The sequence below is a fragment of the Collinsella sp. AF29-7AC genome (assembly GCF_003475665.1).
Classification (GTDB): domain Bacteria; phylum Actinomycetota; class Coriobacteriia; order Coriobacteriales; family Coriobacteriaceae; genus Collinsella.
Map to the genome: position 1 here is coordinate 57,672 of NZ_QRQX01000009.1, position 46,271 is coordinate 103,942.

Annotated in this window: 34 protein-coding genes and 1 other RNA gene; 31 read left to right on the forward strand and 4 right to left on the reverse strand. The window is 60.2% G+C overall.

From position 1 onward, the window contains the following. The first annotated feature begins 187 nt into the window (after positions 1–187). Positions 188–2,416 (forward strand): NAD-dependent DNA ligase LigA, encoded by a 2,229-nt coding sequence (ligA, locus tag DWZ15_RS05540; protein ID WP_118449857.1) that lies wholly within the window; start codon positions 188–190, stop codon positions 2,414–2,416. Between the two features lie 57 nt (positions 2,417–2,473). On the opposite strand, the gene DWZ15_RS05545 is transcribed toward ligA, so the two are convergent. Further along, complete coding sequence (locus tag DWZ15_RS05545) at positions 2,474–3,313, reverse strand: MerR family transcriptional regulator (RefSeq protein WP_233543612.1); 840 nt, start codon at positions 3,311–3,313, stop codon at positions 2,474–2,476. Positions 3,314–3,376: 63 nt separating this feature from the next. Next, positions 3,377–4,723 carry an MATE family efflux transporter gene (locus DWZ15_RS05550; RefSeq protein WP_117862461.1) on the reverse strand — a complete coding sequence of 449 codons (1,347 nt, stop codon included), beginning with the start codon at positions 4,721–4,723 and terminating at the stop codon, positions 3,377–3,379. Between the two features lie 259 nt (positions 4,724–4,982). Between DWZ15_RS05550 and DWZ15_RS05555 the strand changes: the two genes are divergently transcribed. The 17 genes from DWZ15_RS05555 to DWZ15_RS05640 all read left to right on the forward strand — a co-directional run bounded on the left by DWZ15_RS05555 (position 4,983) and on the right by DWZ15_RS05640 (position 31,216). Then, the gene (locus DWZ15_RS05555; RefSeq protein ID WP_118449859.1) at positions 4,983–6,803 is read left to right on the forward strand and encodes an ABC transporter ATP-binding protein; all 1,821 of its coding nucleotides are present in this window, start codon (positions 4,983–4,985) and stop codon (positions 6,801–6,803) included. After that, the gene (locus DWZ15_RS05560; RefSeq protein ID WP_118449861.1) at positions 6,796–8,694 is read left to right on the forward strand and encodes an ABC transporter ATP-binding protein; all 1,899 of its coding nucleotides are present in this window, start codon (positions 6,796–6,798) and stop codon (positions 8,692–8,694) included. Before DWZ15_RS05555 ends, DWZ15_RS05560 begins: the two co-directional genes overlap by 8 nt. A gap of 215 nt (positions 8,695–8,909) precedes the next feature. After that, on the forward strand, positions 8,910–9,947 hold the full coding sequence (locus DWZ15_RS05565; protein WP_118449863.1) for a hypothetical protein: 1,038 nt from the start codon (positions 8,910–8,912) through the stop codon (positions 9,945–9,947). 234 nt (positions 9,948–10,181) lie between these two features. Next, positions 10,182–11,237: a GTP 3',8-cyclase MoaA gene (moaA, locus tag DWZ15_RS05570; RefSeq protein WP_233544644.1), complete on the forward strand. Its 1,056-nt coding sequence runs from the start codon at positions 10,182–10,184 to the stop codon at positions 11,235–11,237. Positions 11,238–11,241: 4 nt separating this feature from the next. Continuing rightward, positions 11,242–12,546 carry a molybdopterin-guanine dinucleotide biosynthesis protein B gene (mobB, locus tag DWZ15_RS10850; RefSeq protein WP_118449865.1) on the forward strand — a complete coding sequence of 435 codons (1,305 nt, stop codon included), beginning with the start codon at positions 11,242–11,244 and terminating at the stop codon, positions 12,544–12,546. A 264-nt stretch (positions 12,547–12,810) separates the two neighbouring features. Then, positions 12,811–14,091 (forward strand): MFS transporter, encoded by a 1,281-nt coding sequence (locus DWZ15_RS05580; RefSeq protein WP_158572502.1) that lies wholly within the window; start codon positions 12,811–12,813, stop codon positions 14,089–14,091. A 211-nt stretch (positions 14,092–14,302) separates the two neighbouring features. After that, positions 14,303–15,124 (forward strand): HAD family hydrolase, encoded by an 822-nt coding sequence (locus DWZ15_RS05585; RefSeq protein ID WP_118449869.1) that lies wholly within the window; start codon positions 14,303–14,305, stop codon positions 15,122–15,124. Positions 15,125–15,626: 502 nt separating this feature from the next. Continuing rightward, positions 15,627–19,100: a Spy0128 family protein gene (locus tag DWZ15_RS05590; RefSeq protein ID WP_118449871.1), complete on the forward strand. Its 3,474-nt coding sequence runs from the start codon at positions 15,627–15,629 to the stop codon at positions 19,098–19,100. Then, entirely contained in the window at positions 19,093–20,763 is a 1,671-nt protein-coding gene (locus DWZ15_RS05595) for a SpaA isopeptide-forming pilin-related protein (protein WP_158572503.1), read from the forward strand. Before DWZ15_RS05590 ends, DWZ15_RS05595 begins: the two co-directional genes overlap by 8 nt. Before the next feature lie 114 nt (positions 20,764–20,877). Continuing rightward, positions 20,878–22,638: an isopeptide-forming domain-containing fimbrial protein gene (locus tag DWZ15_RS05600; RefSeq protein ID WP_158572504.1), complete on the forward strand. Its 1,761-nt coding sequence runs from the start codon at positions 20,878–20,880 to the stop codon at positions 22,636–22,638. A gap of 613 nt (positions 22,639–23,251) precedes the next feature. Beyond that, complete coding sequence (locus DWZ15_RS10545) at positions 23,252–23,401, forward strand: hypothetical protein (protein WP_199580038.1); 150 nt, start codon at positions 23,252–23,254, stop codon at positions 23,399–23,401. Between the two features lie 234 nt (positions 23,402–23,635). Further along, complete coding sequence (locus tag DWZ15_RS05610; RefSeq protein ID WP_147352315.1) at positions 23,636–24,598, forward strand: MarR family transcriptional regulator; 963 nt, start codon at positions 23,636–23,638, stop codon at positions 24,596–24,598. A 143-nt stretch (positions 24,599–24,741) separates the two neighbouring features. Next, entirely contained in the window at positions 24,742–25,659 is a 918-nt protein-coding gene (locus DWZ15_RS05615) for a class C sortase (protein ID WP_158572505.1), read from the forward strand. Between the two features lie 347 nt (positions 25,660–26,006). Beyond that, positions 26,007–26,318, forward strand: a complete 312-nt coding sequence (gatC, locus tag DWZ15_RS05625; protein ID WP_055250987.1) for an Asp-tRNA(Asn)/Glu-tRNA(Gln) amidotransferase subunit GatC — start codon at positions 26,007–26,009, stop codon at positions 26,316–26,318. Beyond that, on the forward strand, positions 26,318–27,832 hold the full coding sequence (gatA, locus tag DWZ15_RS05630; protein WP_118449885.1) for an Asp-tRNA(Asn)/Glu-tRNA(Gln) amidotransferase subunit GatA: 1,515 nt from the start codon (positions 26,318–26,320) through the stop codon (positions 27,830–27,832). The genes gatC and gatA overlap by 1 nt, the downstream gene beginning before the upstream one ends. Then, entirely contained in the window at positions 27,832–29,508 is a 1,677-nt protein-coding gene (gene gatB / locus DWZ15_RS05635) for an Asp-tRNA(Asn)/Glu-tRNA(Gln) amidotransferase subunit GatB (protein ID WP_118449887.1), read from the forward strand. Before gatA ends, gatB begins: the two co-directional genes overlap by 1 nt. A gap of 343 nt (positions 29,509–29,851) precedes the next feature. Continuing rightward, positions 29,852–31,216, forward strand: coding sequence for an ATP-binding protein (locus tag DWZ15_RS05640; protein ID WP_118449889.1), 1,365 nt, complete (start codon positions 29,852–29,854; stop codon positions 31,214–31,216). 64 nt (positions 31,217–31,280) lie between these two features. Here DWZ15_RS05640 and DWZ15_RS05645 read toward each other — a convergent pair whose 3' ends face one another. Further along, entirely contained in the window at positions 31,281–32,279 is a 999-nt protein-coding gene (locus tag DWZ15_RS05645) for an AraC family transcriptional regulator (protein ID WP_158572506.1), read from the reverse strand. 120 nt (positions 32,280–32,399) lie between these two features. On the opposite strand from DWZ15_RS05645, the gene DWZ15_RS05650 reads away from it, so the two are divergent. The 6 genes from DWZ15_RS05650 (at position 32,400) to DWZ15_RS05670 (ending at position 39,525) form a co-directional block, all read left to right on the forward strand. Further along, a complete protein-coding gene (locus tag DWZ15_RS05650) occupies positions 32,400–34,226 on the forward strand; it encodes an ABC transporter ATP-binding protein (protein WP_118449893.1) in 1,827 nt (608 codons plus the stop codon). Then, on the forward strand, positions 34,227–35,984 hold the full coding sequence (locus tag DWZ15_RS05655) for an ABC transporter ATP-binding protein (RefSeq protein ID WP_118449895.1): 1,758 nt from the start codon (positions 34,227–34,229) through the stop codon (positions 35,982–35,984). Between the two features lie 196 nt (positions 35,985–36,180). Continuing rightward, positions 36,181–36,426, forward strand: coding sequence for a DUF6110 family protein (locus DWZ15_RS05660; RefSeq protein WP_055250999.1), 246 nt, complete (start codon positions 36,181–36,183; stop codon positions 36,424–36,426). A 78-nt stretch (positions 36,427–36,504) separates the two neighbouring features. Continuing rightward, positions 36,505–38,520, forward strand: a complete 2,016-nt coding sequence (locus DWZ15_RS05665) for a heavy metal translocating P-type ATPase (RefSeq protein WP_233544645.1) — start codon at positions 36,505–36,507, stop codon at positions 38,518–38,520. 139 nt (positions 38,521–38,659) lie between these two features. Then, entirely contained in the window at positions 38,660–39,013 is a 354-nt protein-coding gene (locus DWZ15_RS10495; protein ID WP_158572507.1) for a hypothetical protein, read from the forward strand. After that, a complete protein-coding gene (locus DWZ15_RS05670) occupies positions 39,010–39,525 on the forward strand; it encodes a PIN domain-containing protein (protein WP_158572508.1) in 516 nt (171 codons plus the stop codon). The genes DWZ15_RS10495 and DWZ15_RS05670 overlap by 4 nt, the downstream gene beginning before the upstream one ends. Positions 39,526–39,583: 58 nt before the next feature. Here DWZ15_RS05670 and DWZ15_RS05675 read toward each other — a convergent pair whose 3' ends face one another. After that, complete coding sequence (locus tag DWZ15_RS05675; protein ID WP_118449901.1) at positions 39,584–40,018, reverse strand: hypothetical protein; 435 nt, start codon at positions 40,016–40,018, stop codon at positions 39,584–39,586. Positions 40,019–40,257: 239 nt separating this feature from the next. Between DWZ15_RS05675 and ssrA the strand changes: the two genes are divergently transcribed. The 7 genes from ssrA to nagB all read left to right on the forward strand — a co-directional run bounded on the left by ssrA (position 40,258) and on the right by nagB (position 46,152). Continuing rightward, positions 40,258–40,621: a transfer-messenger RNA gene (gene ssrA / locus DWZ15_RS05680) on the forward strand. A 585-nt stretch (positions 40,622–41,206) separates the two neighbouring features. After that, positions 41,207–42,085 carry a patatin family protein gene (locus tag DWZ15_RS05685; RefSeq protein WP_118449903.1) on the forward strand — a complete coding sequence of 293 codons (879 nt, stop codon included), beginning with the start codon at positions 41,207–41,209 and terminating at the stop codon, positions 42,083–42,085. Positions 42,086–42,279: 194 nt separating this feature from the next. Then, positions 42,280–42,723 carry a 50S ribosomal protein L13 gene (rplM, locus tag DWZ15_RS05690; protein WP_022094635.1) on the forward strand — a complete coding sequence of 148 codons (444 nt, stop codon included), beginning with the start codon at positions 42,280–42,282 and terminating at the stop codon, positions 42,721–42,723. Positions 42,724–42,725: 2 nt separating this feature from the next. Next, positions 42,726–43,121 carry a 30S ribosomal protein S9 gene (rpsI, locus tag DWZ15_RS05695; protein ID WP_022094634.1) on the forward strand — a complete coding sequence of 132 codons (396 nt, stop codon included), beginning with the start codon at positions 42,726–42,728 and terminating at the stop codon, positions 43,119–43,121. A gap of 123 nt (positions 43,122–43,244) precedes the next feature. Continuing rightward, positions 43,245–44,582, forward strand: a complete 1,338-nt coding sequence (gene glmM, locus DWZ15_RS05700) for a phosphoglucosamine mutase (RefSeq protein ID WP_118449905.1) — start codon at positions 43,245–43,247, stop codon at positions 44,580–44,582. Between the two features lie 71 nt (positions 44,583–44,653). After that, positions 44,654–45,151, forward strand: coding sequence for a PTS glucose transporter subunit IIA (locus DWZ15_RS05705; protein WP_117563620.1), 498 nt, complete (start codon positions 44,654–44,656; stop codon positions 45,149–45,151). Between the two features lie 272 nt (positions 45,152–45,423). Beyond that, the gene (gene nagB / locus DWZ15_RS05710) at positions 45,424–46,152 is read left to right on the forward strand and encodes a glucosamine-6-phosphate deaminase (protein ID WP_055251013.1); all 729 of its coding nucleotides are present in this window, start codon (positions 45,424–45,426) and stop codon (positions 46,150–46,152) included. The last annotated feature ends 119 nt before the right edge of the window (positions 46,153–46,271 follow it).

A 46,271-nucleotide genomic window follows, 5' to 3' on the forward strand; every position in this document is an offset into this window, starting at 1 on the left:
TTTTCGCGATGATCCCTTGGAGACGGAGGAAAACGGATCATTTAGAAACGGCAAGGGCATGGTTTGAACGCGCGATCCACTCCAGTTTGATGGCTGCCGATTCGGTGCGGTTGGAAAGGGCGATTTGGCTCCATCGCGACCGGTGGTACTCTTGTATCCGTTTGAAATCGAGCGAAGGAGTGCCGCTATGGAGCAATCGAGCCTGTTTGGTGACGGCGTGGACATCGATACCGAAACGCCCGCGGGCGCGGATGCCGCTGCACCGGCCGACGCCCATGCCCAGGCCGCCGCGCGCGCGGCCGAGCTGCGCCACGAGCTCGATTACCACGCGTACCGCTACTACATGCTCGATGCGCCCGAGATCACGGACGCCGCCTTCGACAAAATGCTCGTTGAGCTGCAGGAAATCGAGGCGACCTATCCCGATTTGGTGACGCCCGACAGCTATACCCAGCGCGTGGGCGGATACGTGAGCGAGCAGTTTACGCCTGTCACGCACATGGCACGCATGTATTCCATGGACGATGCCATGGATTTGGACGAGCTCGACGCGTGGCTCCAGCGCACCGAGGATGCGCTCGGTGCCGGCAGCGTCACCTATACCTGCGAGCTTAAGATCGACGGCTTGGGCGTCGCGCTTACCTACCAAAACGGCACCTTCGTACGCGCCGCCACGCGCGGCGACGGTACCACGGGCGAGGATGTGTCGCTCAACGTGCGCACCATCAAGGATGTGCCCATGCATCTGTCCGAGGCAGCGCTCACCCACATGGGCGCCGACCGCGAGCGTACCATTGAGGTACGCGGCGAGGTGTACATGCCCAAGGGCAGCTTTGTTCGTCTGAATGAAGAGGCCGATGCCGAGGGCCGCGACCCCTTTGCCAACCCGCGCAACGCCGCCGCCGGCAGCCTGCGCCAAAAGGACCCCAAGGTCACGGCGCGCCGCGACCTGGCTACCTTTATCTACGCCATTGCCGATACCGATCCGCTGCACGTCCACAGCCAGCGCGAGTTCCTGGACTGGCTGCGTAGCGCCGGCTTTAGCGTCAACCCCAACGTTGCCCGTTGCGCCACACCCGCTGAGGTTCACGAGTTCTGCGCCCAGGCGCTCGAGCATCGCGGCGACTTGGACTACGACATCGACGGCGTGGTCGTAAAGGTGGACAGCTTTCAGCAGCAGCTCGACTTGGGCTTTACCGCCCGCGCACCGCGCTGGGCCATTGCCTTTAAGTTCCCGCCCGAGGAAAAGCAGACCGTCCTGCGCGAGATTCGCATCCAGGTGGGCCGCACCGGTGTGCTCACGCCGGTCGCCGAGTTCGACCCGGTGACGGTTGCCGGCTCCACCATCGCGCGCGCCACGCTGCACAACATCGACGAGATCCGCCGCAAAAACGTGCGCGAGGGCGACACTATCATCGTGCACAAGGCGGGCGACGTAATCCCCGAGGTCGTGGGCCCGGTGCTCGACAAGCGCCCGGCCGACAGCGTTGACTGGCAGATGCCCGAGGTCTGCCCCGTGTGCGGCAGCCCCGTGGTCCACGAGGATGGCGAGGTCGCCTACCGCTGCGTGTCCATTGACTGCCCGGCGCAGCTCAAGGAGCGCTTGCTCCACTGGGTGAGCCGCGGCTGCATGGACGTTGATGGCCTGGGCGACGAGATCGTCGACAAGATGATCGCTGCCGGCCTGATCCACGATGTCGCAGACTTCTACCAGCTCACGGTCGATGACATCGCAGGCCTGGATACGGGGCGCGTGTACGCGAGCACCAATAGCAATAAGGGCGTTAAGAAGGGCGATCCTATTCCGGTAGGCCTCAAGACGGCCGAGAAAATCATCGCCGAGCTCAACAAGTCCAAGAGCCAGCCACTCGGGCGTGTGCTGTTTGCCCTGGGCATCCGTCATGTGGGCAAGAGCGTGGGCGAGGTCATCGCCGAGCGATTCCTGTCGATTGACAAGCTCATCTTGGCGAGCGAAGAGGATATTGCCGAGTGCGAGGGCATCGGTCCCAAGATTGCGGCGAGCGTCAAACAGTTCCTGGCCGTGCCCGAAAACCTCGCCGTGCTGGAGCGCTTGCGCCAGGCTGGTCTGTCGCTTGAGGTCGACTTGGGCGCCGCGCACGCGCAAGCCGCAGCCGACGCTGGGGTGGCGGGCGAGCTTGCCGACGCACAGCCGCTTGCGGGTCTGACCTTTGTGCTCACCGGCACGCTCGTCAATCGCACGCGCGACGAGGCGGGTGCGGCGCTCAAGGTGCTCGGCGCCAAGGTTTCGGGCAGTGTTTCTAAGAAGACGAGCTACCTGGTCGCCGGTCCCAAAGCGGGCTCCAAGCTCACCAAAGCCGAGCAGCTGGGCGTACCCGTGCTGGACGAGGACGCACTCGAGCAGATCTTGGCTACCGGCGAGGTGCCTGAGGCGTAAGGCATCGATAGCCAAATTGAAGAACCGCCCGGAAGCACGATGCCTTCCGGGCGGTTCTTACTTTGCTGGGGCAACCGGCACCGTGATCTGCGTTACGTAGGTTGCCGGGTCGTCGCTGATGATGTCGTCGATCAAGGCGATCTCGCGCGAGGGGCCGGCGGGCGTCAGGTTGTGTTCGCGCATATAGCTGAGCAGCCGCTCGTAGCGCGGGGCTGCTTGTCCGTGCGTGCCGCGGAAGCTTATGGTTAGGCAGCGCGCGGCGGGCCGCACCTCGACGTCGCCCAAGTAATCATCGGTGTCATCGAGCAGCAGGAAGACCTCGTCGTAGCCATCAAAGTCGCCGGCGGCGAGGCGTTCGGGCGCGATGCCCACACCCAGATTGCCCAGATAGGCAAAGGTTTCGTGCTGCCCCTGCTGAAGCTGGCGGATATGCCATCCCAGCGAATAGGCGTCGGTGGGATTGACGCGCTCGTGCAGCGTGGCGCAGCGAAGTTCGGGTTCCTCGATTTCGCTAATGGTGTCGAGATCAGCATTCAAAGCGCCATGAAGCAAGGCAAGCCGCTGGTCAATCTTGCGCGACATGCGCTCCAACTCACGCCGCCTGTGCTCAATTAACTCCTGTTGCTTGGTCAGTTGCCGTTGCATCAAATCCATATCGCGCGTAGTGACAAACTCGCGAATCTGGGCCAGCGGCAGGTCAAGAACGCGCAGGTTGCCGATGGTGTTGAGGGTGGAGAGCTGCCGCGATCCGTAGTAGCGGTACCCACTCGTCGGATCGACATATGCCGGTTCCAATAGCCCCATCTGTTCGTAATGGCGCAGTGTGCCCACGCTCAAATTGAGCAAGCGCGCCACCTCGCCAATGCGGAGCAGGCCCTCGGTGTGTTCGCTTGGCATGTCGGTCACAGGACCGCTCCTTTCGGTAAAACAGGGGAGAGGCGCTAGGCCTGCGTTGCCCCGCTACGCCATCAGCTTGTCAAAAGTTCCGCGGCGGTTGAGCACGGTAAATGCAATCACGCAGATGGCCGCCGACAGAATCGACCCGCACGGCGAGGCGATACCCATGGGGAACAGCGTGTCGGAATAGGCGTTCGACAGCAGCCATGCGCCGGGTACGCGAATGAGCGCCACGGCCAGCACGTTGTGCGCAAAGCCGATGTAGCTCTTGCCGTATGCAGCGAAAAAGCCGCTAAAGCAAATGTGGATGCCGGCAAAAATCGCGTCGAAAATATAGCTGCGCATATAGCCGGTGCCGGCGGCGACCACCGCGGGGTCCTTGGCAAAAAAGCCGATAAACGCCGGCGCCACCAGCCACATCAGCACCGTGATCAGGCAGCCGTACACCACCGAGACGGTCATGGCATCCTTGAGCACCTGGCGCGCGCGGTCGCCCTTGCCTGCGCCGGCGTTTTGCGCCGTGAGCGCGCTGACGGTAGCGCCCATGGAACTCGGCACGATAAACAAAAAGCTGATCATCTTTTCGACCAAGCCTACGGCGGCGGCATCAACCAGGCCGCGGTGGTTGGCGATGACGGTGATGAACATAAACGCCACCTGGATGCAGCCGTCCTGCACGGCTACGGGCACGCCGATCTTAAGGATGCTGCCGAGCACCTCGGGCTGGGGGCGTAGGTCGCTGCGCTTGAGGTGAATGTGCGTACGGCGGCTCTTGAGCCACACGAGCGCGAGAGCCACGCTCGCCGTCTGCGCGATGACTGTGCCGAGTGCCGCGCCTACGGGGCCGAGCCCCATGTGGCCGATAAACAGAAAGTCGAGCGCGATGTTGATGATGCATGCCACGCCAATCACGTACATGGGCGAGCGCGAATCGCCTAGGCCGCGAAAGATGGCCGAGAGGATGTTGTACGCGGCGATAAAGGGAATGCCCATAAAGCAGATACGCAGGTAGGCGGCGGTGCCTTCGACCGCCTCGGCCGGCGTGCCAATGAGTGCCACAATCTGCGGACACAGTGCGAGCAGGACAGCGGCCAGCACCACCGAGACACCCATAAAGAGCGTGATGGTGTTGCCGATGGCGGTCTCGGCGCGGTCAAACCGACGCGAACCCACGGCGTGGCCGACGATAACCGTCGTTCCCATGGCCAGGCCCACGAGCGTCACGGTAATGATATAGAGCGTCTGCGCGCCGTTGCCCACGGCGGTGATGCCGGCGGCGCCGCTAAACTGCCCCATCATGTACAGGTCGGCCATGCCGTAGAGCATCTGCAAAAAGTACGAGAGCATATAAGGCAGGGCAAAGACCGCGATGGTCTTAAGGACATTGCCGCGTGTGAGGTCGTGTTCCATGGGCGGGGCTTTCTGGCTTGGTCTGTTTACGTACCAGTGTAGTGAAAACCCTACAACGATTATAGAGTCAAGGTTTATGTTGGCAGTGGGGCGAAAAAGTCACGCTCGCGTTCATTTCTAATTGAACACAGGGGCGCGTCCTGCGAGCTTGGTGCCTGCACTAGCCTTGCAGAAATCGATTTCGGAACACTTGACACCGCCGCACGGCGCGCCATAATACGTGGGTTTGCGAACAACGTTTGATGGGGGATGAACCTGCGTGCGCAATCTCAAGATTCTGTTTTCCTATCTGGGGGCATACCGCCGCGATGCCATGCTCGGCGTGCTCTTTGTGACGGCCGAGACGGCGCTCGAGCTGTTTATCCCGGTCATCATGGCAAATATCATCGACGTGGGCGTTCCCGCGGGCGACATCAACTACATGCTGTTGCAGGGCACGAATATGTTGGTATGCGCCGCATGTTCGCTGGTACTTGGCTTGGGCTATGCGCGCACGTCTGCTCGCGTCGCCTCGGGGCTGGGCGCTAACCTGCGCGAGGCCGAGTATCGCAAGATCCAGACGCTCGCCTTTGGCAATCTGGACAACTACGACGCCAGCTCGCTCGTCACTCGCATGACCACCGACATCACCGTGATTCAAAACGCCATCGGCAACGGCTTTCGCCCCATGGTGCGCGGCCCCGTGACGCTCATCGTCGGCTTGGTCTATGCGCTGGTGCTGTCGCGCCCGCTCGCTACGGTATTCGCGATTATTCTGCCAGTGCTGGCGATTGTACTGGGCGTTATCACCTATCGCGTCAGCCCGCTCTACCGCCAGCTGCAGACCTCGATGGACCATCTCAACGGTGTGGTGCAGGAGGACCTCACCGCCGTGCGCGCCGTCAAGGCGTACGTGCGTGCCGAGCACGAGGAGGCCAAGTTCGATGCCGTCAATACCGAGCTTGCGCATACGGCGACGAAGACCTTTGGCAACGCCGTGCTCAACCTGCCGGTGTTTCAGCTGTCGATGTACGTGGCGGCGCTTTCCATTCTGTGGATCGGCGGGCGCATGATTCTTGCCGGCGAGCTCGGCGTGGGCTCGCTCACGGGCTTTATGAGCTATGTGCTGCTCATCATGAACTCGCTCATGATGATTTCCAACGTGTTTTTGCTGATCACGCGCGCACTTGCCAGCGTGGAGCGCATCTCGCGGGTGCTCGACGAGCGTTCGCTTATCCAGGCGCCCGACGTTGCCACTGCCGTGCACGGGGTGGCCGACGGAAGCATCGAGTTTCGCGACGTGTCGTTTAAGTACCGCGCGGATGCTGCCGAGGATGTGCTCGAGCATATCGACCTTCGCATCGAGAGCGGCTCAACGGTGGGCATCCTCGGCGGCACGGGCTCGGGCAAGAGCTCGCTTGTACAGCTGATTGCGCGCCTGTACGACGCCACTGAGGGCACCGTGCTTGTGGGCGGACACGACGTGCGCGACTACGACCTTGCGGCCCTACGCGACGCCGTGGGCATTGTGCTGCAAAAGAATGTGCTGTTCACGGGCACCGTGCGCGAGAACCTGCAGTGGGGCAATCCGCAGGCGTCGGACGATGAGCTCCTCGCGGCTTGCCGCGCGGCGTGCGTGGACGAGTTCCTTGATCGCATCGGCGGGCTGGACGGAGAGCTGGGCCAAGGCGGCGCCGGTGTCTCGGGTGGCCAGAAGCAACGCCTGTGCATCGCGCGCACGCTGCTCAAGCATCCGCGCGTGCTCATTTTTGATGACTCCACCAGCGCGGTCGATATGGCGACCGACGCCAAGATCCGCGAGCATATCGCTCAGATTCCCAACACGACGGTGATTGTCATTGCGCAGCGCATTGCGAGCGTCATGGATGCCGCCCGCATTATTGTGTTGGACGACGGCCGTGTCCACGGCGTGGGCACGCATGAGGAGCTGCTGGAGGGCGATAGCATCTACCAGGAGATTTACGCCTCGCAGATGGAGTTTGCGGGGGATACTGGCGTCGCGAATGGCGTAAATGATCCGTCTTCCGCCGGCCCCAACGAATCAATTCAAGCCACGGAAGGGGGCGAGCGCCATGCCTAAGACATCCGCTCAGGCCCGTCCCATCAATCTGACGCAGACGCTTCGCCGCCTGCTCTCCTACATGGGTCACGCCAAGTTCTCGCTGCTCGCAGTGGGTGTGCTTGCCTCTGTTGCGGCCATCGCGAGCCTTGCCGGTACCTACATGGTGCGCCCCATCGTCAACGGTTTGGCAACGGGCGGCGAGGAACTGCTCGCCAGGCAGGTTATCTTTACTGCTGCCATCTACGCCGCGGGCGTGCTCTCGGCTCTGGGCTACTCACAGATTATGGTGCGCGCGGCTCAGCGCGTGGTCTCCGATATCCGCCGCGACCTGTTTGCGCACATCCAGATGCTGCCGCTGAGCTACTTTGACAGCACACGCTCGGGCGGCATCATGAGTTTCTTTACCAACGATGTCGACACCGTCTCCGAGGCGCTCAACAACAGCTTTGCCAACGTGATCCAGGCGAGCATCCAGATGGTCGGTACCACGGCTATGCTCATCATCCTCAACTGGCAGCTCACGATTATCACGCTCGTGTGCGATGTGGCCATTGTGCTGTATGCGCGCTACTCGGGCACGCGCTCTAAGCGTTTCTTTGCCGCCCAGCAGGCATCGCTTGGCGACCTGGACGGATATATCGAAGAGATGGTCTCGGGTCAAAAGGTCATCAAGGTCTTTAATCACGAGGCAGCGAATGTCACCGGCTTCACCTGCCGCAACGACGAGCTTCGCCGCACCGGCGCTGCCGCCGTGAGCTATGCCAACTCCATGGTGCCCATGACCGTCGTGATTGGCTACGTCAACTATGCTATCGTCGCCGTGGCGGGCGGCATGCTCTGCATCAAGGGGCTCGCCGACGTGGGCGCGCTTGCAAGTTACCTGGTCTTTGTACGCCAGGCGGCCATGCCCATCAACCAGTTTACGCAGCTGGGCAACTTCTTGCTCAATGCGTTGGCCGGCGCCGAGCGCTTGTTTGCCGCGATGGACCTTGAGCCCGAGGTGGACGAGGGCCGCGTGGAACTGGTGCAGACGGGCGATGCCGCGTGGGCGTGGAAGATTCCCGAGGGCCAGGGCGTGGGCGCGTACGGGCACCTGCATGATGTGGCTGCCGTTGATGAGTCGGGCCGCGCGGTGGCTGCCGACGGTACCGAGCTCACGTGCGGCTTGGTCCCGCTTGCCGGCGACGTGCGCTTCCATGCCGTGGACTTTTCCTACGTGCCGGGCACCCGCGTGCTCACGGACCTCAACCTGTTTGCCAAGCCGGGGCAAAAGATCGCCTTTGTGGGCTCCACAGGCGCCGGTAAGACGACCATCATCAACCTCATCAACCGCTTCTACGAGGTCGATGACGGCGAGATCACGTACGACGGCATCGACGTCAAGCACATTGCCAAGTCCAGCCTGCGCGGGTCGCTCGGCATTGTGCTGCAAGACACGCACCTGTTTAGCGGCACCATCGCGCAGAACATCCGCTTTGGCAAGCTCGACGCGACCGACGAGGAGGTGCGCGCCGCCGCCGAGGCCGCCTGCGCGGATTCGTTTATCCGCCGCCTGCCTAGAGGCTACGACACACCGGTCACGGCCGACGGCGCCAACCTGTCGCAGGGCCAGCGCCAGCTGCTCGCCATCGCGCGCGTGGCCGTCGCCGACCCGCCGGTGCTCATCTTGGACGAGGCTACGAGCTCCATCGACACGCGCACCGAAAAGCTCATCGAGCGCGGTATGGACCGCATCATGCGCGGACGCACCACGTTTATGATCGCGCACCGCCTGTCCACCGTGCGCGATGCCGACGCGATTATGGTCCTCGAACACGGCCGCATCATCGAGCGCGGCACGCACGAAGAGTTGCTCGCCCAGCACGGCGAGTACTGGCAGCTGGCGCATGGCTTAAAAGAGTTGGATTAACCCGTTCGAGCACGATGCTTTGACCCCTCCGTGCTCCTCACCTCCCCTCAAACCATCACAACATTCGCCGTTTTTTGCCAAAATCGAGAAAAGCATCGAATGTTGTGATGGTTTTTCTACCACTCGATCGGGCGGAATCGCTTTCTTGCGTACGAAGGTGTGCGGACCCGTGTGCGGGGGAATAAGGTCGGTTATCCGACTCCATTGGAGGGCTCATGGACCTGCCGATCGTCCTGTCCCATAAGACTGCCTGGCTGTACCACAACGTGGCGCGCCCGTTCGAGCCGCTCTCGCGAGCAAGCAGCCTATACGATGAGGACTCGCTTGCTAGCGAGGCGGAGTCGACCGCGAGCCTGCCCAAATTGGGGCTCGATGCCAAGGGGCTGAGGGCTTCAACGGCAGTTGGGATCGTTACCGACTATCTGGTCTCGCTTGGTATTCCACGAGAAGAGCTCGATCATATCGACACGCTCGTCAACTTCGATTTTGAGCGCTCGACGCCGGCTGGATTTAGGTGCCATGTGTTTGGAGCGCCGGTACCTCCAGGCCATCTTATCGAGGTGGCAGAGGGCCTTCTGGTGGTTGATGAGGCCATGTGCTTTGTCCAGGCGGGTTCGTGGATGAGCGAACCCGAGCAGCTGGAATATGGCTACGAAATCTGTGCCCGATACCATTTGAATCATCTGTCGACAGACGATTATGTCGAGATGAGGCAGAGATATACCGTTGCCGACATGATTGCCTATTGCAATGAGAACCGATCTCGTCAGGGGGCTATACGCGCGGCCGCCGTGCTCAGGCGCGTGTACGATGGCGCGCGGTCGCCCATGGAGACGGCCACCGCAATCATGGTCGTAGCAAAACGTTCTCAGGGCGGGCTAGGATACGTCAAGGTTGAGCTCAACCATCGGGTCGATGTTCCCAACGAGTTCAAGTATCTCGCAAAGGCCGGGTATTTCGAGATCGACGTATATGCGCCTGCGAGCGGTACGGGAATTGAATACAACGGCTCGGACCATCTTGATAAACAGCGCAGCGCGTCGGATGCGGAGCGTATGACCGTGCTGAGCGCGCTGGGCTTTAGGATGATCGTCCTCACCGGGACTCAGTTTGCCCATCAGCTGCAATTGCACCGGGCGATGAACGCCATCGCACTCGCGATAGGCCTTAAGTGCGACCGAAGCGAAGCGTTCCAAAAGCGGCAGAACGACCTGCGAGAATTCGTGATTCGGCACTGGGACAGCGGTCTTTAGGGGCGCTTTGGTCCTTCTACGGGGTGCCGTGGGCAGGCAAACCATCACAACATTCGACGTTTTTTGCCAAAAACGGGAAAAACATCGAATGTTGTGATGGTTTGCGTGTTGAGGATGGGCTTGGAAAGTCCGTTTTGCTCAAAGCGACCTGTCCTGTCGTACGGGTGTCGGCATGATTCTCCCGTGGGGTATTATGTTTTCCGAAGAATAAAACGCCGCGTGAGGGGAGGCTGCGTGGACGGGCACGTGCAACATGACGGCTTTGGCCGCGATATCAACTACCTGCGCATTGCCGTTACCGACAAGTGCAATTTCCGCTGCATTTACTGCATGCCGGCCGATGGCGTGGCACCCCGCGCGCACGACGAGCTGCTCAGCGCCGAGGAAATCGCCCGCTTTGTGCGCTTGGTAGCGGGGGAGGGCATTCGCCGCGTGCGCCTGACGGGCGGCGAGCCGCTGGTCAGCCGCCGTATCATTCCGCTCATTCGCGACATCCGCGCGATTCCGCAGATCGAGGACATCTCGCTTACCACCAATGGCGCCCTGCTGCCCAAGCTGGCGCCGCAGCTCAAAGATGCCGGGCTTAACCGCGTCAACATCTCGCTCGACACGCTCGACCCTACGCTCTTTGGAAAGATCACGCGTCTGGGTCGACTCGAGCAGACCGTGGCGGGTATCGACGCGGCGCTGGCTTGGGGCTTTGAGCCCGTTAAGATCAACTGCGTTGTTGTGCGCCGGCTCAACCAGGATGTGGCGGCCCTCGCGCGGCTCACGCTCGACCGCCCCATCCACCTGCGCTTTATCGAATACATGCCCATCGGCGATGAGCACACGAGCTCGCATTGCACTGTGGACCCGCATGCGCCCGCGCTCAATCCCGAGTTGTGGGATGCGAGCGACACCGTGCCGAGCGACGAGCTGCGGACGCGCATCAATGCCGGGGCCGCCGCGGCGGGACTGGGCGAGCTCGAGCCGCTCGACATCAACGACGCTCCTGCCGGCGCGGGTCCTGCGCGCTATTGGCACTTTCCGGGCGCGGCGGGAACGGTTGGCTTTATTAGCGCCATGTCCAACCATTTTTGCGCGAATTGCAACCGTCTGCGCCTGACGGCCGATGGCAACGTGCGTCCGTGCCTGTTCAGTGATGCCGAGTATTCGGTGCGCGACGCCCTGCGCCATGGTGATGATATGCAGGTACTTTCGATTTGGCGCGATGCCGTGGCCCACAAACCGCAGGAACACGCGATAATTGAGGGCACGCAACGATTTATGTCCCAAATCGGAGGATGATCATATGGCCAAGAGCAGGTACGCCGATGCCACCAAGGCCGCTCGCAGGGCCGCGATGTCTGCCCACAAAGTCACGGCTGCGGCGAATGCTGGCAACGCCGACGCGTCCGCGCAGCCGACTGCCAGCGCTGTTGCCGAGCCCGCCCGCGACGCCCGTCGCGACGAGCTGACGCATGTGGACGCCAAAGGCGAGATGCGCATGGTTGACGTATCCGACAAGGCCGAGACCCATCGCATTGCCATCGCCGAGGGCACCATCCTCATGCACCCCGAGACGCAGGCTATGGTGCTGCAGGACCGCGCCAAAAAGGGCGATGTGCTTGCCTGTGCGCGCGTGGCGGGCATCATGGCCATCAAGCGCACGAGCGATATCATTCCCATGTGCCATCCGCTGCTCATTACCAAGAGCAAGTGCGACATTGCGCCCATCGCTGCGGCGGGGACGCCGGCCGAGGACGTGCCCGAGGGCTGGGCGCCGGCGCGCACGGATGGGCAGGTTGGCTTTCACGTACTGGTCACGGCCGGCGTGACGGGCAAGACGGGTATCGAGATGGAGGCCCTGACCGGCGCGAGTGCCGCGTGCCTTACGATCTATGACATGTGCAAGGCCGTCGATCGCGGCATGGAGATCGTCGACGTGCGCCTGCTGCACAAGGAGGGCGGCCGCTCGGGCGTGTGGGATCGTGCCGAGCGTCAGGCCGCTACTGTTGAGGCCGTGGGAGCCGCGGGCGACGCACCCGCGAGCGCACCCGTCGCCGTCGCGTCCGCAGCTCCCACTCCGGCCGTCCCCGCGATCGCGTTTATCGGCTACCAAAACTCGGGCAAGACCACGCTCGTCGAGAAGGTCATTGCCGAGCTCACCCGCCGCGGCCTGCGCGTGGGTTCGCTCAGGCATCATGGGCATCACGGCTTTGATATCGATGTGCCCGCTAAGGACACCTGGCGCCATCACCAGGCCGGATCCAAACACGTGGGGCTCATCTGCGCCACGCGCTGGGCGGAGTACGCCGACACGCGCGAGGAGGACGAGATGCCCGCGCGCGAGCTGCTGTCGCGCTACAACGATGTCGACGTGGTGATCATCGAGGGCTACAAGACCGAGGGCTTCGACAACATCGTCGTTGCGCGCTCGGGTGTCGACCGTCTGCGCGGCAAGAGCTCGCTCGACCTGGTCGACGGTCACACGCTGGCCCTTGCCTGCAACGAGGCCCTGGCGCGTCAGGCCTTCGACGCCGGCTTCGCGACCCGAGCCATCAACATCAACGACGCCCGAGCCATCTGCGATCTCATCCAAGACCATCTGGCCTAAAACCTGCCAAAAAGGGACAGGTTTATTTTGCAGGTTTTATCTGGGCAAACGTCATTTCCACCACAAAGGGGCCAGGCACCTTTGTGGTGGATTTTGCTTTGGTAGATGTGTGAGACATGCCTTACAATCTACCAAGTAGTTCATGACGGGTGAAAAACGGAGAGAAGGTGCTTGATGCGTCCTTAATTTTTCATGCGGATAGATTGATTTGACAGACGGTGGCGAATGCCCGCCGTCCGCATTCGTATGAAACAAGGAGTCTCCATGCTCGTCTCTCTTTTCTCAAAGCCTCAATCATCGCTGTCTGTGCAGGCCAAGCGCCTGGTGGCGATGCGCTTTCTCATCTACACCGGGTTTCAGACCAGTTATTTTATCGGCGTCATCGGAACGCTCACCTATGCGGACGGCGCTTCGGTCGTCGCGACATCGCTGGCCGTCCTGTTTATGAATGTATTTGTGATCCTGGGATCCTTTGCGGGTGGAGCGGCGCTCGATGCCTGGGGCCCGCGACGCCATTTCTTGCTGAGCATCATCGGCGCTCTCGCAACTGGTGCGGCAATCAACGCCTTTGGTAGCGCGACCGGCATCGTCCTGCTCGGCGCGGTGCTCTTAGGCTTTACGATGGGATTTGCCCAACCCATCGCCACATCTTATCCGGCCTACCTCACCGACGACCCCGCCGAACTCAAAGACATCAATTCCGCCATCGCCATGTTCTCAAATGTGAGCATTATCGTCGGACCCACGCTGGGCGGCTTTGTCGCGGCGGCTGCGTCGTCGCGCGCGGTGTTCGTGCTCATGATGCTCTTTACCGTGCTGGCGCTCGTCGCCGGTTGGGGCTTTAGGCCGCAGACCAGCCATGTCGCCGGGCATGCGGATGCCGATTCGGCAGAGGAAGGGGAGCGTGCGGGACAAAGCTCCAACCCCAGCACGTCCGCCCGCGCCACCTTCGCAGCCAGCATCAAGACGGTCTTTACCAATAGCGTCCTCACCCTGCTGTTTTGCATCATTTTTCTTTCGAACTTTGGCTACGGAGCCTTCGATCCGCTCGAGTCGTTTTTCTATCGCGATGTTCTGCACGTTGGCGTTGAGTGGATGGGCTGGCTCTCGTCTGCCTGCGGTGTCGGCGCGGTGCTGGGTGCCGTGCTCGCGCTCCGCTTGCCGCCGCACTTGGTAAACCTAAAAACGCTGCTCGTGGCGCTCATGTCCGTGGGCTTGGGAAGCCTGCTCTATGTGGGGACGCCGTACGTGGGTGTAGCCCTCGTCGGCCAGATTGTCCTGGGCGTGGCGTGGGGCGTCGTCAACCCGCTCCACAACACCATCGTGCAAACGACGGCTCCGCTCGAGCAGCTTGGTCGCGTCAATTCGGTCATGGGCTTTGGCAATATGTTCGCCGGCGTGGCCCCTCTGGCGGTTGCACCGTGGCTGGCGGCAACATTTGGCGTGCAGCAGACGCTCGTGGGGGCAGGCATGGTCGTGACGGCGATCCCTGCGGCGTTGCTGCTGTTTGGACGTAATCACTTGAATCGTGCCGCAAGGCGGTAAGAAACCATCACAACATTCGATGAAAATCGCGATTTTGCCGAAAAACGTCGAATGTTGTGATGGTTTGCCCGTAGACGCCGCAACCACCACAAAGGGGGCCAGGCACCTTTGTGGTGGTTGCGGCGTCTACGGGCCGCGCCTGTGCCTTGGTATACCATGTACGCCGTTTGCGAATACACCCCACACCGCCGCACAACCCAGAAAGGCTCCCATGGACACCACCTTCAGCCACATCAAAGCCGTGTTCTGCGATATCGACGGTACGCTGCTCACGAGCCAGCACACGGTGTCCCCGCGCACCGTGGCGGCGATCCGCGCCCTGCGCGAGCGTGGCGTGCTCTTTGGCCTGTGCACCGGGCGCGACGCCCATGCGACCGAGGCCATGTACGAGCTCTGGGGCATCGAAGGCCTGGTGGACGTGCTCGTGGGCTGCGGTGGCGCCGAGGTCATCGACCGCGCGCACGACATCAACGAGCTGAGCTATCCGCTGCCGGGCGAGACCATCGCGCGCATCTGCAAGCACATGGCGGACCTTCCGGCAACACCCGTCTGCCCCCGAGACGGCGTGTTCTACGTGCCCGAGAGCAACGCGTGCGTCGAGCACCTGTCACGCGTCGACGGCGTGCCCTACCAGGTGGTCGATTTTGCCGAGTTCTTGCGCGAGCCGCAGCCCAAGGTGATGTTTACCATGGCGCCCGAGGTAATGCCGCGGGTGATTGAGCGGGCGTCGACGTTTGCCGATAACACTGTTAAGGCGGCGGCTCTGCAAACCACGCAGCGGCTCTACGAGTTCATGGATCCGCGCGTGTCCAAGACGCGCGGCCTTGTACGCGTGGCAGAGCTCAACGACATGGAGCTTACGAACATTTGCGTGTTTGGCGATGCCGATAACGACACCTGCATGGTGGCTGACGCCGGCGTGGGCGTGGCCATGGCAAACGGCAGCGACGCCACCCGCGCCGCCGCCGATTTTGTAACCGCCAGCAACGACGAAGACGGCATCGCGATCTTTATCGAGGAGCATCTGCTGTAGCGCCGGGGGAGAGCCACCGCAAAGGGGGCAGGCGCCTTTGCGGTGGCCTCAGGCGATTTGGTCGAATTGATACCTAAAATCTGTGTGAAAATTCAAATATGGTTGTCTGAACATCATGCTTCTAACTACCGATGGGTTAAAGATATTCTCATCAATTTGGTAGGATATTCATCCCGGTTAATGACCTACCGCTCACGGTCGATTTTCGACCGTTCACAGGATGTTCGCTCTTGAGCAAAATGTTGTGCAAATAAATCTAATGCCATTAAATAATAATACGCAACTAAATTACCAGCAGAAACAAAAAATAGATAGCGAATAAACGAAGGTAAATCCGAGCAATTGTCAAGAGAATTGAGAACTTGCACAAAAATGTCGGTTTTGCTGCTCAGATGTTTAAACAATCGTTATAATTGCATCATTAGCGAGCGCAATTGCAGATTGCGCAGATACGTTTGATGGTGAAAGAGCAAGATCGCGGTCTCTTGGGGAGGAGACATCGATGAAAGCGAATTCGGACAAATCTAAGCAGAGTAATAAAGCGACGCGCCGTGTACTGGCAGGCGTTTTGTGCGGAGCCTCCGTGTTGAGCCTGGTACTGTCGCTCGTCATGCCTCCGATCTCGCAGGCCATTGCCAACGACGCCCAGACAGTTTCTGCCGAGGAAACTGTGATGGGGGGGGGTTCCTCAAGTGAGTCTACTGATGTAGAAAACACCAAAAACGGGGATACCGAAAACCAGAATAGTGACGATGCCGGGAATGACGCGAGCGAGGACAACGTCGCAGCAGACTCGACTGCTGATGATGCAGAGGTCGAAAGCACCGCGCAGCCTGCGGATGATGATGCTAACGGTGAAGGCACAATCGCACTTGCTGCGGAGAATGAATCGGCTCATGAAATCAGCAATGGGAATGAACTTAGCTCGAAGCTTTCTGATAAGAACCTTCGCGATGGAAATGGCTCCGCTACCTTTAAGCTTGTTAACGATATTGAATACAGCGGTGAGATTAGACTTGAACAAACTGACGATAACCCTATCAATATCACCCTTGACCTAAACGGCCATAAGATTAAGTGCTTGAACACCGACAAGCCGTTATTTGATATTGCTAACGGCGCAACACTTACAATTAAGGATTCCGCACAGGCGAATGAGACGGTCAGCGAGGGCCAGCAGCTAACTGATCAGGGGCAGAGCCTGAATCCCGCCAATTATGGCAAGATAGCTGAGTTAATTCACGATAACGATGGCATTCCGTCTAATCTTACCTACTACGTGACCAAATCGACTCCGAGTGGTACAGGGACAATCGAGACGCTTGTCAGACATGAGTTCGATATTAAGGGCGCCATCGTGGCGTGCGACGGCAACGCAAATCTAAGGCTCATCAATCTGTATAACAACAACGGCAAGGGCTCGTTTAACCTTGTGAGCGGCGTGATCACGCAAAAGAAAGGCGGCAGGGTTAGCAGCTTGGTCTATGCCGAGAACGGCTCTACCGTCAACATGAGCGGCGGCTACGTGTGTGGCGCTTCTAGCTCGGGCGCGGGCGCGGGCATTAAGGTATCCAACGCGAAAGGCGTTGCTTCGACCCTTAATTTGACCGGTGGTGTAATTGCCGGCAACAGTGCTCCTAATGGCGGCGGTGTGTATGCTGAAGGTTCCACGGTCACCATGACTAATGGCGTAATCTCCGGCAACAGCACACTTCCTTCTGGTGCTGGTTTCGGCGGCGGCATCATGGCCGAAAACGGCAGCGTCACTGTTTCCGGTGGCTACATCACTAACAATAAATATGCCAATTTCTGTGGCCAAGATGGTTATGGCGATCATGGCGGCGCTGGACTTGCCGCTAGAAACGGTACTCATGTCACCATTTCGGGCGGCCAGATCACGGGCAACTATTCTGAGGAAGCAGGCGGCGGCGTTTACATTACCGATGTCGATCGACACGGGGCGAGTTCTCGCGAGACAATGGCATGGCTCAACATTACGGGGGGAACTATTGCCGCAAATGTGAGCAACCGTTCCGAGGGTGCTGGCATTCGCGTGGGCCAGATGGTTGACGCGATGATAGAAGGTGCGTCAAAATCTACTCCAGTCTATATCACTAATAACTCCTGCAGGTCTCGCTTTGACTGGGGCGGAGGCGGTATCTTTGTCCAGGGCGATTCGGATACCGCATCTAATGCGGGCAGGCTATTTGTCTATAACTCCTATATAAGCAGCAATGAGGCCGGTGGCTACGGTGGCGGCGTTGCGGTTTGCCCGACGGGCAAGACCTTGGTGACGAACACCTACGGCACAGCGATCTTTGGCAATACGTCTGCCAAAGATCAGCATGACGCAAAAGATGATTATAATTCTGAGAATAATAGCGGCAACGAAGGCACCCCTCACCTATCCGCTGGTGGCTACAAAGGCCTTGTCCACAAAAAGAATCAGGATACTGACGCCTACAATAGTTCTGACTTTCGCGAAAACGGTCACGCCGATTTCTTCCTTGCAGCGGAGGGTCACCGCGAGCCAATCGCGGCAGTGATTGGCAAAATGCTCGGCGGCGGTGACGCCGAATACTCGGGAAGTAAAGAGCTTACGCAAGCCATTACTATCCCTGCTAACGGTGGCGTGCAGGTATATAACAGCATCGGTCTGAGCTCGGGTGTTCAAGCTGGAGACGCCGCGGCAACTGCCGCGCAGACAGCCGCGACAACCTTCATCACGGGCAATTATTCCTGGAACCATGGCGGCGGCATCATGTCGAACGGCGACCTGTACTTGGGCGTGCCTGCGGATACGTATGTCTATCCGAGCCTTAGGCTGAAGGCAACCAAGGCGCTGAAAATGAAAAATAAGCAGACCGAGGAAAGCATAGCGCTCGCCAAAGACCAGTTCTCCTTCTCGGTCTACCGTAAGGATTCGGATGGCGCGACGGAGCCCTTTTGGAATGACAAGACATTCAACAGTGGCGGCTGCACCTTGGTCGGAACCGCCAAGAATGATGCGGACGGTAACATCACCTTTGACCTTGGCGAACAGTTCATTGATAAGACTGTTGAGGCTAACAAGATTACATACTACTTGGTCGAAAATGCTGGCAATGATCTCGACATCACGTACGACCCAGCCGTGTACAAGATTGTGGTGACGGTTCAGGACAACCAAACGCTACTCATGAAGGTGCCGAGCAGGGAAAATCCAAACTCGGACGTTCCTCTTTACGTTCACAACTACACGATCACAAGCGTGAGTCCGGGAGATTCAACTAACTCGCTGGAAAAGGACGACCAAGGCTATTATTCGATTAACGGCCCCGGCGGGGAAAAGACCTTCACCAACAAGTACACTCCGTACACCTCTACCGGCACCTGGACTCCTAAGGTGACCAAGGTCGTAAAGGGCGGCGAGATGAAGGAGTTTACGCTCGAGTTTGCGGATAACGCGGACTTCAAAAATGCCAAGACGGTTGTGACCAACCCCAAGGGCGAGATTATCACCACTGCCGACGGCGGCAAGTCCCAGACCCTGAGCTTCGACAAGATCGAGTACAAACTCGATCAACTCAACAAACTTCCGACTGACTCCACTGGCCGCGGTGCAAGCAAGACCTTTACTTATTACGTTCGCGAGCAGCAGCCAGCCACGCCGTTTACGAACTATACGTACGACAAGTCGATTTATAAGATTACGGTCAACGCGACTGACGACTCTGGCCACCATATCAACGTCAATGCGACCTACAAGCAGATTCAGGATCGCGACGGCAAGCCAGTGACCAACGGCTCGCCCCGCGACCTCACCGACACCTCCATCCCCACCTTTACCAACACCTACTCCGCCTCTTTGCCCCTTTCTGGTATGTCGGGCGTCACTCTGACGTACCTTGCCGGCGCGGCGGTGCTTTGCGCTGCTGCAGCCTGGATGCACATTCGTCGCAAGGCGAATGCGAAGGGAGGCGAGCGTCGTGAATAAGAAAGTTTGCTCCTTCCCGATCTTGTTTGTGCTGCTTGCCCTCTTGATCGGCACCTGCGCGGCTGTGTTCCCCGCATCCGCGCAGGCTGCGCCGACCTCGAACGGTTCCATCACGGTGAGCGGCACCGTGGCGCGCAGCTACGACGCCTACCAGATCTTTAGCGCCAACGTCGTCGACGGCGACAACGACGCCAAGATTGCTACCGACCTTGTCTGGGCAAGCGACGCCGCGCGCGACGCCGTCCTGCCTGTGCTGCACAGCGCCGGTATGCCCAATTCCCAGATCACCGCGCAGGAAGCTGCCGAGTGGCTCAACACCGATTCCCACCTTACGAGCGCGCTGAGCGCACAGCTCGCTCGTTCCCTCCAGAGCTCTGGCGCCGAGCCCGTGGCCCTTAACGCGGGCACGGCGGCAGAGCTGCACTGCGGCTACTGGCTCATCGTCGCCGACGACGGCGCCATCGCCCAGGGCGAGGCCGGCACCGCGCCGATCATGGCCCTGGTCGGCGGCAGCGCCGTCACCGTCAAGCCCAAGGCGGCGACCCCCAAGGTCCAAAAGCATGTGCTGGAGGACAGCACTGCTGCCTGGCAGAAGGCCGCCGACGCCACGGTCGCCGACGACCTGTACTGGCGCCTCTCGGCCACGGTCCCGGCGGGTCTTACCGCCTACGACGCCTATACGGTGCAGTTCGTCGACACCATGAGCGCGGGGCTCGACCCCTCCAAGGTGGCCGCGAGCATGCGCGTGTACGTGGCGGCGGGTGCGGACGGCGGCTTCGACGCCGTCTCGACCGGCAAGGACGGGCGCGCCGGCACCGAGCCCGCGAAGGGCTGGACCGATATCACGGCCCAGTGCGCCACCAAGGTAGCGGCCGACGGCAAGACCTTCACCGTGCGTACCGGCGACCTGATCGCCGCGCTCGGCGGGGCCGACGCCTTCACCGCGGGCGCCCGCGTGGTCGCCGTGTACAACGCGCCGCTCAACAGCGCGTGCAACCACGGCATCGCGAAGGGCAACCCCAACGAGGTCTACCTGCGCTACCCGCGCTCTCCCTTTGCCGACCAGTCCGGCGATGCCGGCTTTACCAGCACGCCAAGCGACGATGCGTGCGCCTACACCTGGGATCTCGCGCTCACCAAGCGCGGCAGCGACGGCGACAAGCCGCTTGCCGGGGCGGTCCTGAGCATCGCCGACGACCGCGGTCGCACGCTGGCGGCCGACGGCACGTGGGATGCAGAGGGCAAGGCCACCGTCACCACGGGCGAGGACGGCCGCGTGACCGTCTCGGGCGTGGACTCGGGCAAGCTGGAGGTCCGCGAGCTCAAGGCGCCCAAGGGCTACACCGCCTTTGAGGGCGCGCGCTCCGTGACGGTCAAGGCCGAGGGCCTGGACGTCGACCAGGTGGCCGCCGCCAAGCCCAAACTCACCGTCACGGCCGAGTCGCCCCTGCGCGCCGACAGCGCGGACGGGTCGACGGGCAGCCTGGAGGCGTCGCTCATCAACACGCCCACCGGCACACCCCCTAGCATTACCACCGGAGGCTTTATGCCCTCGACTGGCGATATGGCAATGTACGCCGCGGCCGCCGCAGCGGTCGCCGGAGCCGCGCTCATCGTGGTCGCGCTCCTGGTCAAGCGGGGAGGTGGCAGCCATAAAGAATAGCTGTCAGCCCCACAGAGAGCGGGGCGAGACGTAGCGAAGTAGATGCTAAGACACAGACAGATGATGACCGATCGAATGAGTTACGAAGTAGAAAGCAGAGGAAAGAAGATGCACATGAACAAGAACATCGCACGCCTGGCAGTGACAGCAGGCCTCACCGCAGCCCTGAGCTTCGGCGGCGTGATGGCTCCGGTGACCATGGCGTTTGCTGAGGGCGACCAGGGTAGCATCACGATCAATAGGGTCAACGACGCCAACAAGGACAATACGTTCAAGGCTTATCAGATCTTCAAGGCAAAAGTCGTTGACGAGAAGGACAAAGGCAAGGTTGCTTCCGATATCGAATGGGCAAATGATGATATCGATTCCAAGGTGATTACCGCCATTAAGGGGTCTACTCAGTACCAGAAACTCATGGATAAAGGCCTCGCCGAGGCGCTCGCAGATGATGCCGCTGCTCCGGTTGTGGCTGAGTGGCTTTCTGTAAATGTGACGGATACTAACGCTAGCTCGGCAAGCAGCAGCGAGGGTACGCGCGTTGCTCCCGGCGATGTGCTGTATGCAATTGCAGCTGCGGTAACAGACGAGACCCCTGCAGGAAATGCAATTCCGGTGGACACTTCGTGGACGCGCCCGAGCATCACTTCTGATGGCCGTTACGGTGATGGCTATTATCTGTTCGTGCCGGATAGCCTTAAGGCGGACAAGCCGAATACTGGCACTTCCCCGATCTTTGCCATCGTTGGCGGTGATCCCGTGGTCGTTACCGAGAAGACCGGCATCCCAACGGTCAACAAGGAAATTCTCAACGACAGCAAGAACAAGACCGCCGAGGAAGCTGCCGATACTGAATGGGGTAATGTTGGCGATTCCCAGATTGGCCAGGAGGTCGACTACAAGCTGACCGGTACCGTTGCGGACAACATTGCTTCCTATGCCAAGTACACGTACGAGTTCCAGGATACACTGAGCAAGGGCCTCGTTGTTACTAAGGGTACGGATGGCACCAACCCCAAGGACCTCCATGTCTACATCGTCAATGGCAACAGCAAGACTAAGGTTAAGGAGGGCTTCAAGGCTACTGTGTCGTCGGCAGCCGACGCGAAGAATTGCGAGCTCCTTAAGGTCTCCTTCGAAGATCTTAAAGCTGTCAAGGATGACTACGGTTCCCCAATCACCGTCGACAAGTACTCTAAGGTTGTCGTGACCTACAAAGCCCAGCTCACCAGCAATGCTAGCTACGAGGTCGCTGGCAACCCCAACACCGTCAAGCTTGTCTACTCCAACAACCCCATGGCAGATGGTACCGGCACCTCCATCGAGAAGACCGTAACTGATCACGTTTTCCGCCTCGATGTCACCAAGGTCGACCAGGATAAGCTGACGAAGAAGCTGAAAGCAGGCTTCAAGGTCCAGGTTGTTGCGAACGAGGACAGCGCTTCGGTCGGTAAGTGGCTTTCTGCGGACGGCAGCCTTGTTGATGAGGCACATGCGTATGAGTTCATAACTGACGATACTACGGGCGAGGTTAAGATTCCGGGCCTCGATGCTGGTAAGTACCTGATCACTGAGACTACTACTCCGGCAGGCTATAACACCATTCGTCCGTTTAACATTACTGTTACCCCCGAATACAATGACGACGGATCCCTTAACAAGCTGAACGTTGACGATGATTCCGACATGGTTGATTCGACAACCACCTCCAACGCTATCATTCCTCTTACCGTTAAGAATAAGAAGGGCTCCGGCCTTCCCCTCACCGGCCTTAACGGTGCGACCTTCACTTGGATCGCTGGTGGCGCGGTGCTGTGCATCGGCGTGGCACACCTCATCCGCAGCCGTAAGCAGGCTGAGGAGTCCGAGCAGGAGTAACGCTCGCTCACCTATCCCTCTGGCAGGCGAGATATGATGGCCATGAGACTTGCGGACACTTTTCTCGTCTATCTACGTTCTTGCTTTGCCATTCTCTTTTCGGGGCAGACTCCGCACTGGAGTCTGCCCCGTTCTTTTTGGACAACGCAGCCAGCCTCCATCGTCCGATGCGGGCTCGTTCGTCATCGCGTTTCTTGACTCGTATGAGGTTCGGTTTAAGGTCCGTAGGCGCACGCGCGGTGCGGACGGTAGAAGGCATTTGCGCCGCAACAAGCGCAAATAAGAATGCCCGGGGGTCGGATCCCGGGCATTTAACAAAACCAGAAAACTAGGCCGCCCGCGCTCTCGTACACTTACGCGGGGTGCGTCGTTTCCTGTGGCTATTGTATTCTGAATCGCCCCACCGATTCGGGACATTTTGAAAACGCAAACACGTCGGGCAAACCCGGACAATGCGGCCAGGCTCCGCCGGGCGAGGAGCCGTGTGTGTAACTATCGAACAAATGTTTGCCAGAATCGCGTTTACCGGGCGTTGGTACATACACTCGCAGTAAAATATCCTTGCGACGTATCCCGTGCGCGGGCGGCCGACGACTCGATCGGAGGTCCCCAAATGCTGAAATTCCTTAACGTCCTCGCCGCCCTCGCGGCGGTGGGCACGTTCGTCATCGCGTTTCTTGACTCGTATGAGGTTCGGTTTAAGGTCCGTAGGCGCACGCGCGGTGCGGACGGTAGAAGGCATTTGCGCCGCAAGCGCAAATAAGAATGCCCGGGGTTAGAGGCCCGGGCATTTAACAACACCGGAAACTGGTCGCCCGCGCTTTCGATCACTTACGCGGGGTGCGTCGTTTCCTACAGACATTATATCCCGAATCGCCCCGCCGATTCGGGACATTTTGAAAACCCAAATGTAGGCTTAGGCACGAACGGTATCTCCTTAATTCCGAAAATTATGTATAATTCCAATACAAACTGGAATCGAACTAAAACAATGGAAATGAACGAAGCACTAATCTACTTACAAGAAGCACTAGGCCTTTCCGCCAAGACCAAAACTTGGCCTGGATCCGCATGCTTGCCGCTGCATCTGCGGGCGATTGAGGTCCGCGCTGTTGACGCAAACGGTTTTTCGTTTTTGCTTGCAAGTTTGCCTACTGGCGTCGGGCTTCCCGAGGCTAAGAGAGTCTATAGTCAGCTAGCCTTGCGCGCGGAGACTCCCGTTGTCGTTTCGTTTCCTGATGCCGATGCACGTCAGCGCAAAGCATTGGTCGCACAAGGGATTCCGTTTGTTTGCCCCGGCAGACAGGCTTTTCTTCCATTTATGGGCACAGCCTGCACGGAGAGGGGCAGTGTCCGGTTTCGCAATCACGCGACCAAGATGTCGCCCAACGCGCAGGCTGCCGCAATCTGGGGAGCAGCCCAGGAGCCATATCGTCCCTATGACCTTTGTCGTGCGCTTGGGATCTCGGCAAGCCGCGCGAGTGAGGCCATAACCGAGCTTGTTGACAGGGGGCTCGCGAGGCGCGAGCGTTGCGAGCGACGTGTCGTCGTGTTTCCTGTTGCCGTTGATCTTCTGCTCAGTGAGCACATGGCAGAGCTCTCCTCGCCTGTCTTGAAGGTCTTATTTGCAAGGAAGACGCCGCAGATCGACTATCTTGTTGACGCCGGGGAGACGGCGCTCGCTGCGCGTTCGATGCTCGCTGCGCCGGGTATGGAACAAAAGGCCGTCTTAAGAAGTGCATGGCGTCAACTGAGTGACCTCGAAGTCGCAGACGGGGAGTTGCCGGATAACGAAACGGCGATGATCCAAGTGTGGCGCTATGCGCCCGTGTTTGCCGGCTCCTCCCGTGTCGACGACATTTCGCTTGCGCTATCTTTGGCGGCAATCGACGATGAGCGAATTCAGCTCGAAGTCGATCGCATGTTTGGAAAGGAATATCCATGGCAAGAAGCGCTGTAGAAGGTCTCCAAGAATTCGAATCGTCGGCGGTGCTTCGGTCCTAGCTGCGTTGTCCGGCGCATGGGCTCGCTAATCGGCTATTATTTGTTTAGACAACCTGAGCTGTAGAGGAGTGACCGGCGATGGTGCAGGGCGCCAAACATATGAAGAGCAATAACGCCGAGGACAACGGCGGCTCAAGCCCTCAGCCCAAACCTCAACCAAAGCCCAAGCGCCGTCGCAAGCGGCTGCCGCGCTGGGCCGACCGGCTCATCACCATCGTCATCATCCTTATTGGCGTGGGCCTTATGACCTGGCCGTGGATCTTGGACCGGCTCGAGGCCTCGGGCGTGTTCAACCAGATCAGCACCGTGTCGAGCACCGTGGACGCGCTGTCTGCCGAGGAGCGCGAGCGCATTCTGCTCCAGGCGCGCTCCTTTAACGAGCAGCTGGCGGGCGAGGCCACCGAGCTCCCCGCCGACCAGATCGAGCCCTACGCCCAGCAGCTTATCTTTGACCGCGATCCCATGATGAGCTGGGTCGAAATCCCTTCCATCGACGTGAGCATGCCAATCTACCACGGCACGAGCGAAGAAGTCCTTATGGCGGGCGTCGGCCACCTGGAGGGCACGAGCCTGCCGGTGGGCGGCACCTCGACGCATTGCGTGCTCACCGCGCACTCGGGCATGCGCAACCTGAGCATGTTCGACGACATCCACTCGCTGGAGCCCGGCGACCTGGTGCTGCTGCACACCATGAACAAGACGCTCGCCTACAAGATGGTGGACTCCGAGGTGGTGCTGCCCGAGGAGATGGAGTCGCTGACCATCGGGCCCGGCGCCGACAAGGTGACGCTCGTCACCTGTACGCCCTACGGCGTGAACGACCATCGCCTGCTGGTGCATTGCGTGCGCACCAAGTACAACAAAAAGGACATTGACAAGCAAAAGTCGCTGGCCGGCCGCCACTGGGGCAAGCGCGAGTTTGCCGTGCTCATTGTGGTCGTAGCCATTGTGCTGTTGCTGTTGGACATCGTGATCCACGCGGTCCGCAAGCGCCGCAAGGCCAAGGCCTCGGCATAAGACATCGTTCAGAACCACCACAATGAGGACAGGCACCTTTGTGGTGGTCGGGGCTTCCAAACCATCACATCATTCGATGAAAATCTCGATTTTGGCGAAAAGTGTCGAATGTTGTGATGGTTATCGTTGCGGGCGAGACGGTTTTCGCTATGGACGGTGCGGTTCTCGTTGTGGGCGAGACGGTTTTTGCTATGGACGGTGCGGTTTTGCTGCAGAATCGCCGGACCGTCGCCTGCCAACCCGCCGCCCTCGTTACGTTTTCGCTGCATTTGGGTAAAGCGCCTGCTCCAAGCCGGCGTTGCCTTGTATACTAGAGCGGTTTAACTGTTATGCGGAAGGGAGCGCCTATGGCACTCAGCGAGAAAGACGTGCGCGGCATCGCCGAGTACGCAAAGATCGCACTGACCGATGACGAGCTCACCCAGATGACGTCCTACATGAACGACGCCGTCCAGATGCTCGAGCCCGTCCTGCAATATGACTTGCCCGACGTGGAGCCCACGTTCCATCCTATCGGAAGCCTGTCCAACGTGATGGGCGACGACCTGCGCGAGCCCGAGCGCGACCTGCCGCTCGACGTTGCGCTCGAAAACGCCGGCAGCGCGCGCGACCGCTACTTCCGCGTGCCGTCCATTTTGGGAGAGGGGGAGAGCGAGTAATGGCGCAGAGCTTCGATTCCCTTACCGCCGCCCAGATCGCCGCGGGCGTTGCCGCCGGCGACTTTACCGCTACCGAGGTGGCCCAGGCCTCCCTTGCCGCCATCGAGGCGCGCGAGGGCGGGATCCAGGCATTCCTGCAGGTGGCGCCCGAGCTTGCGCTCGAGGCCGCCGCGCGCGTGGATGCCGACCGTGCCGCAGGCAAGCCGCTGCCCCCGCTCGCGGGCGTGCCGCTGGCCATTAAGGACAACATGAACCTCGTGGGCACGCGCACCACCTGCGCTTCCCGTATGCTCGAGGACTACCAGAGCGTCTACACCGCCACCTGCGTCCAGCGCATGCTCGACGCCGGCTGCCTGCCCATGGGCAAGGCCAACATGGACGAGTTTGCCTTTGGCAGCTCCACCGAGAGCTCGGCGTTCCATCGCACTAACAACCCCTGGGATACCGAGCGCGTGCCTGGCGGCTCCTCGGGCGGCTCCGCTGCAGCCGTCGCCGCGGGCGAAGTCGCGCTCTCGCTGGGCTCGGACACCGGCGGCTCCATTCGCCAGCCGGCGTCGCTGTGCGGCGTGGTGGGCTTTAAGCCCACGTATGGCGCCGTGAGCCGTTACGGCGTGGTCGCCTTTGGCTCGTCGCTCGACCAGGTGGGCCCCTTTGGCCGCACGGTCGAGGATGTCGCGCTGGCCATGAACGCGCTTACCGGCGCGGGCCATGATCCGTACGACTGCACCAGCCAGGATTGCGCCGTCGACTTTACCGAGCATCTCAACGACAGCATCGAGGGTAAACGCGTGGGCATCATCCCCGCGTTTATGGAGGCCGAGGGTCTGACGCCCGAGGTCAAGGCCGCCGTTCAGCGCGCCGCCCAGGAGCTGCAGAACCAGGGCGCCGAGCTGGTCGAGGTCGACCTGCCGCACCTGGACGCCGCCATCGCCGCCTACTACGTCATCGGCCCGGCCGAGGCGTTCTCCAACTTGGCCCGCTTCGACGGCATTCGCTACGGCTATCAGGAGGAGGGCTGCGCCAACCTGTCCGACCAGAGCTCGCTTTCGCGCGCCCACGGCTTTGGCGCCGAGGCCAAGCGCCGTCAGATGCTCGGCGCCTACCTGCTGAGCTCGGGCGTGTACGACAAGTACTACTACGCCGCGCAAAAGGCCCGCACGCTCATCACGCAGGACTACGACGCCGCGTATGCCAAGGTGGACACCATCCTCATGCCCGCCTCGCCGCGCACGGCCTTTAAGTTTGGCGAGATCAGCGACCCCACGCAGATGTACCTCTCCGACCTGTACACCATCTCGCTCAACATCTGCGGCAACGGTGGCATCTCGGTGCCGCTGGGCCTGGGCGAGGATAGCCGCCTACCCGTTTCTGCCCAGCTAGTGGGGCCGGCCTTTAAGGACCGTCAGCTGCTCACGTTTGCCCGCGCCCTGGAGCGCGGCTTTGCCGATACCGCCACGGGTGCGCCTGTGCTTTCCGTCGCGCCCGATTTTGCCGGGAAGGGAGGCGAGCTGTAATGAAGGAGCTTTCCGAGGTTCTGCAGGATTGGGAGGCCGTGATCGGCCTGGAGATCCATACCGAGCTCACCGCACTCGATACCAAGATGTTCTGCAACTGCAAGCTCAGCCACGATGACGAGCCCAACGCCAACGTGTGTCCGGTGTGCCTGGGCCTGCCCGGCGCCCTGCCGGTGCCCAACAAACGCGCCATCGAGAGCATCGTCAAGGCCGGTCTGGCCACCAACTGCGAGATCCAGCGCCACTCGATGTTCTATCGCAAGCACTACTTCTATCCCGACATGGCCAAGAACTTCCAGACCACGCAGGGTCCGGTCGCTTTTGCCATGTACGGTCATCTGGATCTGGACGTGACCGGTCGCGGTGCCGCCGAACGCCCCGACTGCGCGTTTGGCGAGGCCGAGGCCCAGAGCCTGGCGAGCGCCTCAGCCAATGCCGAGGGTCTGTCTACGTCCATGTCCTCCACGATGCGCGAGGGCAATCAGCGTGCCGGCCATCTGGCCAGCTACGATGCCTCCAACCTGCAGATGCCCGAGCGCCGCGAGGACGGTTCCTACACCGTGCCCATCCGCATCCTGCGCATTCACATGGAGGAGGACGCCGCCAAGATGGTGCACGTGGGCGGTGCCGAGGGCCGCATTACCGCCGCGGCCGAGTCGCTCGTTGACTACAATCGCTGCGGTACGCCTTTGATTGAGCTCGTGACTGAGCCCGATCTGCGCACACCCGAGGAGGCTCGCCTGTTTATGGAGAAGCTCCGTCGCATCTTTGTGACGCTGGGCATTTCGGACTGCTCCATGGAGAAGGGCTCCATGCGCTGCGACGGCAACGTGTCGCTGCGTCGCCGTGGCGAGACCAAGTTGGGCACCAAGACCGAGCTCAAGAACCTCAACTCGTTTAAGAGCCTGCACGACGGCCTTGCCTACGAGATCTGCCGTCAGGCCGAGGTGCTCGAGGAGGGCGGCATCATCTACCAGGAGACCCGCCACTGGGAGCCTAGCCGCAAGCGCACCGTGGTCATGCGCGTCAAGGAGACGGCCGACGACTATCGCCTGTTCCCCGATCCCGACCTGGTGCCGTTCGATCTGGACGACGAGTTCATCGACCGCTGCCGTGGTGAGATCCCCGAGCTGCCCGATGCCAAGCGCGCCCGTTTTGAGGCCGACTTTGGCATTAAGGCGGCCGATGCCGAGCAGATCGCCGGCGACCCGGAGTTTGCCGACTTCTTTGAGGCCGCTGCTGCCGGTATGGTCGGCAAGGAGGCCCAGACGGTCGCAAACCTGCTGGTCAACGAGATGATCGCCTACCTTAAGGGCGCGGGCGTGTCGCTGGCCGAGTCCGGCATTGTGCCGGTTCAGGTGGCAGCGCTTGCCAAGCTGCTCGCGACCGACGCCATCAGCTCCAACCAGGCGCACGAGGTCTTTGAGGCCATGGCCCAGACCGGCGACGACCCCAATAAGATCGTCGAGGAGCGCGGTATGCGTCAGGTGAGCGATGCCGGCGCGCTGCAGCCGATTGTGGACGAGGTGCTGGCAAACTGCGCCGATCAGGCGCAGCAGTATCGTGACGGCAACCAGAAAGTCATCGGCTTTTTGGTGGGCCAGTGCATGAAGGCGAGCCGCGGTAAGGGCAACCCCAAGCTCTTCAACGAGTTGCTGAGAACGTCGCTCTCGTAAGCGGGAACCGAGGGGCCGGGCGCAGGGCCTTGCCTCTCAATTTCGGATAGTCCTGACTCACGACGGAGGCGCCACTGGCGCCTCCTGTTCGTGCGGAACTCATTGAGAGGCAAGGCCCTGCGCCCGGCCCCTCGGTTCCGTGACGACTCGGCCGTTCGGGTCAGGCGGGCTGATAGGAAAGATGGTGACGGAGGCGCAAAATGCGCCTCTGCCTTTTGAATGTGATGAAAGTGTGGCGAAATGAGCTTAAAACTTCCGTAAATGTGATAAATGTCACATTTTACCTAGGGTAAAATGTGGGAAATATCACGTTTACGGAAGTTTCTTTGCGGGAGGTTCGGTCATGCAGCGAGATATCATTGCCAAGCTTAACGCTTGGAAAGCGTCAGAATATCGTAAGCCGCTTATCCTTAAGGGGGCGCGCCAGGTTGGAAAGACGTGGGCGCTTAAGGAGTTCGGCCGAACCTCGTACCTCAATTTTGTGTATCTGACGCTCGAGGAGCCGTCACCTGGGGTACAGAGCGAGTACGCTCAGTTTTTCGAAGGTACGCGCGATCCTCGACGGATCATCTCAAATCTTTCCCTGGCACTTGGACAGCCTATCGAGCCCGGCGAAACGCTGCTTATTATTGATGAGATCCAGGATTGTCCTTCTGCAGTCGGCGCCCTTAAATACTTCTGTGACGAGGCCCCCGAGTATCACGTCGCATGCGCAGGGTCTTTGTTGGGCGTTCGCTTGTCCCGTGAGACCAGCGCTTTTCCGGTGGGAAAGGTCGAGTTCATGGAGATGCGCCCCATGAGCTTTTCCGAGTTTCTGAAAGCCGAGGGCGCTGCAAACTACGACGAATACCTTGGCGGCCTGGATCAGATCGAGACAGTGCCCGATTTCTTCCATGTCCGTCTCGTCGAGCATCTTCGTCGTTATTTTGCATGCGGCGGCATGCCAGAGGCTCTTGGCCGGTGGGTGGAGACGGGCGATATCGTTCAGGTCGATAAGGTGTTGTCTGATCTCTTGGATTCCTACGAGCGCGATTTTGCCAAGCATGGTGGCCGTGCGCAGTTCGCCAAGCTTTCACAAATATGGAACTCGATTCCAGCTCAGTTGGCGCGCGAGAACAAAAAGTTCGTTTGGGGTGCGGTGCGCGAGGGGGCTCGTGCTCGAGAATACGAGGATGCTCTGGAATGGCTTGCCGATGCTGGGCTCATCACGGCGGTTCGCCTTAATGCTGCTGGTGGTGTGCCGCTCTCTGCGTACGATGACCTCAAGGCATTTAAGGTCTACTGTCTTGATGTCGGCTTGCTGCGCCGCATGGCAAGGCTGGATGCGTCCGCTTTTGCCATCTCGGATGCGCTATTTTCGGAGTTCAAAGGTTCGTTCGCCGAGAACTATGTGCTTCAGGCATTACTTTCACAGTTAGATGCTGCTCCGCGTTATTGGACAAACGAGAAGCCGAAGCACGAAGTCGATTTTTTGATTCAAGTCGGAAACGAAATCGTTCCCGTCGAGGTCAAATCGGGAGAGGTCGTTCATTCCAAGAGCCTTAAGTACTATGCCGACAAGCATGCGGAGACGACTCCATTGAGGGTCCGCTACTCACTTAAGAACCTAAAGCTCGACGACGGGGTGCTCAACATTCCGTTGTATTTGGCTGATCGATCTGTCCCTCTTATCAAAAAGGCGTTTGATTGTGCATATCTTGACGTTTAGATCCTGGGTGAGCTGACGGGCGGCGGCTAATTAATCGCTCCGTTACGGCCAGGGAGCTTGGGCCTTAGCGATGCTTGCTTCGCCAAGCCGTGGGTGTCATGCCGGTGTGTTGTTTGAAGGCTTGGGCGAAGGCGGCCTGCTGAGGGTAGCCTAGAAGCTCTGCCACCTGCGCTATCGTGAGCGAGCTATCGGCCAAAAGGTCCTGTGCTCGCTCCATGCGGCGTCTGCGAATGTAGGCGCCCAGGGACTCGCCGGTTTGGGCCTTAAAGGTGGCGCATAGTTTGGAGCGGCTTGTGTAGAGCCTCTCGGCCACCTCGTTGACACCCACACGCCTGCCTTTGTCGAGCGCGCGCTCAATCATTGCCGCCGCTTCCTCGGCAATGGTCACGCTGGCGCGTGTGTCTGCCGCCTGCCGCGCCTGCTTGTGGGCCGCGCGCGAACAGGCGAGCTCCGCGACCATGGTCTCCACGATGCCTTGCATATAGACGTGTCCGCCTACGGTGCGGGCGCGTTCCTCGTTAATCCTGCGCAACGTGTGGCAGATGGCAGACGTCGCCTCCTCGTGCCATGGCTCGGCAAACGCCTCAAAGACTCCCGCGAACTCAGTGGGATACCGATGCTCCAGCTCGTCAAAATACCCGGGTAAAAAGAGCACCGAGCGCGAGTGATAAAGCTGCCCTGCAAATAGCGGGCTTAACTCCTCGCCGCAGCTATCTTGGATAAAGCTGCACACGGCATTGTTCGGCCACGGTCCATGCAGCGGCTTGAGGTTCGCAGGCGTTATGCCGGCTTCGGGCATGCACATGAGCGTGGGCGCGCTGACCTCGCTCACGCACGCGTACGGTTCGGGCGTGTATTCGGCTAGCTGCATGTTGTGCGTCGGGGTAATGAAATGCTCCATGACGATGCAGGTGGGGGAAAGGGGCATGATCCATGCGCGTCCGTGTGCCCGATCGTTTGCCACCTCGCCGGTAAAGACGGCGCCCTTGCCGGAAAGCTGCAGACCAAACTGCTCAAACTGCGGTGCGTAGAGCTCGGTTATATCGGTTGCTGCCCGCCGCATTTTCAAAAGCGTCCCCTTCATTTGCGAAAACGTCCACGCCTGGCCCAATTGTGTGCCCTGGCTAACACGCCCATGATAAGTTTCTTACGGTTAACTCTCAAGCCGTTAGAAAGGAATCTCATGGCAAAGGGATCAAAAAAGGAAGGCGGCGGCATCGGCGAGCTACTTGCATATGCCGGTGACCGTAAATTCCTAACGTATTTGGGCATGGCCCTCTCGGCGTTCTCGCAGCTGTTGAGCTTTGGCCCGTACGTGTGCATCTGGCTTGTTGCGCGAGACCTGATTGCCGTGGCGCCCAACTGGAGCGAGGCCGCCGACATCGCGATGTATGGTTGGTGGGCTGTTGGTTTTGCCCTGGCAAGCATCGTGGTCTATTTCGTGGGGCTCATGTGCACGCACCTGTCCGCGTTTCGCTGCGCATCCAATATCCGCAAGGCTACGAGCGAGCATCTGCTTAAGCTGCCGCTCGGCTACTTTGACACGCACGCCACCGGTGAGCTGCGCCGTATCGTAGACGGCTGTGCCGCCTCCACCGAGACGCTGCTCGCGCACATGCTGCCCGATATCGCCGGTGCCACCGCCATGGTCGTGGGCCTGCTTGTGCTGCTATTTGCCCTCGATTGGCGTTTGGGCGCGGCATGCTTAATCTCGGTCGTCGTTTCGTTTTGCGCCATGGCCACCATGATGAGCGGCAAGGGCGCCGAGTTTATGAAGGCTTACATGGGCGCGCTGGTCAAGATGAACAAGACCGGCACCGAATACGTACGCGGCATCCCCGTGGTCAAGGTATTCCAGCAGACGGTCTACTCCTTTAAGGCGTTCCACGATGCGATCGCCGAATACGCCGATATGGCGCAAAACTATGCGGGTACGTTTTGCCGGGGTCCGCAGGTGCTCAACCTTACTGCGCTCAACGGCCTTGTGGCATTTCTTTTGCCTGTGGCGCTGCTGCTGGCGCCGGGCGAGACGGACTTCGCGCACTTTATGGTCAATTTTACGTTTTACGCGATCTTTTCGGCCGTGGTGCCGACGGCCATGACCAAGCTTATGTTTGTGGGCGAGGCGTCTCAGATGAGTGCTGATTCGCTGGCTCGCATCCGAAGCGTTATGGATTCCAAGCAGCTCTCCGTGCCCGCTCAACCCAAGCACCCCGCTGGCAGCGATGTGCGCTTTGAGGACGTGAGCTTTACCTACGAGGGCGCCGAGGCGCCTGCCGTCAACCATGCGAGTTTTAGCGTTCCCGCAGGTAGCACCCTCGCGCTGGTGGGTCCTTCGGGCGGCGGCAAGTCAACCTGCGCCAGCCTGATCCCGCGTTTTTGGGATGTTTCCTTGGGTCGTGTGCTCGTGGGCGGCGTAGACGTTCGCGATATGGATCCGCACGAGCTTATGGACCAGGTCGCCTTCGTGTTCCAGACCAACCAGCTGTTCCGCCAAACACTTGCCGATAACGTGCGCGCCTCCAAGCCTGGAGCCACTGACGACGAAGTGCGCGCGGCCCTCTCCGCGGCCCAGTGCGACGATATCGTGGCCAAGCTCCCGCAGGGCATCAATACCATGCTCGGTGCCGGCGGAGCATATCTTTCGGGCGGCGAGGTCCAGCGCGTGGCACTTGCCCGCGCGATCCTTAAAGACGCGCCTATCGTGGTGCTCGATGAGGCCACGGCGTTTGCGGATCCCGAGAACGAGGCACTCATCCAGCGCGCCTTTAGCAAGCTGGCAGCGGGTCGCACGGTCATTATGATTGCGCACCGACTCTCGACTGTAGTGGGGGCCGACAAGATCGTGGTGCTCAACCAAGGTAGCGTGCAGGAGACTGGCACCCATGCCGAGCTGCTGTCCCAAAACGGCCTGTACGCCAAGATGTGGGCCGAATACGAACAGGCCGCGAGCTGGAAAATCACTGCAGCGACCGCGGATGCCGCCGTCACGAAGGGAGGCGAGGCCTAAATGTTCGCCTCATTCCAAAAGAAGTATTTCCTATCCGATAAAGGCGTCGCCGGCGTAAAACGCGGCATTTTCTGGACCGCGCTCACCAATCTCATTACCATGGCCGGCATGGGCTTATTGTTCCTGGTCATGGCCGGTTTTGTCGAACATCTCGCCACCGGTGCCGACCTGCCGGATGCCCTGCCGATTGTGGGCGGCCTCCTGGTCTTTTTCGTGTTGCTCTTTGCCTCTAACTGGCAGCAGTATTACTACACCTACTGCATCTTTTACGAGGAGTGCGGCAAGCAGCGTATGGAGATTGCCGAGCGCTTGCGCAAGCTGCCGCTGTCGTTTTTTGGCCGTCGTGATCTGGCCGATTTAACCGAGACCATCATGGGCGACGTCCAGGCCATGGAGCACGCCTACAGCCACGTGCTGGGAGAGCTTTGGGGTGCCATCATCGCAAGCGCCATTGTGTTCGTGGCGTCGCTGTTCTTTTGCTGGCAGCTGGCGATCGCGGCGTTTTGGAGCGTGCCCGTGGCCTTTGCCGTGCTGTATCTGACACGCGGCCCCATGACCCCGGTGTTCGACCATGTGCGCGCCGAGAAGGTCAAGGTTACCGAGGCGATCCAGGAGACGCTCGACTGCGTGCGCGAGATCCGCGCCACCAACCAGGAGGCTCATTATCTTGAGGGGCTCAACGCCGTGATCGATGCCGAGGAGCGCGAGACCACCAAAGGCGAGCTCGCCAATGGGCTTTTGGTCAACTCCGCCTTTGCCATCCTGCGCTTGGGGATTGCCACCACGTTGGTCACGGGCGCTGCGATGGTCGCCTCCGGCCAGGTCGACTTTTTGATGATGTTTGCCTTCCTGCTTATGGTGAGCCGCACCTATGCGCCCTTTGATCAGGCGCTGATGCTGATGTCCGAGCTGTTTGCCGCCGAGTCGTCGGCCAAGCGCATGCGTACCATCATGGAAGAGCCCGTGGCGCGGGGCAGCGAGCAGTTTGAGCCCGTAGGCCACGATGTGGTGTTCGATCACGTGGCATTTGGCTATGGTGCGGGCGAGGACGGCCGCGCCGGCGAGAAAGTTCTTACCGATGTGAGCTTTACCGCCAAGGAAGGCGAGGTCACGGCACTGGTCGGTCCTTCGGGCTCCGGTAAGTCCACGGTGAGCCGCCTGGCCGCGCGCTTTTGGGACGCCACCGAAGGCACGGTCACCGTGGGCGGCGTGGATGTTGCGAGCGTGGATCCCGAGGTGTTGCTGCGCGACTACGCCATTGTGTTCCAAGACGTGCTGCTCTTTGACGACACGGTGATGGGAAACATCCGTCTTGGTCGTCGCGATGCCACCGATGAGGAAGTGCTTGCTGCCGCGCGTGCCGCCAACTGCGACGAGTTTGTGAGCCGCATGCCGCAGGGCTATGACACCATGATCGGCGAGAACGGCTCCAAGCTGTCCGGCGGAGAGCGCCAGCGCATTTCCATCGCCCGAGCGCTGCTCAAAGACGCGCCTATCGTGCTGTTGGACGAGGCGACGGCGAGTTTGGATGTGGAGAACGAGACCGTGGTACAGCAGGCACTCTCCCGTCTGCTTACAGGTAAGACGGTTATCGTTATTGCCCACCGTATGCGTACGGTAGAAAATGCCGACAAAATCGTTGTACTCAAGGATGGTGTGGTTGCCGAGCAGGGCACTCCGGCGCAGCTCAAGGCGGCAGGTGGAGAATTCGCCCGCATGGTCGCGCTGCAAAAGGAAGCAGCTACCTGGCAGCTGTAAGAATGTGACAAAGGGATAGTCCCTTTGTCACATTGACAATCGGTTACTCCGCATCGTTAATTTTCAAAAGGTTAGCCATGGCTGACCTAGATAGTTAGATAGAATTAAGGTATTTCAAAAGCGTGCTCGAGCTAACTAATGAACTCGGGTGCTAAGGCACCATGCCGCGCCCCATGCGGCAAAAGGGAGAAGTAACATGAAGAAGTCGACGTTTAACACCCTGCTTGTTGGTGGCGGTTTTCTGCTTGGTACGGCTGGCATCAAGCTGCTCACCAGCGCTCCGGTAAAGAACGCCTGCGTGCAGGGTATCGCGTGCGGCATGCGCATCAAGAACGGCTACCAGGACATGGTCGAGCAGGCCAAGGCTAATGTCGACGACATGGTTGCCGAGGCGGCCTACATCACCCAGAGCGAGGCCGCTGCTGACGAGGCAGCCGAGTAACGCTCCCAGGCACAAACTATGAGATTCTCGATTATCAGCGAGATCCCCGGCAGGACCCGTCTTCAATTGGCGGGTCCTGTGCCAGAGAGCGATCTCGATGCACTTCTTAAGCTCAGCGGCGATATCGACGGCGTGCACAAGGTGCGCGTATATGGCCGTATTGGCCAGATGGCGCTCGAATACGACGAGCCACGTCGCGCGAGCGTGCTCGACGCCTTGGGCGCACTCGATGCTCAAGCTATCGCCGATGCCAAGTCGGGCTATGTGATGCAGCTTGAGCCGCGCAAGCACAAACTCGTTATGGACCTGGCGACACTCGTCGGCGCCCACTACGCGCGCCGCTGGTTCTTGCCAACGCCTCTGCGTGCGGTGTTTGTCGTGGCCGGTTACATGGCATTTTTGCGCGCTGCCCTTCATGAGCTGGCGCAGCCGCGCCTGACCGTTCCCGTGCTCGACGCTTCGGCCATCGGCATTTCGTTCGTCAAGCGTGATGTCGACACCGCGGGCCAGACAATGTTCCTGCTCAACGTGGGCGAGCTGCTCGAGGACTACACCCGCGCCATGAGCGAAAACGAGCTCATCAACTCGCTGCTCGATGTACCCGACAAGGCGCAAAAGGTCGTCGGCGATACCGAGGTAAGCGTTGCTGCGACCGAGCTCGAGCCCGGCGATCTGGTCGCCGTGCGCACTGGCATGTCCATTTGCATCGACGGTGTTGTCGAGCAGGGGAGCGCCATGGTCAACCAGGCGACCCTGACCGGCGAGCCGCTTGCCGTCGAGCGCAGCGTGGGCGACGACGTGTTCGCCGGCACCGTCGTGGAGGACGGCAGCATCTTGGTGCGTGTGCGCGCCAATACGGCGCAAACCAAACTGCGCTCAATTGTCTCGCTCGTGCAGACGGCCGACTCGCTCAAGTCCGAGGGCCAGTCGCATATGGAGGACCTTGCCAACAAGATCGTCCCGTGGAACTTCTTGCTCGCGGGCCTTGTCGCTCTCACCACGCGCAGCCTTATCAAGACCTCGGCGGCGCTGATGGTCGACTACTCGTGCGCACTCAAGCTCACGGGTTCCGTCGCCGTCATGACCGCCATGAGCGATGCCGCCAAGATGGGCGTCATGGTCAAGGGCGCGAAGTACTTTGAGTCGTTTGCCAAGGCCGACACCATTGTGTTTGATAAGACCGGCACGCTGACCGAGGCGCAGCCGCGCCTGGCTTGTGTGCTGACGACCGACGGCTGGAGCGAGGACGAGGTCCTGCGCCTTTCTGCCTGCCTGGAGGAGCATTTCCCGCATCCTGTGGCGCGTGCCGTGGTCAACGCCGCCCGCGAGCGCGGGCTCGAGCACCGAGAGCGCCATGCCGCCGTCGAGTACATCGTGGCGCACGGCATCGCTTCGTCCATCGAGGGGCGTCGCGCGATTATCGGCTCGGCACACTTTGTGTTTGAAGACGAGAGCGCGCAGCTCGATTCCGACATTAAGGAGCGCATTGAGTCCCAGATGCAGGGCCTGTCGCCGCTGTATCTGGCGGTCGATGGAAAGGTCGTCGGCGTGCTCGGCATCGAAGATCCGCTCAAGGCCGGGGTCCGCGAGGCCATTGCCGACCTGCATGCGCTGGGCGTCAAGCACGTGGTCATGCTCACGGGTGACTCCGAGCGCACGGCCGAGCGCATCGCGCGCGAGGCGGGTGTCGACGAGTTTAAGGCCGAACTGCTGCCCGAGGACAAGTACGCCTATGTGGAGCGCATTAAGAGCGAGGGGCGCCATGTTGCCATGGTGGGCGACGGCGTCAACGATTCGCCGGCGCTGGGCCTGGCCGACGTGGGCTTGGCCATGGGCGGCGGAAGCGACATCGCCAAGGAGGTCGCCGATATCATCCTGACCGATACGGATCTTGCCGCAATCGTGCGCCTGCGCCGCATGAGTCAGGGCCTCATTGATCGTCTGACGAGCTCCTACTCTAAGGTGATGCTCACCAACTCAGCGCTCTTGGCGCTGGGGATCACCGGCGCGATTACCCCGCAGGCGTCGTCGCTGCTGCACAACGGCTCGACGATTGCCTACAGCCTGAGCAACGCGAAGGCTTACCTGCGTTAGCGTTTTCGATTGAGTAAATGGCCTGCACCCTGACGACACCGCAGCCGCCAGGGTGCAGGCCTTCTTTTGTTTGACGAGATGTTAGCTCGGATATATGCTCGTGCTAGCAGAGCTAGCAAATGCTGAAGGTGAGGTTGAGATGGCTACCGTTGGCAGCATGGCGCAGGTGAATGTTCGCGTAGATCGCTCGGTTAAAGAGCGCGCCGAGGAAGCGCTGCGGCTTTCGGGCGGAACGCTGCCCGAACTCATCAAAAAGGTCGTGGCCAAGGTTGCGCAGGGTGGCGGGCAGTGCGAGGAAGTGCTTGCGGCCGTCGACGACCGGCAGCAGACCGTCGCGCCCGATACGCCGTTCGCCGCATCATGGGCGGCGGCGGATCAGCTTTACACGGCCCTGGGCATCGCAACGTCGCCCGTATCCGACGATCGCGATTGGGACACAATCTATTCCGAAGCCATGGACGAGTGCTATCGCCAAAAGGGGATGATCCTGTGAGCGGAGCCCCTCTTAAGATCATGGTGGATGCCAACGTTTGGGTCGATTCGTTTTGCGTCGACCATGCCGAGTCGCTTGCCGCGCGTGCGTTTATTGGGCAGGCGGCGGAGACGGGGGCATTGCTGTTCTTTCCGGTGCATATCGCCAAGGACGTGCTGTACGTTGTCCAACACGAGCTCAAGCGTAGCGTTCTTGCCGGCGGGGGAGCGCTCGACGAGGCATCTGCCCGTGCAATTGGCGATGCGGCGCTGGCGTTTGTTCGGAACATGACCGAAAACGCCACGGCCGTGGGCGCAGATGCGTCGGACCTTTGGCTGGCCGACAAATACTTAGCGCTCCATCGCGATTACGAGGACAACTTGGTACTCGCCGCATGCAAACGCGCCCAGGTTGATTACTTGGTAACTAACGATCGCAAACTGCTCGAGCATGCCGATCTTGCAGCAAAGACACCTCGTCAAATGATGCCGATTCTTGCTTTGGCTGAACGCGGCGGCGCGGCTATCGGTTGACGCGAACTGTTTGCGGGCCTCTTGGATGACGATGCACCAAGGGGCCCGCGTCTGCTATTTACAAAAGCTCGGCCTTAATGGCGGGACTTTCTGCGAGCTGCTCGACTGCCTTTTCGTCGGAGCTGTCGAGTGCTGCCAGACTGCGGTAGACCCACTCGTTGACCTGGGTGTTCTTGACGCCTGCGGTCTGCATAAGGGCGCCTACCTCGCGGATTGCTGCGAACAGATCGGCCTTGGGACCCGCGAGCTCGACCTCGATGCCGTGGTAGGCGGCCACGCCGCGGTTCTCACTCACGTGGTCGATAAAGCCCTCGACGGTCTCAAGCTGCTGGGCGAGAGCTGCATCATCGTCAACGTCCAGCGCAACGAGTGCGTTCGATACCGTGAGGGCGGGATGTCCGCAGGGGACAAAGCCCTCGATGACATCCATAGCTTCGGTAATGGTTGCGCCCAGGCCTGCGAGGGCATTGACGAGTTGCTGCTTGGTATCCATAACGGTCCTTTCGACGGGTCAATGTTGCTTGGCGAAAATATACGTGACGCGATCGGTAACAAAAGTGCGAAGTGCGGCGCACATTGGGGTCTTCACAGCTCGTGCATAGAACAGCTGTCCGCTTTCAGAACGTGGTAAGATAACACTCCACAAGCGGGGCTCGCCCCGTATGTTCCTTGAAAAGTCGACGGGTGTTGGGTGCTTGCGTGCCCAATGCCATCCAGACTTTCCCGACATTCGGGGGCGACTGGTTTCGACACGATAGCTCTGAGAGAGGAAGCAAGCCGAGGTCTCCTCGCCTCGTTAAACAGGGGTACCGTCAAATTGAATTGACAACAACTCTTCTTTTGAGCCTATGGCTCTCGCTGCTTAGTTTATAGCGGCGCGTCAACCCGGTGATTTCCCCGACACCGGCGCGACGTCATTTTAGGGGAATGCTCCTGCGCACGTAATCGGTATGGCGCAGGCTAAGACCGAACCGGTTAGGACGCCGCGAGCGTGTCGCTGCGCGCAAAGCGTCCGAGACAAAACCAGCGACTGAGCTTGGAGATGCCAATCAGGGGGCTTTCGTGGACCGGAGTTCGATTCTCCGCGCCTCCACCATACGTAACAGGCAGGTAGATACTTATATCTACCTGCCTTTTTATTTCCAGTTCGTACCGCGGAGAATCGAACTCTGTGCAGGGCGCGAGCGTTAAGCAAACGCGAAGCGTTTGTAGCGAGCGGGCGAGGACGCCGGCGGGCGGCCGAAGCCGGTGCGGATTTGCGAAGCAAATACGCGGATTCTCCGCGCAAAGCTTCAACCCTATGCAGATGCGATGCCGATCGGACTGCAGCCTGCCATGCCCCGCATCAACGTCGCCCCAGGCGGAAAATCCATCCCAGAATTCCGGTTCAGACTGGGATGCGGTTTCCGGATGACGTTTCAAGCGGAAACCGCATCCCGGAATCGACGCTCGGAATGGGATTCATTTTCCGGATGGCGCCTCAAGCGGAAACTGCAACCCGGAATCCGCGCTCAGAACGGGTCGCGCTTTCCCAACGGCGGTCCAAGCGGAAAGCGCATCCCGTAATCCCGCCTCAAACTGGGACGCACTTTCCGCTGCACCTGCCGCCTCGAAAAACCTGCGCGCCCTCCATTCCAAAACTGGGTAGAAGAAAGCCAAAACGCAATCGCAGGAGGTCAATATGACTGCAGAAGATAAGGCAAAGAACGCCGGCAAGGTCGCGCTCGTCTTGGAGGGTGGCAGTTTTCGTGGGCAGTTTACCGCCGGCGTGCTCGACGTTCTCATGGAGGCCGGTGTTGAAATTCCGGCGGTGTACGGCGTTTCGGCCGGTGCGCTCAACGGCGTCAACTACAAGTCGCACCAGATCGGTCGCACCAACCGAGTCAATTTGACCTTCTGCAACGACAGCCGCTACATGGGCGCCGCGTCGTTTGCGTCCACGGGTTCCATCGTGGGTTACGACTTTATCTTCATCGACGTCCAGGACCGCCTGGATCCTTTTGATAACGAGACGTTCGACGCCAGCCCTATCGAGATGTACGCCGTCGCGACGGACATGCTGTTTGGAACCGCTGCCTACCTGCCGGTCAAAAGCGCCGTGCTCGACCTCGACGCCGTGCGCGCCTCGACGTCGCTGCCGCTGGTGACGCCGCCGGTCGAGATTGACGGGCACAAATACGTCGACGGCGGCGTGGCCGATTCGGTTCCTATCGAGCATGTGCTCGAGGAGGCGGGCTTCGACCGTGCGGTCGTCATCGTCACCCAGGACCGCTCGTATGAGAAAAAGCCCTACGAGTTTTTGCCGGCGGCGCGCGCCCGTTATGCTGACTACCCCTATCTGCTCGAGGCTATCGAGACGCGCCACGACCGCTATAACCTCCAGCGCATGCACCTGTGGAAGTATGAGCGCGATGGCCGCGCGTTGGTCGTCGCTCCGCAAAAGCCGGTCGAGGTCGGCCATGTCGAGCACGATCCGGCAAAGCTTTTGGACCTGTATATCCAGGGCCGTCAGGAGGCAAAGCGCCTGCTCGCGGAAATCCAAGAGTTCGTTGAGCGCTAGCGACGGCGAACCCTCAAAAAATGACAACAGCTAAAGAGTTGGAAAAATCACGGCTCGTGGATGACATGTGCAGAAACTCTGGTCGGAGCCAAAATACCTGTTGACTCGTACGGCGAGCGGGGTAATATGGACGGGTTACTTGCAGAGCCCCGTGAATCTCTGTAACAACACGTACTGTACATGGAGGAGTCTAAGTGATTTCGAAATCGACTCACTACGCCAAGCAGGGCGAGGTCCAGCGCAACTGGGTTCTCGTCGACGCCGATGGTGCTGTCCTGGGCCGTCTTGCCACCCAGATCGCAATGATCCTGCGCGGTAAGAACAAGCCCCAGTTCACGCCCAACAGCGACTGCGGCGACTTCGTTGTCGTCATCAACGCCGATAAGGTCCAGCTTACCGGTAACAAGGCCGACACGAAGACCTATTATCGCCACAGCGGCTACAACGGCGGCCTCAAGGCTGAGAGCTTCCGCCAGGCTATGGAGAAGCACCCGGAGAAGGTCATCGAGCGCGCCGTTCGCGGTATGCTGCCCAAGACCACCCTCGGCCGTGCCCAGATGACCAAGCTTAAGGTCTACGCTGGTGCCGAGCATCCGCATGCTGCCCAGAACCCCACGAAGATTGAGCTGGAGGCTTAAAGATGGCTGAGAACACCGTTGTCTACCAGGGTACCGGCCGTCGTAAGAACGCCGTCGCCCGCGTCCGTCTCGTCCCCGGCACCGGCAAGGTGACCATCAACAAGCGTGACGCCGAGCAGTATTTCGGCCGTCATCAGCTCGTTGAGAACGCCCTTGCTCCCTTCAAGGTGACCGACACCGCCGGTCAGTTCGACGTTATCGCTCTGTGCGATGGCGGCGGCATCTCCGGTCAGTCCGGCGCTCTGCGCCTGGGCATCGCTCGCGCTCTTCTGAACGCTGGCGACTACCGTGCTGACCTCAAGAAGGCCGGTTTCCTTACGCGCGATGCTCGCGTGGTCGAGCGCAAGAAGTACGGCCTCAAGAAGGCCCGCCGCGCTCCCCAGTTCTCCAAGCGCTAAGGTTTTATCTCCTTACGAGATACAATGTACAAGCGGGGCCTGCCGATTCCTCGGCGGGTCCCGCTTTTCTTTTTCGACTAGGGTGGGCGGTTGCATATCGCCTGCTAGGGAAGGAGCGATCCTATGCCCCAGAACATCTTCGGTACCGACGGCGTCCGTGGCGTCGCCAATGCCGACCTCTCGTGCGACCTCGCGTTTCGCCTGGGCCGCGCGGCGACCAAGTTCCTTGGTCCGGATATCTGCGTCGGCCGCGACACGCGTCTTTCGGGCACCATGCTCGAGAGCGCTCTGACCGCCGGCATTATGGCCGAGGGCGGCCGTCCGCACTGCTGCGGCGTTATCCCTACGCCGGCCGTGGCGCTGCTCACCGTCCAAAATGAGCTCGACGGTGGCATCGTCATCTCCGCTTCGCACAATCCGCCGGAGTTCAACGGCATCAAGTTCTTTAGCCGCAAGGGCATGAAGCTTCCCGATGCTGTCGAGGAAGAGATCAGCGCCTGGGTCATGTCCGAGGAGGCCATGGCTGCCGACACGCTGCCGACCGGCGCCGGTGTGGGTCACATCATCAAGATGAAAGACGCCCGCAAGGCCTATGTCGATCATGCCATCAGCACGCTCGACGGCCTTAAGCTCGATGGCCTGGTTGTTGCCGTCGACTGCGGCCACGGTGCTTCCTGCCAGACCACGCCCGCTGCGCTGCAGCGCCTGGGCGCCACGGTCCATGCCATCAACACCGATTACTGCGGCACCGACATTAACGTTGAGTGCGGCTCCACTCACCTTGAGCCCCTGCGCGAGCTCGTGCTGCGCGCCCACGCCGATATCGGCCTGGCCCACGACGGCGACGCCGACCGCGTGCTGTTCGTCGACGGCGAGGGCAATGAGATCGACGGTGACTACATCCTGGCTATCTGCGGTTCTGACCTCGCCGCCCGCGGCAAGCTCGCCAACTCCGAGATTGTCTCGACCGTCATGTGCAACCTTGGCTTCTCCATCGCTATGAAGGAGCAGGGCTTCGAAATGGTTCAGACCGCCGTGGGTGACCGCTACGTTTTGGAGCGCATGCTCGCGGATGGCGCCGTCATCGGCGGCGAACAGTCCGGCCACATCATCTTCCTGGAGCACAACACCACCGGTGACGGCCTGGTGACGGCTCTGCAGCTGCTGGCCGTGCTCAAGCGCACCGGTCGTACCCTCACCGATCTTGCCGGCATCATGAAGAAGTACCCGCAGGTACTCGTCAACGTGCATTCCGACAACAAGGCCGGCCTGGACGATTGCCAGCCCATTTGGGACGCCGTCGCTGCCGCCGAGAAGGAGCTTGACGGCCGCGGCCGCATTCTGGTGCGCCCGAGCGGTACCGAGCCGCTGGTCCGCGTGATGGCCGAGGCCGAGACGCACGAGCTCACTCAGCGTGTTGTCGACGACATCGTCGAGGTTGTCAAGCGCGAACTTCCCTAATGGTCAAAAACGGGTGCCAAGTGGTAAACTGTTAAAGCTATTTTGATTGATTGGTATGTCCGAGGGGGAGCATGTTCACTAAAGTCCTAAGGTCTTTTGGTATGCGTGGACGAGTTCTTACGCTGGATGCTCCCATCTCGGGCGACGTCATTCCGTTGTCCGAGGTCAATGACCAGACATTTGCCACCGGCCTTTTGGGCCAGGGCGTGGCGATTCAGCCTACCGGCACGCGTGTGATTGCGCCGGCAGACGCCAAGGTCGAGGCCATTTTTCCCACGGGTCACGCCGTTGCGCTCAACACGGTCGATGGCCTAGACGTGCTCATCCACGTTGGTTTGGACACTGTTCAGCTTGAGGGCAAGCATTTTAGCGTGCATGCACAGGTGGGCGATGTCGTCCATAAGGGTGACGTGCTCATCGAGTTCGATCGCGAGGCAATTGCTGCCGAGGGCTACGATGTGACGGTCCCCATCTTGGTGTGCAACTCCGTTGAGTTCTCGAGTATCAAGGGCTCCGTTGGTGCGCATGTCGAAGAGATGGACCAGCTCATCGTTGCTCGCGAGCGCTAGCAAGTGCACGTGGCCATTAGCCTACAATTCAAACACGTTTATGGAGGGCGCCCTTGAAAGAGGGCGCCCTCCGTGGCAAGATGGGATTTGTCCGAAGCTAAACGGCTTTGGGTCACCGTGGACGGGCAGGGGCCTCGACGCGGCTAGACACGAGACACATACATTACGCGACCTCGCCCTGGTGGCCGCACACGTTGGTTGCGGCCGACGCGGGCCGCGGGCAAGTGCTTGTAAGGGGAGCCTTGCCTCTCTTGTACGAGAAAGGACGCGTAATGAAGATCATTAAAGCTAAAGACTACGAGGATATGAGCCGCAAGGCCGCCAATATTATCTCGGCGCAGGTTATCCTCAAGCCCGACTGCGTGTTGGGTCTTGCCACCGGCTCCACCCCGATCGGTGCCTACAAGCAGCTCGCTGCTTGGTACGAGAAGGGCGACGTCGACTTTGCCGAGGTCAGCACCTACAACCTGGACGAGTATCGCGGCCTTTCGCACGACGATCCCCAGAGCTATCACTACTTCATGCGTGAGAACTTCTTCGATCACATCAACATCGACCTGAACAACACGCATGTGCCCGACGGTTCCAACCCCGACGCCGCCGCTGCCTGCTCTGAGTACGACAAGATCGTCGCCGCCGCCGGTTACCCGGATCTGCAGCTGCTCGGCATTGGCAACAACGGCCACATCGGTTTCAACGAGCCCGATGACCACTTCTCCAAGGGCACGCACTGCGTCGACCTCACCGAGAGCACCATTCAGGCCAACAGCCGCCTGTTCGACAGCATCGACGATGTTCCCCGTCAGGCCTACACCATGGGTACCCAGACCATCATGTATGCCCGCATGATCCTAGTCGTCGCCAACGGCGAGGCCAAGGCTCAGGCCGTGCATGACATGTGCTATGGTCCGGTTACGCCCGCGTGCCCGGCTTCGATCCTGCAGCTGCACACCAACTGCGTTGTCGTTGCCGACGAGGCCGCCCTTTCGCTCTGCGAGTAGCGCGAATCCTGCATCTCGACATAGCCTTGCCTAAGGCCTCCGCTTTGCGGGGGCCTTTTTGTTTTTCAAGAGTTTAGTCTGCTGGCCGCGCAGCGCCCAGCTTTAAACCACCCGCTACG

Excerpts from the sequence above, each read along its gene's own strand:
- DWZ15_RS05545 (WP_233543612.1), bottom strand. The coding sequence starts at position 3,313 with ATGCCAAGCGAACACACCGAGGGCCTGCTCCGCATTGGCGAGGTGGCG.
- DWZ15_RS05705 (WP_117563620.1), top strand. The coding sequence starts at position 44,654 with ATGTTCACTAAAGTCCTAAGGTCTTTTGGTATGCGTGGACGAGTTCTT.
- DWZ15_RS05585 (WP_118449869.1), top strand. The coding sequence starts at position 14,303 with ATGGACACCACCTTCAGCCACATCAAAGCCGTGTTCTGCGATATCGAC.
- DWZ15_RS05645 (WP_158572506.1), bottom strand. The coding sequence starts at position 32,279 with ATGCGGCGGGCAGCAACCGATATAACCGAGCTCTACGCACCGCAGTTT.
- DWZ15_RS10545 (WP_199580038.1), top strand. The coding sequence starts at position 23,252 with ATGCTGAAATTCCTTAACGTCCTCGCCGCCCTCGCGGCGGTGGGCACG.
- DWZ15_RS05600 (WP_158572504.1), top strand. The coding sequence starts at position 20,878 with ATGAACAAGAACATCGCACGCCTGGCAGTGACAGCAGGCCTCACCGCA.
- glmM (WP_118449905.1), top strand. The coding sequence starts at position 43,245 with ATGCCCCAGAACATCTTCGGTACCGACGGCGTCCGTGGCGTCGCCAAT.
- gatB (WP_118449887.1), top strand. The coding sequence starts at position 27,832 with ATGAAGGAGCTTTCCGAGGTTCTGCAGGATTGGGAGGCCGTGATCGGC.
- DWZ15_RS05660 (WP_055250999.1), top strand. The coding sequence starts at position 36,181 with ATGAAGAAGTCGACGTTTAACACCCTGCTTGTTGGTGGCGGTTTTCTG.
- DWZ15_RS10495 (WP_158572507.1), top strand. The coding sequence starts at position 38,660 with ATGGCTACCGTTGGCAGCATGGCGCAGGTGAATGTTCGCGTAGATCGC.
- DWZ15_RS05640 (WP_118449889.1), top strand. The coding sequence starts at position 29,852 with ATGCAGCGAGATATCATTGCCAAGCTTAACGCTTGGAAAGCGTCAGAA.
- nagB (WP_055251013.1), top strand. The coding sequence starts at position 45,424 with ATGAAGATCATTAAAGCTAAAGACTACGAGGATATGAGCCGCAAGGCC.
- gatC (WP_055250987.1), top strand. The coding sequence starts at position 26,007 with ATGGCACTCAGCGAGAAAGACGTGCGCGGCATCGCCGAGTACGCAAAG.
- DWZ15_RS05675 (WP_118449901.1), bottom strand. The coding sequence starts at position 40,018 with ATGGATACCAAGCAGCAACTCGTCAATGCCCTCGCAGGCCTGGGCGCA.
- rpsI (WP_022094634.1), top strand. The coding sequence starts at position 42,726 with ATGGCTGAGAACACCGTTGTCTACCAGGGTACCGGCCGTCGTAAGAAC.
- DWZ15_RS05550 (WP_117862461.1), bottom strand. The coding sequence starts at position 4,723 with ATGGAACACGACCTCACACGCGGCAATGTCCTTAAGACCATCGCGGTC.
- DWZ15_RS05560 (WP_118449861.1), top strand. The coding sequence starts at position 6,796 with ATGCCTAAGACATCCGCTCAGGCCCGTCCCATCAATCTGACGCAGACG.
- DWZ15_RS05610 (WP_147352315.1), top strand. The coding sequence starts at position 23,636 with ATGAACGAAGCACTAATCTACTTACAAGAAGCACTAGGCCTTTCCGCC.
- DWZ15_RS05590 (WP_118449871.1), top strand. The coding sequence starts at position 15,627 with ATGAAAGCGAATTCGGACAAATCTAAGCAGAGTAATAAAGCGACGCGC.
- DWZ15_RS05650 (WP_118449893.1), top strand. The coding sequence starts at position 32,400 with ATGGCAAAGGGATCAAAAAAGGAAGGCGGCGGCATCGGCGAGCTACTT.
- ligA (WP_118449857.1), top strand. The coding sequence starts at position 188 with ATGGAGCAATCGAGCCTGTTTGGTGACGGCGTGGACATCGATACCGAA.
- mobB (WP_118449865.1), top strand. The coding sequence starts at position 11,242 with ATGGCCAAGAGCAGGTACGCCGATGCCACCAAGGCCGCTCGCAGGGCC.
- DWZ15_RS05685 (WP_118449903.1), top strand. The coding sequence starts at position 41,207 with ATGACTGCAGAAGATAAGGCAAAGAACGCCGGCAAGGTCGCGCTCGTC.
- DWZ15_RS05565 (WP_118449863.1), top strand. The coding sequence starts at position 8,910 with ATGGACCTGCCGATCGTCCTGTCCCATAAGACTGCCTGGCTGTACCAC.
- gatA (WP_118449885.1), top strand. The coding sequence starts at position 26,318 with ATGGCGCAGAGCTTCGATTCCCTTACCGCCGCCCAGATCGCCGCGGGC.
- DWZ15_RS05615 (WP_158572505.1), top strand. The coding sequence starts at position 24,742 with ATGAAGAGCAATAACGCCGAGGACAACGGCGGCTCAAGCCCTCAGCCC.
- DWZ15_RS05580 (WP_158572502.1), top strand. The coding sequence starts at position 12,811 with ATGCTCGTCTCTCTTTTCTCAAAGCCTCAATCATCGCTGTCTGTGCAG.
- DWZ15_RS05655 (WP_118449895.1), top strand. The coding sequence starts at position 34,227 with ATGTTCGCCTCATTCCAAAAGAAGTATTTCCTATCCGATAAAGGCGTC.